We start from the raw sequence: 57671 nt of genomic DNA on the forward strand, positions 1-57671 counted from the left end.
AATCGCACCGCTGACAACCAGATACGGGTGATTGGCACACGGAGATGGGTCTGCGGCGCCGGCTGCCAGCTCACCTCCGGCCGTAGTGGCTTTCGGGGCCGTAGGGGCTCCAATTGCCAAGGAACGGTTTGAGGTCTTCGAGCTTGAAGTCGGGTGCGGACGGCATCGCCGGCAACACCTGGAGCGGATCGATCGAGGCGGTGTAGGCGCGCGCCCACCGCAGCCACTGCTTGGACGACTCGAGTCCGGTGGTATCGGGGGCCGCGGACCGGATCTTCGCTTCTAGCTGATCGCAGAAGACCGAGAGGACGCGGAACCGCTCGAGCGCTTGAGCCTGCTGGTCGAGCACTGTTCCATAGTGGTGCTCCAGTGCCTCTTCCTTGGCACGGGCCATCGCGCTCTCCCAGCGTCGCTGCCGCTCGACTTTAGCCTTCTCTGCGGCAATAGCGCTCTTGCGATCGTCGACCGCGCGCTTCGCCAAGCCCGCGACGACCTCGGGAAGCCGCTCCTCCAAGGTCATCGTCTTCCGGTCGGCCCATTTCGACTGCCCGCTCGATCCGGAGTGCGGCAGTTCCAGTTTGAGGCTCTGGGACTTGACCGGATGCACGGACTGCGGGAATTCCTGGTCGACGGTGACCGCGTAGGTGAAGCCATCGATCCTGATTTCGATTGCACCATCACGGCGACGGTACTTGCGGCTGCCGTAAGACCCATACTGGTGGCGATCGGTCACCGGTCGATCGCTGACCTTCCAACCGCGTTCGAGGGCGGCTCCAGCGAGGGCTTGGAAGATCAGCAAGCTCCGACGACGCAGCTCCTTGGGCATCATGAGCCGGTCGCTGTCGTCTCGCAATCGGGCCACCACCGGATGAGGACGGCGCAACCGGTCAGGTACCGGTACGGGTTCGAGTCCCTGGGCGTGCTTTCGAGCGGCATTGGGATGGACGCCTGCGACCAGCCTGATCGTCGTGCTCGTCTCTGCGCTGCCGATGGATTCGATGAAGTGCCCTTCGGGGACGAGTCCGTTGCGTTTGGCGTAGTCGATGGTCTTGCGCCACCGGCCGTACTCGGACTCGCTCATCGAAGGCAGGCGGACGGTGTGCTCGGCGACCAGGCGCTCGACCAACGCAGCCGCGTCGGCATGCCGGTCCCGCGAAATCCCAGCGGGCGTGTGGCGCGGCGTCGGAGTCTTCGCCGAAACCCCATCGGCCGAGGTGGCACGAGGCCGCTGGACCTTCCGGCGTGAACCTGCTGCAGGAGTGCTGCGGGCGTCCGGGTGACGGCCGTGTTCAAGATAGTGTCGTCCGGCGTCGGTGATGGCGGCCCGCCACTGCCCGGTGCGCTTGCTGATGGTCACCAGGCCGCGCGAGGCCAACGCCCGCGCGGTAATCCTCAGTCCCGTATGCTCGTCACTGCTCAGATCGTCACCAGAACCTATGAGCTGCAGCGTCTCGAGCTGGCGATCGTTCAAAGGACCAGTGCGTTCCATTCACGGCTCCTTCCAGCAGACCCGGCGGGGAACCCCCAAGGCTAACTTGATCTGCCGCTCCGCACGGACGCGCCGTGTCTCGCCCGCGGGAGCATAGCGACCAGGTGCACGGAAGGACTCACTGTTCCGACCCCTCCCAGTACTGGGCAGTTTGGTTCCAGCGTCCGTCGACTGTTCCGGTGATCACCGGGTCGAGGAACGCATGCATGAGTTCCATCGCTTGCGGTAGGTCTTTTTGCGCTGCGCAGTGAGGGATGCCTTTTGCGAGCTTTGCGTAGACCGGCCCCCAGTTTTCAGGGACGCCGAACCGGTCGAATGGATCAAGTCTGCGCCGTCGCCGCTCAAGTTCGATCGCGTCGCGAAGCTCTACGGCGTCCGGGGCCTGAGTCTTGGCAATCACCACAAGATCGATCAGGTCTTTCTCTCGGCTCGAGGGATCGCCTCGGTAGGTTGCCATCGTGGCGCAGACCTTGTCAGCGATCTGATCGGCTATCGGATAGAGTCGGTAATCGTGCTCTATCAGATCCCGGACCATCACTCGGTTGGAGGGCGGAGCGATCGTCACGGCTCCCGTAAGACGCACTCCAGTCACCAGATCAACTCTGATAGGCGTCGACTTCTTGACACCGATGTAGGTCTCGAAGATTACTCGATATCCGTCGGTGTACGGCTGTGATTCTCCGGCGGCTATCGGATTGTGATCGCGGTACACGAATCGAAAGTGATCCCCGAGATCGATGGCGGCCAGACGCTTTAGATCCTCGAGCGCCTGATCAAGACTGAACCCGGACCTGCAGAGATCGATATCCAGTGTGACGCGGGCGTTGGGTATCCGAGCCAGCATCCCAGTACCACCCTTCAGCACCCACTCCGATCTATCCCCTTCCGAGAATACTCGACATAGAAATCTGTCGAAATACGCCTGGCGTATACGGGCATCGACGGAAACGGACTTATCGTCGCGGTTCGCCCGCTTCGCAGCGTCTTTGATGGCCATTAGCACGGCCGCCGCCGTCGTGTATCCAGACTTTCCGCTCATTCTTCATCTCGCATCTCATTACTCGCCCGATGTGCGCTGGATTCCATCGAGCCAATCCGGGCTAGGCGACCGAGAACCTCCTTGCTCCACACCTGTTCGGGTAGGCTTGTGCTTACTGCGTGGGAGAATTCCTCGGTCATCCCCTCTCGGAGGATCTGCGAGACTCCTATTGCCAGGATCATATCTTCGGTGTTGAGGACCTCATTTTCCGCTATCGATGCCGATATCGACCGTATGCTCTCATCCAGATCCGGAATGGTCAGCATTCCCTGGATCTGCTCCGAGAACTTGGCAAGATAGTCTGCGGCCACCAGCCGGCCTAGAGAGCTCGACGCGAGATGTTCGGCGAGTGAATCTTTGTCGATACCGGCCGTTCTCATCAGATGTTCGAGTAGTGCCTCGCCACTACCGTAAGTGATGCCGTTTCGCGCGGCTAGTGGATCGAGGAGATCGGAAAGCAGCTCAAGGTCAAGCGAGGTTTTCGCTGCCGAGTCTGCGACGACCTTGGCGACGAGGCTGAGATCAGTACGTGCTGCAACGAGATCGCTGATCGTCTGCTCAAGGATGGTTACAGGAAGTCCGCTCTCGACGGTGATCTTCGAATCGTCGAGGTCCCGGACCTTGAATCGAATTTCCGAGCGTTGCGTCTGCCGTCGCCGCGGAGTGCTGAATTCGTACGGCTCGGGAAGCAGATCCCCTACCCCATGGAGCCACGCAGCCGTTGCACCGGAAATGACGGCGGTCCCGCCTAGCCCGAGTCGCTCCTCAGCGAGATGCGCCGGGTCGAGGCTCAGCCATGCGGCCCGAAGTCCTTCGAACTCGTCTCCTGGAGCCCCGGCATCCCTATACACGCCGTGGGTGAGCCTCTCGAGCTGCCCAGACTCGGCCAGGCGAGTCAGGGTGAGTCTGGAGACGCCTCTCGCTGCGGCCTGGGCGGTCGTGAACAGCCCCCACTGCGACACCGACAGTTCGGCAAGGATGCGCAGCGCTTCGATCGATTTCATGCTTGGATTGTATCACCAAGTAGTTACTTTTCAAGCTTCAGTGTTAGATCTGCTAGCGCACTTGCTGACTGCCAGTCCTGGGCACTCTTGACAGGCCTAAATTATCAAGAAATGTCATAATACATCCATCAATCAGTCAGTTCATCCTGATTATTAGATTGAATCGACTTGGCTGGCACAACGCAGCAGCTGCCCCCGTTTTCTCGTGGCGTGCGGTGGTCCCGGGCTGGGGTGTCGCGCCGGTGATGCCGGGCGGTGTCGCCGGCCTGATAGCGAGTGCGGTTCTTTCTCTCTGTGGCGAGCTTGCGGGGCAGGGCAAGATAAGACAGCGAGCGGGGCGATAGCGCCGATCCGCGTCCAGCATAGGGCGATTACTTCGGCCTCCAGGGTCAGTCTCGGCCGCGAGGTGGAGGGTGCATCTGCAGGCGTGGTGGCTGAGCAGTGTGGAGACCGCGTAGCGACAGTGGCGCATCGCGGTGACCTCGGTGTCGGCGAGGTGATCCTGGGGCGCAGGTTCAAGAGCCGCAGCCAGGTGTCGAGGTCGGCGGTGAAGTTCACCGCCAGCTCGCAATTGGCAATCGACCGGCGATACCCGCCCCACAGGGGCGTCTGTACTGATTGTGATAATTCAATATAACTGATCTGATTCCGACCGTTTATCGGATTCAGAGCCTCCTCCGCTGTCGGTGGTTCTAGGTAACATCAGGATGGTTGGCGGTCCGATCTGGCGGTCGCGTGTGATTCATCCCCGTGCGAGGTGGACTGAGCAGGCTGACTCCTGAGATTGGGAGTTGATTGCTGCGAGGACCAGGGGTAATTCGGCGCGTTCGTTGAGGAGTGTGTATGAGTCTTCGAGCTACCCACCGGGGGTATGCATACCAGGACCTTGTAACCGGTATCGCGCTCGTCGACCTCATGCTCGGTACGGCGTCCACCGTTACCGTCGACACAAAGGGCTTCGATGATGACCGCTTCGACGACCTCACGATCCTCTCCCGCACTGGTAGGCGCACACGGCTGCAGGTAAAACACACCGCCGATGACCGCGAACTGACGAAGGCCACGTTCTCAGGAGACCGTCGCAGCCTGCGGCTCGATCGAGTCTTCACCTCAGCGCTCAAGGACCTCGCTGACCATCCCCAAACTACTTACAGAATCGTCGTTCGAGACGGGCGCCCAGACGGCGACCTTGCGAAGGTGCTCCGCCCTATCACAGACGCAAAGGATCCGGGCGACCCCTTCCCTGGCTTTACTACGACCAGATACAGGTTCGACCCGCAACACCTTCGCGAGAGCACCCCATGGTGCAGGCTCGTCGCCGACCTGTCAAACGCTGAGCTTCGTACCGTATGCTCGCATCTCACCGTCGACACTGCAGCTCCCGACTCCAGTCAGGAGCTCTATGCTGCAGGGCCAGCAGAACTAGTGCTGCTGCGCCGAGCTACAGAGGAACTTGGTGCGGGCCGACCGCCGAATACCCACAGATCGCCCGAAGACGTTGCTCAGGCTCTCATCATCGCCGCGACCGCCTCACGCTCACGCGACGGCAACGTTACAAAAGAAGTCCTGGCGCCTCGACTTGGACTTGATACGGACTTCGGAGCAGTTCGAGAAGGGCACCCCGTAGAACCAGCCGTCGCCATCGAACGACCAGACGCCATCATGGCCATCGGAGAGGCTATAAGCCAGGCCGCCACCACAGGAGGACGCGTCGTCATCGCAGGTGGGCCCGGAGTCGGCAAGTCCTGGCTCTGCGAACAGTTGGCCGATGCCTACCGCTCCCGCGACTGGATCGTCGCTCGTCACCACTGCTGGCTCGGTGCGTCCGACACTGACCGCGACGCACGGGTCCTATCCGAGGTCGTTCTCGGCAGCCTTCTCCATCAGCTCGAAGAAACGGTCCCCCAAGCGACCATAGACCTCAGGCCAAGGTATGCGGCAACCATCCAGTCGCTGGCCACAGCGTTGAAAGTCTGCCGCAACGAACAACCGGACCGCAACGTGCTCTTGATCGTCGATGGCCTCGACCACGTTGACCGAGTCAAGGGCCGGCAAATGTCGGGAATTATCCCCCGACATGACCCATCACGCCTACTTATTGATCAACTTGCAGCCATCGCCCTGCCGGCAGGTGTCTGCATGCTGATCGCGAGCCAGCCTGGGGAGCACCTGGATCACGCCCACCCAGTAACCGGGCAACCCCTGCCCGTCTCACCCATGTCCTGGGAAGAGATCCACGCGCTCGCCGGAAAGCACCGGCTGTTCGACGGCTTCGAAACTGAAGGGCGACCCGCTGACTCCGACATCCGAGACGACATCGTCAAGCTGTTGTTCGACCGCTCAGCGGGTAACCCGCTCTACGCCACCTATCTCTGCCGCGACGCGACCCGCATCTCATCGCTCGACGACACGTCAGGGCAACCTTGGACGAGTGTCGAGATCATCGACCGCCTCCGACAGATACCGGATACCGCCACCGACCTCGACGCCTACTACGCGCACCTCGTCGCCGGGATGACCGAGACACAGCAGCTCGCAGTTGGCGTCCTGGCAGTCTGCGACTTCGCCCTGACTATAGAAGAGCTTGGCCAAGTCGTACCCCCAGTGCAGCCCTTCCTTGCCAAAGCGCTCGCAACGCTTGGGCCAGTCCTGCACTCACAACCCGGACTCGGTGGTCTGAAGGTCCACCATGAAAGCTTCAGCCGCTACGTGCTCCGCGATCACACCAAAGAGTGGATCACATCAATCCGCAGCAGCGCCACAGAGTGGCTCTCCGCACGCGGCTTCTTCACCGACTCGCGGGCCTTCCGTCACCTACCGGGACTGCTCGTCAGTCTCGGACGATTCGACGAACTCAAGAACCTCTTCTCCTCAAAGTTCGTAACCGCGGCAATTCAAGCTCTCCAACCACCGGGAGCCCTCTTGAGCGCGCTGGAAGTATTCGCCCATGAGAGCGCACGGCGGCGTGACTGGCCTTCGCTGATCGCCTGCGTGGAACTGCGCAGGGCCGTCGACAAATACGAGACTGAATCGCTCCCGGACACCCTCATCAGGTACGCAGATGTTGTCGTTTCAATCCTGGGTGCCGAGGTAGTCACCGAGCGCCTGCTCTATGAAGGAAGGACGACCTTCCCGACCAGATGGGGACTTCAGCTCTGCGCAGCAGTCGATCGTGCAGGCGAATCAGCCCCGTGGCATGCCTACCTCGCCGAATGGAAACGCCAGGGCGACCGCGAACGAGTTCAGTACGGAGCCGACCAAGACGCAGCCCTACACCTCGCCATCCAGCTCGGCCACCTACGCCTGCGAAGCCAGCGCGGAACCGTAGCTCCGGATGTCGCGCAACGAGTTGCTGAGAACCTTGAGCAAGATCACACAGCAGACTTGGCGAGCCTGGTCGAAGTCTTCGTCATGGGGCTTGAGCCCGGGGATGTACTAGATGCGGCCAACGCCATGAGCGACACCAGCAAGGCAGCAAGGGTGCTGGTCGCCTTGGCCGATCTAGTGTCAAGAGGCGTAGCCGGATTGCCACCGGCCGGCGCGCTCGTCGGGATGGCGCAGGAGTGGGCGCCAGCTGCGGATCCAAGCGCTTATCTCAAGTACGGGATCGCGCCTGAGGAGGTGCTCCGCGGACTCGCGATCGGTGACCTCATGACCGAACTTGACGGAGTGACTCGGAGCCTGCTTGAGGGAAACTCCGCGGACGCGAAGCTCGTCGACCACTGGCTGCACCTGCTCCGCCTCACACACGCACTCGATCCGTCAATGCTCATGACCCTTCAGGGCACGCTCGCTGGAGCAGGGTTTTACCGCGCATGGCTTCGATTCGCGGTAGCGACAGTAGGACTCGCTGACGATGTGGCACGGGGTGTCTCCACGAAACCGGAAGCATCCACCGCAGCTCGAGCAGCCCTGGAGGCGCTGGCTGGCGAAGCGACACCGTTCACCGGCACACCTCGCGCCTGTGACCTCTGGTCAATTCACGCTCTCATCCACGATGTGATCGAGCGAGCGCTGGTGGTCGTGGAGCATGTCGATCTTGATGCGATCCTCGATTCCCTCATCGCCATCGGTGACGGCACAACAACCTCGCTGATGGGCATGGCCGGAACTGGGCCGCTCGTACTCAACGACATGCTTGCAATCCTGATCCGAGTTTCCCCCCACGTTGGCCAGGTAGCCATCCACTCGCTAGCGGAAACAATCCGAGAACGCCGTACGGATGCGTCCGCCATGTACTCGGAGACTGCAGACTTCGAGCTCAGCATCGCGCGAATATGCGTCGCCGCCGGCGACATCGAACAAGCCGAGGACTGCTGGGCCACCGCATCGCTGTACCTCGGAGCTTACGGAGGACACAAGGATCCAACCATCGGCGAACTGATTGACAGCATTGACGATCTGGCATCAGCCGATATCGATGCCGCACTCAGCTCGCTTGTAAAGGTGCGTGACTTGGCCTATCTGGTTCGACAACACACCGACGGTCGAGACACATCGCACTTCCCTCAATCCTGGTGGAACGCCGTCGCACGAGTCGATCCAGCTGCCGCTGCGCGTGATGCGGCAAACCTTCTGCTGACCGAACCAGGATTCGAGGACGCCAGAGCCCACGCAGCACACGAAACGCTCCTGACGACGCAGGTCCACGCCGCTGACCCAATCGTCCTCGCCGCATTGCGACTGACGGTTTCGCAATCGTGGCGGAGACCCGATACTGACCTGGCGATCCTCAATCGGCTCGCGGAAGAGACGGACCCTAGCCCGGCGACCAAAGCGGCCGTCGCCGCGGTCGCCAACAATGTTGCCGCCTCATATGATGATCAACCACTCATGCACACAAGTGACATGAGCAAAGCTGCCGCTACCCGCGACTTGATAGGTGCCGTTCAGCGCCTCGGCGGCGGCACCTTTGACGTACGGACAGTTCGACCAAGAGAATCGAGGAAATCATCGTTCGATGGCCCTCACGTTCGGACCGATGCGGCACTGAAGCGAATCGAGGCGAGGATTCGGCCCGAACTCCCGAGCGGCGCGAATGGAGCCGTCGTTGCGGCTCGCGAATACGCCCGCAAGGACTACAGCGACGACTCCACTGCTCCGAGGTGGAACCTCGAGGCATTGACCAACGCAATCGGGTGGAGGCTCATGGAAGTCACTCTAGACGAGGGTGAACAGGCCGGGAGGCAGCTGCTGGCGGACGTGGCCAGGGAACTGCCGCTCTACTCCGACGCCGAAGTGCTGGCTATGGTGGCTGACGGCGTTGTTGCGCGGTGCGTAGCTGCATCCGAACCGCTTGCAACCGTCGCCAGTTATGCTTCTGCACTCGCCTTCACTCGGATCCGCGGTAGCGGAGGTTGGCGCACGTTTGCTGGACGCGAGCACAACAGACTATGGCAGACGGCGATGGCCCTGAATCCGTCGGTTGCCGAAGAAGTCCTGGCCAGCGCCATAGCAGATATTGCCGCCGGTCCGGCCTACCGCACCTACGGAGTCACCGAGTCCGTGATAGCCGCCTTCGCTACGCAACCAACATCCGGGCCTGGCGGAACCGCGATCGAATGCTGGAACGCCGCGTTCGCCATCCTCGATTACCGACTCCCTGGAGAAGTACAGCAGGACAACCACCGATACACGCCCACGACCAGCCCGGATCATCAGGATCTGATCAATGGCGCACTAGCGACGCTCGCAGTATCAACCATCGCTCAGCCGGACCGCTCTGGTATCAGGCGAGCACTCCTGGCAACGTCCTTGCTGATCATCAGTCGGCCGAAACTAGCGGAATCGGCACTGCTGGCGGCTTTGAACGGGCAACTGGATCCCGGCCGGCTCATCTGGCTGCTCGAAACCGCACGGGGCTTCATGCCGGACTCCGCGCTAACTCCACCGATGGGGCACGCGTTGACCGAATTGGCCCGATGCGACTTGCTCGCAGTCCGTGTACTCGCAGCCGATATCCTCGAGGCCCACGGGCTAGAGGCACCGAATCCACCTGCAACGGCACCCGATATCGAACTTCGTCTCGCTGTAAGTACTTTCCTTGGAGGGCCAGAATGACCAGCGAGGAGAACGAACACGCCGACGAACTGGTCGGCATTTTCCTCGAAGATCGCCTGGAGAGAGCAGGCAATCCACCCGGTCTCCGGGACACCGTAGTCAAACGTGTCGCCGCCCAGACCGAAGCGATCGCGCAGAGGTGGCGAGCCCAAGTCGACCACCTCTCAACACCAAGCAGCCGCACTCTTCCCGATGCCTACCTCGCTGATGAAGAAGCAACCGAAGGCGCGCTTCAAGAAGCCGCCGCTGGTATCCGATCGGCGATGGCCATCGGGGGAGTGATTGTAGAACCACGGCACTTCGAACGACGCCTCGCAAGATCGTTGTCTCCCACCTCGACCTGGGGACTACGAACCGAAGCATCCCGCTACCCGCGTCCGAACACGAGACCGAGGGTCCTGAAGTGGTCACTGGCCCCCGCACCATGGGCAGACGACAAGGACGCCGCCTGGCCACCAACATGTGTGTTGGAGGCCAGCACTATCAGGCAGCTCGAAGGAGCAGAGGCCCGGCCGGTACGGGTATTGGAATCTCCCTACAAGGACTGGATTCAGATTGCCCTTGTCGAGCGCCAAGCCTCGCTGCCATCCGAACATCCGAAACGGCCGAGCAGGCAAATCTTCATCGCTACGGGCCTTGAAGCCTGCGAAGACCCACCGCCCGCTAACTCACTCCCGCTCTCACAATCGCCCCCAAGTCTTTGGGCCCATCCCTACGATGAGCTGTTCCCGCAGCTCGACAGGACTCGCGCGACCACAAGCTTGAGGCAAGGGCAGCTACCACTCGCCGCGATTGCAAGGTTCGACAATGAACCCGGAAGCCCAGACACTGATCGGGGCCCCGGCCTCCACGACTTCGTCCTGACTCCTCGCATTGAAGTGGCCGTATTGCTCGACCTGCGTCCGGTACCTGGTTCTCTCAGCCTCCAAATGGCCGATGCGGAAGGCCAAGGAATGGTGTGTCGAAACTGGCGAAGCTTCCCTATCCATGATGGAGGATATGGAGTACTTCGGCCTGCTGTTACAGGCTCGGATCTGCTCTTGAGGCCTGATCTATTCGCGAAACTCGAAACTGTCATCGGAATGGGCCGTATCGCCATCGGGCTGGCAGTTAGCTGTGCCCCGCGACCAGGACCATCGTCCCTGCCGCGGTCGGACGATCAGGACTTGCCACAATGAGTAACCGGTTCTTGTTGTGATGCGTCGCTTTTCTAGAGACTGCGGACGAGCGTCAAGGGGGTACCATCTGGTATGGCGTTGAGATCCATTTAGTCGCAGCTGAAGTAGATTGGAACTGGTTTGAGCAGGGCTGGGCAAGCAAACGAGGTCGGCAGTGTCTTCCGCTGTGCCGTCGCCACCCATTTGGCAGTGCATGGACTCCGAGGTCGACCCGTTTCCGGCCTCGATCTTCCGGAGAACATCCACCCTGTCCGGCTCGACTTCGAGACGTCCGACCCAACCGACGATATCCGAGTTACGTTCTCAGACGGGCGCCGCGCCTTCATCTCAGCCAAACGTAGAATCAGTATTGGAAGGCCACTTGTCGAGACGGTCGCAGGGTGGGTCGCCCAGACTGCGACACTGAGGACCGACGACCTCCTGGTTCTTGCAGGAGAGGACCTCACCGGCCGCGCCAAGAACTTGGACCGCGTATTGCGACGCCATACAGCAGCGCTAGCGATGGAGACGCGGGCTGAACAGGACGCCTTCAAACTACTCGAAGCGCAGATCCCTGAAGCGGCCCGTAAGTGTGTGCTGAAGCGAGCGCGAGTGCTGCATCTGCCGCACACATCCGGGAGGGGAATCGCGAGTGACCTCCTGGCAGCGCTCATGGACCACGTCGTAGCCAACGATCAGGGCCTGCAGGCAGTACGTGTGCTCGCCGACTTCTTTCACCGCCAGGCCGGAGAGGCCTTGGGCAGCAGTATCGATGATTGGATAGACGAGTTGCACCGGACCGGTCTTTCCGTGATCGCGAAGCACGGCGGCCCAGCTGGGATGCACGCTGCAGCGAGAGCGAACGCCGTCGGTGCCTATCGCGACCATCTGCGAGCCGACGCCGGTCGAATCGACCTGTCCTTGCTCGCAGAAGACTTGCCGCCGATCGTCGACGACAACCTCGTTGACGGCTTGCGGATCAGCGGTGAGTACGAACGACTACCTGATCACCTCCTACCATGCCTGCGGCGTTGGCGACGGATGCTTCTCGTCGGCCAACCAGGTTCCGGCAAATCGGTGGCTCTGCGAGAAATCGCAGCACACTGCGTGGACCATCCCCATGCGCCCATCCCGATCCGGGTTTCACTGCCACGCCTGATGGAACAGGTGCCCGAGATTTGGTCCATTGCCAAGATCATCGACACTGTCGCCGCCAATGCTGTCACCGCCGACCAGCGCACTGCACTCGCTGCATTTCTGTTGAACGAGGTAGGTCACGGCCGAGCCCTGTTGCTCTGCGACGGACTCGATGAATGCGGTGCACGGGCCTCATGGGCTGCCCAGCAACTGAGCGATGTCCTCAACGAGATACACCCAAAAACCGGATTCGTGCTCGCGACGCGGGCAAGTGCTCAAACCGCCGCCGCGCGACTGGGTCTGCCTACAGTCGAACTGGAACCGCCCGAATTCCTCTACGCAACGGTGTGCCGCGTCCTGGGCGCCTGCGCCGAGACACGCATCCCCGAATCCGAACGGAAGCAATGGCTCCAGACCCGCCGCTCCTGGATCAGAGACGCCAGAGTCGAACACAGTGAGCTGCTCAAGGTGCCCCTCCTTGCCATCCTGCTGGCGCTGGTTTGCGCCAGCGCCGCAGACGATGACCTGCCCAAGGGACGTGCCGCGCTGCTTCACCGTGCCGTCAGGGAATCCGTCAACCGATGGGAGCTGGATCTGCGGAAGCTAGCCCCGCCGCGTCAGTGGTCGGCGGAGCTCAGCGCCGACATGCTATTGGACGGCTATATTGTCCTCGGACGGATTCTCGACAGGGGAGTGAATGCTTCTCAAAGGGACGTTCTTGACGCCCTGATCACGATGCTGCGCGATCCCGGTCAGTGGGCGATGCCGCCAGCAAGAGCTCGCGAGGCCGCGAGTGGGGTGCTTCGCTTCTGGGACGAACACGTCGCCGTGTTCGTGGCGAACGGTGCTGGAGTCCTCACCGCTCGAAGCAAAGTGTTCGCCGAAATCGCTACTGCAATGTGGACGACCACGTGCTCATGGGAGGAGCTGACCGCATGGCTGATTGAGGCCCTTGCTTACACCGATTCTGATGGTGCCATCGCGTTGGCCAGCGGCCTCAATCCCAGAATCATGGACGCCCTGCTTGATGCCGGCGCGCGAGGGAACCGAGACGCCACGCTCATGGTTGCAGAACTCGCCACCCGAGATCTAGGCACGCTCAGCCCGACCGCCGTGGCGCGAATCCTCGAGCAACTCGCCGACGGTGTGCACGCCTCGCTGCAAGGAGAACTGCCCCGTGAACGATGGCCGCGAGAGCCCTCGGATGATTTCCCGATGTTCGAGGACCGCACACGTGGCCCTGGACCGTGGCCGTTCGTCCAAGCCGCCTGCATGCTGCCGGTGTGCATCGACCACCGCGGCAGACGTAACGAAGCGCTGGCAGCCGCCCGGCTTGGCCGTGAGGAGAGTCAGATCGCAGCAGCACTCTGCGAACTCACCGACGCCAGCGCTGACGCACGCCTCCTGACCGAGCAAGGCACAGCCCTTGTCAGCTCGGTGCTGGAGCAGCCGGTTCCAGCGGACGTCCCCCACCTATCTGAAGAAGGCCAAATACGAATCCCATTGGCGAACGCGCCGATTCCCGACGGGCTCGCGGAAGTCGCACTGGCGGCCGCAGCACGCCTCGGCGAACTCGCCGACGGCGTAGGAGAACGAGTGAAGCAGATCGCCGTCGACGCCCCAAGGCATATCGCCAACCGTCTCAACATCACCCTTGCCCGTGCTGGCATCGAGATCCTCCCGTGGTACGCGAAGCTGGCCTCCATGGAGGGGGAAACGACCACCATCAGACGCGCTGAAGAGATGCTCCTGGCCGACCTCGCCTCCCTGGCCGAACCTGACACGAACCAAGATGCCGGGGACCTGTGGTCACTTTCCGAGGTATGCGATCTTGCCCAGGCCACCGAACTCGCCGCCACCGGCATTCATGCCGTCGATCGAGCATTCGTCCACGACTCCGCACAGCTCCGTCACGCCTGGCTTGCTGCCATAGCCGACGCCTACGGGATTGACAAGGCAACCGTCGCAGCACAAGCACGGCACCTGCAACGCACGGACTTGGCAGCTGATCAGCAGTGTAGCTCGAGCGACGATTGGTATGTCGTGTTCGTGGAATCCCAAGAGCCGCCCTCACCGCAGGCCAACATGGACGATGCACTTTCTGCCAGGCAGAAGCAACTACTCCTGGCCTGTCTTGAAGCCGACTCCTCGTGGATGGCTTGGGCAGCAGCCAACGTGCTCAGCGACCTTCGGAACGCACCGTGGAATCCGCAACAATTCATGGCCAAGGACATGTCGGACTGGTCACGGGCACGAGCGGGACTGCTGTATGCCGTCGCGATCCTCTCAGCTGGAGCCGATGCCGAATCAGTACTCAGGCAAGCGGTCGCCTCCGAGATCGCAGATCACCGCTACGCGGCATGGATCGCGGTTGCCTCGGCGCCGCAACTCGACCCCAGCAGCGAGGTGGCCAATGCCGTACGCCGCGATCCTGATCTTTCGGCCCGACCGGGAGATGCTTGGGCCGAAGATCCGCAGCCAGCGTATTGGTCGTGCAGGAAATGCAGGTTCCACAACGAAATTCGCGATTTTCGTTGCCGGGCTTGCGATCACGCCACGCGACAGGGCGAACGGGCGCATGCCAGCAGACGGCGAAGACACCGGGACCGCACCAAAGAATGAGCGCGCGACAGGCTGAGGAGCTCTCCGCAGCGCGATCCTGAATGGCTCGGACCTGTTGACCGGATCGACGGGGTTTGGCATCGAGCGTCACTTCAGACTCTCGGGTGTTGCTGGAGCTTACCGTCTCTCGGACTCCCAGTTGCGCTCTGGAGTTGACGTGGAACTGAGTTGGCGTGCGGCCGTAGCAGCGTCGTTGCCCAGTTCAGGATCGTGCGCCATCGAAGCGAGGAGCCGCATGGTGGCTTGATTGCCAACCTTGGAGAGCAGTTGGATGTACCTGCGGAGGTGGTCGAGTTGTTCCGGCCATCGTGTCAGGTGGAGATGCCGGTCTGATTGGGTGATGCCGTGTTCAAGGACGGTGCGGACCTGTTCGGGGAAGTGCATCAGCAGTTTGCGGAGTACGCCTTTAACCGGAGATCGGAACGTATGGCTGATCCAGAAGAGGGGTTCGGCTGCAACCTCGTGCAGTTCGTGTATCAGTCGCTGCCACAGTGGTCGGCATTGCTCGGTGACTTCTCTATTGGTAAGGCTGGGATGGTGGAGATACCAGAGGACCTGGCCATAACAGCTCCATGCTTCGGCCAGCGAACCGCTGAGATGGGTGAGTGGGGGCAGTGGGCTCATGTGGCTGGCGAGTCCGAGCACGCTGATGACGTACGCTGCGACATCATCCTGGGGCTGCATTGTATCTTTTGCGAGGGATGCCGCCCACAATCTGAACGCTGGGATTGCGATGGGGTCGTTGGCGTCAAGGAGCACCTCAAGGATCACGTCCTTCCAGACCAGTGCCTCGGTGCATCGTCCTGCGAGGGCTGCCAGCCGGTTGATCTGGTCAGGTTCGAGTGCGTCTATAGCCTCGACAAACGGAGGACCGATGACGGGTTCGAACTGAGAGACGAAGATGTGATATGCCTGCGCGAAGGTGTCGTTGCTGTCGGGTGATGAGAGTAGTTGCCTGATGTCATCGGCAATGTCTTGCGGGCTGTGCGGTGAATCGACGAGGCCATAGGCATGCAAGCACTCGATGAGTGCGTCATTCAGGAACAGATGGCCAGGTTGAAGGCATTCAAGGAACTCCTCCAACGCACGCCGTTCGTCCGCCTGGGCAGTGAGTCGTACGAACATCAACATGTCGAATATCGCGAGTTGGAGATGGTAGGCGCCACTGTCCCACGCGCAGCGGGCGACGGTGAGCGCTAGCTCGGCGGCTTCGGGAAGGCTGGTGCGGCTCACGAGCAAGCACGCCAAGGCTATACGGCTGTACCGGTTCGGCTCGAGTCCATGGGTCAGCTGCTCGAATTGCTGTAGTGTCACGGCCGAGTGAAACCGATTGAATGTGAGGCGGCAGGCCTCCAGGATCAGGCCGGTCGGCAGTCGTTCCGATCCTGAGCGGCTAAGTCCTGCCAGGGCATAGCCGATATGGTTCGCCAGGGTGACCCTGGCAGGCGCCGAGTTGGCGACGGTCGCCGAAGCGAACGCGGTGTCGGTTGCGTCAAGAAGCTGAAGACACTCCCTGAACAGGATGCCGTCGTGCAACCCTTCGCCGATCGCGGCGAAGATTGCATGGTCGTAAGCGCTCCAAGCGAAGCTTGGGCTGATTTCGACTTGATATTCCTGCTGGAAGTGAAGTGACGCTGCCTCGAAGATGCTGGCCGTTCTTTGGAGCAAGCGTCGAGCTTCTCGGTCCATGACCTGCTCGGCCGGCGTCCCCAGCCTGCCTCGCAGCGCATCGGAGAACGCGCTCGATTGTGGGATCGCCGTCATGATCGCCTGTATGGTCTTGAAGTCGGAGGCCAATGCAAGTGCGAACTTGACGAGGTCTGCATGATCGGGAGAGCTCAGGTCACTGACCATTGCGGTGGTATCGGTGCCGTGGTCAAGGAGAAGCGCCTCAGCTGCGAGCAGCCGCTGATACTGCTCGTGGGTAAAGGCAACATGCTGGCCTTGGACCTGGATGAGCCCAGATGCCAAAACGTCATCGAAGCTGTCGGCTCCTGCGCTTGCGGCGCAGCGTTCGGCCTCGCCGAGTGTGATCGCGCCGCGCAGTTGCTGGTCCATGGTACGAGCCCAGCTTCGAAGGACGGCTCGAACCGTAGTTGGCCGGTTCGTACCTGACGCCCGCTCCCGGATGTAGGCATCCAGCAGAGTACCGGTGCCGGCTCGAGGTGGGAGATCGCCAAGGAGCTTGGCGGCGAGGGCGAGCTCGAGCGGCTGTTCGAACGGTGCAAATGCAGGATCGGAGGGATCCGCTCCGTTGGCTTCGATGATGCGGTTACGTTGTTCCGGGGAGGGTGACTTCATCAACCAGGTGGTTCCGCCCAGGGGTTCGGGCGCGTCGGGTTGTGCCTGGCCTGTGGTGATCACGGTGATGGGTTCACGGAGACACATGGCGTTGAGTTCGTGGAGCAGGCGCGTCTGCAGATCTGCAGGGCACTCGTTGATGCCGTCGACGAGCAGCGCCACAGATCGCTGCCAGGCCTTTGCCCCCTGAATGAGGGCTTGCGCATCACGTGCGGAATAGGTGGCGACGGCCTCGTCGAGGAGGGCCCGGAGGCCGCCAGGTCCGTACAGGCGGGCCGAGATCCAGACGGGGAGCCAACCGGTCTGCGCCAGCTGTGAAGCAATTTGTACCAATGCGATGGTCTTTCCTGACCCAGACGGTCCAACAATATGAATGTGGTGCTGGGCTTTCAGGTGCACGGTGAGAGCATCCGTAGCGAGCTCCGCACCGGAAGAAGCTTTGATACTCACGGGCACTGCCGCAGACAGGTCCGGGGAGCGGTGGGAGAGGAATCGCTGCACGAACTCGTCCAGACCCGTGTCGGCAAGGGAGCGGGGGGTCAGCCCGAGACGAGCGGCGAGCGTCGACCGGTCCACTTGGGCTCCGACCGGAGCGTAGCTGCTTGCCAGGTCGAGCATGCGGTCGAAGTATCGACTTGCTGCGTCCAGGTTGCCGTCGGTGATCTGATTGCTCAGCCACGTGACGGCACCAGCGCGGTCGGCGTCTCGCCCGTCATCGAGTCGCAGTTCGACTATGTAGAGGGCTGAGAGCAGACGCCATGTCAGGTCGTCGATCGCACCCTCTTGCTGCGAGGCGGTTGCGACCATTTTGTCGAGCTGCTGCAGGCGCCTTTGCAGCGACTTAGAGCGTCTGCTGGCGACGTGGTCTCGGAACTCCTGAGCGTTGGGCTGACTTCGCGCACAACCGGTGAGTTCAGCGAGATCATGTGCAAGCCCGGCGGGCCCCTCCATCGCGAGTGCCAGGCGCCAATGGCCTGTACCCAGGTCCTCACGATGCCGTTCGATCTCGGCAAGGAAGGATCGGAAGAGCCTAACCGAGTCCTCGTCGCCCAGCTTGAGCGTTGGCCGTCGCCGCATCGCAATATTGAGTTCCCGTTCGAAGCCGGTCGTGTTTGAACCGCGAATACGGAAGTCATCGACGTGAGTCGCCGGCGCCTGGAAGGTCACCTCGACCGACGCCACGTCAGCGCCGAGAGCGGGCAAGGGGACACCCGTCAGCAAGTGGGTGAGCAGGACAGCACCATATCGATGCTCGAGCACGGTGCCTCCACCGCCGGAAGCATAGGGGTGTCCTGGGGTGGGCTGTTCCTCCACAGAGACAGTCTCGCATCTGGCCTCTGTCGGGCACAGGTGGAGGAGCCTTCCAGATGTTCTGGAGGCGGAGCATTCGCCGTGTCCAGGCACAGGCTCACTTGGACTGAGGCAGGGCTCCTCGTCGCGGCCGTGATGCCCACGGCCAACTTTGTTCCAAACCGTCTCGGCGGGAAGGAAGTTGAGAAGGTGCGCCCGGTGAGATTCAGCTTGACTCTCACTCTTCAGTGATGGCATCGTTCAGCGCCATCTCAGTTTCAAATATATATTGACAACAAGGCATTCTAAAGAACCTCGAGCCGCGGATCGTATCGGCATAGCGTCGAGCCCGGTGCCGATCGCGACGAAGTCCCGAGTTCCTACCTGAACGGTTGGGCGCTCGAAACCTTCGAGCTGACGGAGACCCAGTGGCCGGAGCTTGCGGGTGCCAACCTTGCCCGGCGCGCTGGCATGCGAACTGCGGTGCTTGTGAATTGTGAATACACTGTCGACTGCGGCCGTTTTGCTGGACGGAGAAGACGAGGTGCGCCGACGTGGCCACGCGAGGGAAATGGAATGGTGGGGCGGAGTCTGGTATGAGGGTTGGGAGGCCGGGTGTTCCTGCAACGAGCAGTGATTCGGGGGTTTCGTGCGTCTTCGACGGAGGATCTTGAATGCGAGTTTCCGGGCCGCTTTTCGGTTCTGGTAGGAGCGAATAACGCCGGTAAGAGCACTGTCACCGATGCCCTGTATCTGGCGCATCGGGACCGGTTCCCGAGGCTTGGGGCGCCCTCGGTGGCGACGTTGGGACCGCACCGGCCGCGCGAGATCGCTGTGTCGTTCGCATTCACCGCTGAGCTGAGTGGCGAGGGACCTATTGGAGCCATGCTGCGGGCACAGGCGATGCCTGCGCCAAGCTGGTCTCGCGGACTCGAGCGCAACCTCGGTAGCGTACGCGCCGCTGCGCCCGAGATGGTGCCGGATGCCTACGATAAGCTGCGGCTGATCTACCTTCCGGCGTATCGCAATCCGCTCGATGAGCTTGCGCGTCGAGAGGCGCAGGTGCTCATCGAGATGCTGCGGGCCGAACAGCAGCGGCAACACGGTCATCGCAACCTATCCGATGTGCGTGCGAGAGCCCAGCGACTCCTTGAGGATCTGACGCGCACCGGGCTGATCGAAGCGGTCGAGCATCGCATCCGCGAGCATTTGACCGCGCTGTCGTCCGGCGTCAGCGGACATTATGCGTTCGTTGGCGGCCAAGCCGTTGACGACGCTTATCTGGCGCGAGTGCTGGAGCTGCTTTTGGGAGCCGTTGACGAGCGGGCCTCCGCGCAGCGGCTCGAGGTCTCCGGGTTGGGCTATGTCAACCTGCTGCATATCGCTGTAACGCTTGCCGGGATACCGAACTTGCGGGCTTCGGCAGCCGACACAGGCGAGAACGCGCACGCTCGGGAGGGGCGAAGCGACGATGCGAGCAGTACGGCAGAGGAGTCGGCTTCGCAGTCGGACCGTGAACCGACTGAGGAAGAACTCGACGCGCAGCGCGAGGTTGAAGCCGAATCGAACGAGGATGCGTTCTTTCCCGACCAGTTCCATGTCACCTTGGTCATCGAGGAACCCGAAGCGCACCTGCACCCCCAGCTGCAACACGGTCTGACGCGTTACCTGCGCAAGCTGACTGCAGACCGGCCGGAGCTGCAGACGATCATCAGTACCCACTCCGGAGACGTCATCGCCGCATGCAGACCGGAGGAGCTTGTAGTGCTCCGGCGGCTCGGCGGCGGTCGGCGGACCTCACGCGTGCTGGCCAATATCCCGATGCATGACCGGGATCGGACCCTCCACATGGCTCGCATGCACCTCGACGTGACCAGGTCGGCCGCCCTCTTTGCTGAGCGCATGGTCATCACCGAAGGCGTCACGGACGCGTTGCTGCTGCGCCAATTCGGGCGTGCTTGGGCGGGCGCCGAATCGCGTCGTCGTCAGTTCATCGAAGCGCTGACTATCGTGGTGATGGGGTGGAAGGTCGGCCGCTGGCCAGTCGACCTGCTGGCGACCCGCGGGCATGAGATCGCTACCCGAATCGCAGTCTTCAGAGATACCGACAACCGGACGGGAGCGCCGGCTGCGCCTCCTTCGTGGCTCGCCGACTTCGATGATGCCGTCGTCAGGGGCTTCTACAATGACCCGACACTGGAGCCGGCGATCACGCAAGGCAACGAGGAAGCCGTCACCATCGCGCTCGAAGAGACCGGGATCGGGCGTCCTGCCCAGTGCACGGCGAAGGCCGTCGACGGCCTCTTTACTGGAGCCTCCAACAGCAAGAAGGCCATGTTCGCCCACGCCCTGGCCGCTGAATTGGAGCAGCGAATGGCGAACGACAGTCCGGTGATGGTGCCAAATCATATGAGCCAAATGTTCGAATTCCTATATGCGGGCCACGACGACGATGACCTCGACACGCTCACGCCTGACATGTGAACAGCGGGCAGCGGCGACGAGCGCCGAAAGGCGTATTTACATCAACGCTGCACCAGGCTCAGGTAAAACGACCGTGGCTGCCGAGCGCTTCGGCGTGCTGCGATGGGAACCAGACGATGATCTGCGCCGGATCCTTGCGCTCAGTTTCACCCGATCTGCCTGCGCAGAGCTGTGCACAAGAATCCGGCAGCGATGGGGCCGGACGGCCCTATCCTGGCCTCATGTGGGGATGACGATCGACGCTCTCCACTGCGAAATACTGACCTACCTGCTGCGAACCGAGGCGGTCTCCTGGCCGGGCGGCCTGACTGAACTGACGGTGCTGGACAACTGGCGCGGCCAGAAGGCCGCGCGGTGGATGGCGGAGAGCATGGGCTACCGCAGGGCCATCACCCTCGATGGAACCGCAGTCGGCACCCGTGGGATTCCGGTCAACCGTGCCGGACACTACGTCGGCAAGAAGGAGGACTTCGAATCGCACCTGCGAGCCGGCCGGTGCGCGCACGAGGACGTCCGCCACCTGGTCCTCGCTTCGCTGAAGAACGCTGAATTGAAGGCGATTATCGCTGAATTCCTCCGTGCAACCACGAAAGCCGTGATTGTCGACGAGGTCTTCGACGCCAACGAGCTCGATCTCGCTCTGGTTTGGCTGGCGGCCGAGGAGGGACTATCGGTCACCGTGATCGGTGATCCCTGGCAGGCACTCTACGACTTCCGCGGCGCCCGACCAGACTTGGTGCCCGGGATGGTCGAGGCCGGAGCCTTCACAACCTACCCGGTCAGCCGCTCATTTCGATTCACGACCGACACGATGCGCACCGTCGCGGAAAAGGCCAGGTCCGGCGCCCCAGTGTCGTTGGCGACGTCGGCCGACATCGCCGAGTGCGACGTCGTCCTCGCGCGCAAATGGAAAGACCTCTGGGACGTCGCCGACTGTGTGCTGCCGCTGTCTTTCGGCCGACTGGCCAACCAAACTGATTATTACGGGTTGCGGTGGCCCCGGGTTCTGGTGAGTTTGGGCCCCAGTTCGGGGGTTGGAACTGGGGCCGTTTCCAGGTTGATTTGGCCCCGCCTGGTGGGCTAGTTGGTGGCGGTTTTCTGGGTCTGGGCGAGTCGGTAGGAGTCGGTGCCGGTCTCGATGATGGTGCCGTTGAAGGTCAGGCGATCGACGATCGCGGCGCAGAGCCTGGGGTCGGTGAACGTTTTCGTCCAGCCGGAGAACGACTCGTTGGAGGCGATGGCGACGCTGTTCTTCTCCTCGCGTTCGGTCAAGACCTGGAAGAGCAGTTCGGCGCCGTACCGGTCGAGTTCCATGTAGCCCAGCTCGTCGATGCAGAGCAGGTCGACCCTGCCGTAGCGGGCGATGGTGCGTCCCAGCTGTTTGTCGTTGGCGGCTTCGGTGAGTTCGTTGACCAGTTTCGCGGCCAGGACGTACTTGACCTTGTATCCGGCCATGACCGCCTCGTGCCCCAGGGAGATCAGCAGGTGCGATTTCCCGGTGCCGGAGTCGCCGATGAGGCAGAGCGGGCTGCCGGTTCGGATCCAGTCGCATTTGGCGAGGGTGGCGACGGTCGCGGCTTCGATGTTCGGATTGGCTTCGTAGTCGAAGTCCTTCACGCCCAAGAACTTCTGGCGGGGGAAGTCCGCGGCCCGCAGGCGGCGTTGGCAGCGGCGACGGTCGCGGTCCTCGCACTCGGCCATCATCAGCTCGGCCAGGTAGCCGCGGTAGGTGAGCTGTTCGCGTTTGGCCGCGTCGGCGGCCGGGGCGAACTGGCTGCGGACGGTCGGCAGTCGCAGCATCTTGGTCGCGACGTCGACCGCGGTCTCGGCGGCGGCTTCAGTCATCCCTCGCGTCGTGGGTTTGTTGGTCATGGTCGCTCTCTCCCTCGTGGTGCGGTGACGGTGGTGTCGGCAGGCGTTTCAGCAGCCAGTCGTAGGCAGCGACCGAGGGTGGGGGCCTGGTGTCGATCGGGAGGCAGGGCCGCTCGCCCCAGGCGGGGCTCGCAGTGTCGGTCTCGCCTGGGCTGTCGTTGTCGGACAGGCCTTGCGCGGCGCGTCGGGCCAGGACCGCGACCGCATCGGAGGTGAGGGCGCCCGATCCGATCGCAGCGGCCAGACCGGCGACGACGTGTTCGTGGGCGAGACTGCGGTGGAGCAGCAGGATGCGGATCAGCTCCCGGGTGCCCGCAGCCTGGCCGTGGGCGCGGCCGGCGAGCTGCCACCATCGGTCGTGGACCGGGGTGAACTTCCCGGCCGCGCGGGCCTGGTCCAGTGCGGTCGCGCCGGGCAGGGCGCCGGGTTTGATCAGCAGCGCCTCAAGGTAGTGGTCGAGCTTGAGTTGCTCCTCGCCGCGCCGCAGCAGCCGCCGGTGCCGGGCGATCTCGGTCCGGCCCTCGAAGACCACCAGGTGCGAGGCATACAGCAGCACGCGGACCTTCCTGCCGATATAGCGGACCGGGACGGAGTACTTGACCTGCCGGACCGTGACCTGGCTGAACCGGTCGACCCGAGGGCAGAACAGGCGCCCGACCTCGAAATCCTCTTCCGGCAGCGGGGCCAGGTGCATCTTCTCGACCTCGAAGTACTGGCCGACCGTCTGCGCTCTGGCACCGATCCGGCGGGTCTCGTCCTCAGCGTCCCACCGCTCGACGGCCGCGTTGAGCTCGTCGAGGTCGGCGACGACCGGGACGGGAACGAAGTGGTTGCGGCGGAACCAGCCGATATCGCCCTCGACACCGCCTTTCTCATGCGCGCCTTCCAAACCGGGACGGCAGTAGAACGCATCGATGCCATAGTGGACGCGAAAGGCCGTCCAGCGGTCGTTCTCGATCCGGGACCGGGACAGGCCCACGACCTGATGAACTGCGGCCCGCAGATTGTCGTAGCGGACCTGACCGGTCGGGACACCGCCGATGGTCTTCAGCGCGTGGACATGGCCCTCGAAGAACGCCTCCTGCCCGCACGAGAGTGAAATCCGGTGGACCGCCTTCCCCGAGAACGACAGCCGGAAGCTGAACAGGAAACACTTCGTGCGCACCCCCGCCAGATCCACCCAGATCTCTCCGAAATCGACCTCCGCGCCGACACCGGGCCGATGGGACTGGCGAATGAACGCCTCCGGCGCACGCGCCCGGGCCTCCTGCTCGAGTTCCTTGCGCCGCTCGGAGACGTACTCGGCCAGCGTCGTATAGGCGACATCCGACATGCCCCACTCGTCCATCAGCCGCTCATGTAGCCGCCGGACCGTATGCCGCTGCTTGGCCGGGGCTTCCAGGTCGGCTTTCAAGATCTCGTCGATCGCACCGGTGAACGGCTCGAGTTTCCGCTTCCGTTTGGGCGGCTTCTTGCGCTCCGGAGGCTCTATGGACTCAAGTGCGTCCCGGATCGTTCGACGATGCACGCCGTATTTCTCAGCGAGCGCCCGGATCGACAGGTCCTGGCTGCGGGCATCACGCCGGATCGCAGCGAACAGTTCCGCCCTCTTCCGCACAGACCGATCGACCACCGACGCCCCCACCCGCCTCGGATACTCAGTCACCGCATGGTCACACGACCACCAGGGTGGGGCCACCCCAATCTGGAACTAGTTTTCAGCCCCGTCCAGTGGGGCCACACGAACCCGGAAGACGGGGCCAACTCAACCCGTAATAACCAACCAAACCGACGCGGCTGTAGCGCTGCTGCTCGATCGCTTCGTACGGGGCAGGTTCGGGCATGGGACGGTGCATGGCGTCGAGGCCGGAGCGGTCCTGGGCCTCGACTTCGAGCGCGTGCAACTCGAAAGCGACCGGTTCGCGGCGATTCTCGAGGTGCTGCACGCCGGGTCTGCTGCGGCAGCCACTGTGGCACTTGAACAGCTCCGCGACACGATCAAGACGCTCCGGACCGATGGTCGCAGGCCAAGAAGCCTCAAGGCCGAATCAGAAGCCGAGCAAATCGGCCGCCTCCAGGCGCTGGCGCGTCGCATGCGCCGTGACGACCTGATCCCGGGCCTAACTGTCCATCAGGCCAAGGGCCGGGAATGGCCTGCAGTCGGCCTCAGCCTCTCCTCGGGCGAAATGGCGCGACTTCGGGAAGGTCTGCACGAAAACAAACCTGACGACCGCGTGCTCTACGTAGCGCTGACGCGGGCGATGAAGACGGTTCGGCGGTGTTGAGAGCGCCAGGCAGTGGACAGATGGAAACACTGCAATTGAGCGGGTTCCGCCTCCTGCCTGGTCTGCTGGGACGTCTTGCGTGACGATACAGGTGCGTTCGTGAGTTGGGACATCAGCTTATTCTTGTCGGTCTAGGGCATTCCAATCATCACGAAAATCGCCTCGGCAGCGCTGGCTTTCGCCCGCTGCTGCCGCGACCTCGGTCCGAGTGCGGCTGCGGGAGCTGAGGCGAGACATCCCGGCTGTTCGATCCCCACCCGAGCGGCCTGCGGGTCGTGCCCAGCTCGGTTTCCTCCGTGACAACGATGCCTGCTCGCCCCGACGCGGACCTGCTCCGGAGCGTCTACGTGAGCGTTCTGCGCCGCCGGGGCTGCGGTTCGTTGTTCAGGGATGCAGGGCATGGAGGTCCGGTGCCGAGACCAGGTGCCGAAGCTCCGGTGCGGTGGCTCAACCTTGACTGCAGAGGAGCTTGGCTATGCCCCGACCGAGAGGTTCCGCAGGATTGTCTAGAGGTGGACCGTCGCCGCTCCATTGCCCGCACCGTGCCACATGCAGCGATGCCCAAGCGGGACGGGAAAGCGAAGCTACTGTGGACGCATTGCGTCCGTAACCCATGGGACGCAGAAGGCAGGGCTGAGGGCCAGTGAGCGTCGATCCATTTTAGGGGATGACTCTCCAGGAGTTGGTTGCGTACGATCGACTCATGGCAGGGACGCTTGGTTTCAAACTGGCAGTTCGGCATACGTATCAGCGGCGGTTCACCCGACAGGACCTGGACACGGCCCTGGCAGGGTGCCATTGGTACCTCATCTCCGCCCGACCGGCCGTTCGCATCATTCCCGACTCTGAGCGACTCGATGATGGCATCCTGACCGTCGGGTTCCAAGAGGCGGGAGCGGGCGACAGTTCAGGCACGGCCGCGCTGTACGGCGCTGAGTACGCCGACACCGATCATGATGCGACTTTCCATGTCCACGAGGGCGGCTCCTACTTCTCGCTCCGGTTCCCGGGTGTCCATCTCCATGGCGATTCGTGGTCGCTGGCCGCATTCCTTTCTGGGGGCGGTCCGGACCTGGCACGGCACGAGATCCTCTACATCGGCAAGGCCTACGGTGACGGCCGGCGTACCGCCGCTACTCGCACGGCCCAGCATGAAACACTCCAGACCATCTATGAGGACTATCTCGACCAGAGGATGGACATCTTCGTCACCCCATTGATGCTCGCGAAATCCACATGGTCCAGCGACGACCACATCGACGACACCGAACCCGGCCCGGACATCGATGCGTACGAACGCGTCTTCGCTACCCGGGACGGAGTCGTATCCGGATCTACGGTCGACCTGATCGAGCACAGTCTCATCGCCCATTTCAGCCCGGCTTACAACGTGAACCTGAGCAAGTGGCAGGCGCCCCGGCAGACCGAGCCGATGCGGCAGATGCGCTCGGCAGGGTTCCGGCTGCTCAACGTACACCTTGACACAAGTGACGGGCTCGCCCGATTCTGTTCCGCGACCCAGCCCGAGGCCCGTCGGAGCCACTTCATTTACCACGACGTCCCGCCTGCCCCTCGCAAGGCCGTGCCGCGTGGCATCAGCGCCATGGAGATCAGCCAGTGGCGCCCGGAGGCCCGTCTCGTTCGCGAAGGCCCCGATATGTTCAGCGATCTCGCCGAACAACGAGACCTGATGTTCCGAACCTTCGGCGACGAGGCCCCCGCCGAGCGGAAACCGAGCTCCATCTTCCTCGACCATTCGAGCGACACAACGGTCCAGACCACGCCCCTGGCGCCGGACCTTCTCGAGGCCGAACAGCAGGTTCGCGAATCCATCCTGCAGCGGCGACAGCAAGAGGCCGACGAGGAGGCGGCACTGCAGTACCGGGGCGTGCCCACCTACGACCCCGAGACCGGCAGTATCGAGTTCGGACGGCTGGACTCCGGAGAACCGGTCCCCTGGATCCTGCACGACCGTGAGGGAAACGCCCAGAGCGGCTACCTCATCAACGACGACCACCGATCGAACACTTCGACTCTCGTGATCCTCAAGCACCAAGCGGAGCTGTCCGGGCGATTCGTGACCTACCTCTGCGACCCGAAAGACCGGTTGCGCCTGTCGGCGGGCACGGATGCATCGTCGCCGCAGGCCTGGATTGCCACGAGTCCCGATGCGACCGCTGAGGCGATCCTCAAAGTCGCCGACGTGGTCGACCTGCGCGCTGGCGATCCGGGTGACTTCAAGATCGGGTCCGGGACCGCTGGTCTCCTGCTCGTGATCAACGATGCGGATACGATTCTGGGGTCTCCGGCGATCGACCGCGCCGCATCCAACATCCTCACCAACGGTCCTGTCGTGGGCGTCGGCCTGCTCACGGCGTTCGGTACGGTCACTGGTTTCACCTACGCTGCCGAGCACTGGCAGGGGCTCGGCGGGGTCCATAACAAGCTGGCTGGGATTGAAGTGCCGCCCTCGCTGCCCGCGTGGGCGGCGATGCTCCACCGCGCTCCGCTGCAGGAGGTACCGGTGACTGACGGCGAGCTTGCTTTCGCCGTCTTCCATGACGACCGGAACCTGTACTTCGGCATCGTCGCGGGCGTCTTGGACGGCTCGCACGATGGTGAAGCCGTCAAGCGCGAGGGCAGAGCGATCATCGTGGATCTCGTCGGCGGGGACCTGCTCTGGATTGAAGAGGATCACGACTGCGGGTGTTATGAGGGGCTGAATCTCTTGAATGCCACGCGATGGATCGTCAGGCGCTTCCCCGAGCAATGGGTGCTGTTCCATGTCATGACGAATTACTTCTTCGACGTCGACGCGCCGCAGCATGAGGCCCTGGGTTGGGCGGACGAAGTGATGCGGTCCCGATTCCGCACCCCCGCCTACACCTGGCGCTCGGGTCCGACCCCCGACGGCACCGATTTCGCCCTCTACACGACCATCCCTGAACCCATCGAGGTCCTCGACCAGTCCAACAAGATCATGCAGCTGTACCGACACCTCTACGGATAATCTCAGGCGCGATCCCCATGCTGGGGGTGTCGTGCGGCAGCGGTGTCGAATTGACAGAGCGGCAGGCGTGCCGTCGACGGTCCTGCTGTCAACTACCCGACGACTTGTGTTCCATGGGGTCCCAACGGAATACGTTGAGGATCGAGGAGTGTTCTGGCAGGCGTTGTTCGCACGCTCGAGAAAGGGCCCGCGCTTGTTCCGACGCCGCAACACCTCGACCCGGACCGCAGTCGATCCCCATACCTGGCCTGCCTTGACCAAACTCGCCGACTACGACGGCGCCGTCGATCTCGGCGGCGCGACCGCCCAGATCTGGGCCCGCGCAGAAGGACGGATCGCGCTCGTCCAGCACGAAGCGACCACCGCCAGCACGTGGACGTGGCGTGAGGACCTCGCCGGCATCGAGGCCGTCGTCTATTGCACCGGCCGGCTCTGGACGGCCGAACCCGAGATGCGCTTGTGGGAGCCGGGCGTGTTCCCCGACCACAACGCGCCACTGGTGTCCTGGACACAGATGAGCGGCTGGATCGGGACCGCCCCTCCCTTGTTCCCACAGAACCTTCGCACATTCGCGATCATCGACCGGTGGGAGCCCGGCGAGCCCCCGGTGACCGCGCTTGCCCGCGACGTCGACATCGCCTCGATCCTGGTCGCCGCCGCCACGTGCGAGCCCGGTACGGCGGCGCACCGCGCGCTCACCAACTTCGCCGCTGAAGCCCTTTGGGACGACTACCGGATCACAAAGAACGACATTGCCACGTTCACCGACGCATGCGAACAACTCACGCTGCCGTGGGGTGCGAGACCCTTGCCAGTACCCGAGCCCGGCGACCTCGATGAGACGACAATCCGTGCCGGGTGGCTCGACATACTTGACCGCAGGGACGACGCTGCTGGCGCCGCACTACGGACGATGCGCTCCTGGACCAGCGGCGACCGGACACTGCCGTTCGCCGCATTCACGCAAATCGACCCCAGCGCGGACCAGTGGGCGGCCGAGTGGACCTCGCGGCTGGAGCCGAGCCCGTGGAGGGCCGCGCATGTCCTCTTCGAAGAGCGCAGACCTGTCCGGTACCTGACCGACCCGGCAACGGGAGCGGCATGCGCCGAGGACCCCGACGGCATCATTCACACGCTCGTCCCGGCCGCGATCCCCACCGCAGCCGCGCTCCACTCAGTGATCCTCTCCGGTGGGCACACGACCGTGTGGATCCGCGACACCGACGGCCGCCTATGGCTCGCACCCCAGCTCGCCGCCGACGGCATCGCCTGGGGTTACAGCGGCGGCGGCCCGTGGACGCTTGCCGGCCTCCTGGGTCGACTCCTCGACGACCTCGCCGCCCGAGCCACTGTCGGCGGCAAACCCCGGCCCGGCCTGCTTGCCTTGTGCCAGCACCCATGGCCAGACGGTACGGTGCTGACACGGGCGGACCTCGAAGCAGCACGTGACGGCCGGTTCACGCTGCCAGTAGTCGACACCGATAAATGACGCTCGTGTGGGCCAGCGCCACCGGCGCTGGCCCACACACGGACGACATGATTGCAGACACCCTGATCGAATCCAGGGGTTGGTCTGGGGACGCGAAGATCCGCCATGGTCAAACCCATCCAGTCCATCGCACGGCTCCGGAACACATGAAGCGCCGCAGGTTGCTGACGAGGAAGATTTCCAGATGGACAGAGGCGAGCTTCAAATCTCCATCTTGGTAAATTCGTTACGTGTCACGAGACGGTCTCCCTACTGGCGCAGGGCGTCGGCCTGCTGAAATCACCGCCCCCGCCCGTTGCTCAAATCTACGCATCGATCCGCGCGGGTACCCGATTATCGGGGTCATCCCGCAGGCGCCAGGGAAGGAGGACTTCGGCGGCCTGTCAGAGAAGCGCAAACTCGTCCTCGCCACCTATGACCTGTGCGCTGTGTGCGCGATGCCGTTCCGTGACGAGCTGCGCTGGCAGGTGACGTTCAACGATCAGTTGCATCACATGGGCCCTGCGCCGACATTCAACGAGGCACCCGTCCACAAAATATGCGCGCTGTACGCGGCGCAGGTGTGTCCATTTGTGTCATCGCCCCACGCGCGTCTGGGCGATGCCCAGCGCAAGGGCCAGCGTCGACCCGAAACCCTCGTCCTCGCAGGCTTCACTGGCACAGCAGCAGTGTTCGGGCATGAGAGCGACCTGCAGGCCGGCGAGAACATCCTGATGTTCGAGATGGACGAGCTGCGCAGTACCCACCAGCTCACCAGCGCCAGCGATGCCCGTGACGCCTATGAAGCAGCGTTGGGCGATGAAGCCAGCATCGAACTCGACGATCAAGAGCGGCGCATCATCGAAATCCTGTGTGCACCGACTCTCGAGGAGAATGAGGACTCCGGTGGCGTCATGGCCGGAGCCGCATGGTTCATCGGTGCGGCGTTCTGCCCGCAGATCAAGCGAGTTCAGGCGATGAAGCAGTTCGCCGAGTCCCGCGACGACTTCTACTTCCAGATGGCGGCGAATTTTCTGTTCTATCCCAATCGCATGGCCGACTGGGAAGACGCTGAAGATGCCTCGACTGCCGCAGCTGTATCGTGGTTCAGGTCGCGGGATAGCCTGCCTGAGGTACTGAGACCGTGGCGATCCGATGCTGCGCGTCGGCTCAGGGATTCCAAGGGGCGGCGCCCTATCCCGACTACCAAGCGGGCACCAGTAGTCCGCGATGAAGACGCGCTGCGTCGACGCAGGGAAGCCGAGGCGCGCCTTCGCAGGCGGCGACGAAAGAAGTAGCGGTGGGGGGCTTCGATGAACTCTGTGAGGCGATCTCAATCTGCTTCGGTCGCATGTCGGCCGATTGTGCCGTGCAGAGTTGTCAGCCGAGGAGGCGTGGTCCTTCGGACCTAGGTCCATGAGATTCCTGCCAAGTGCTGGCCAGTGTTTCCTGATGTGCTGAGGAGACAGCGTTCGACCAGGCTAAGGGTCAATTCACGGAGTTGCCGACCGCCCGCTGAGCAGGTTTCAGGGGATGCATGATCACGAAGCCGGCCGGTTTCGGTGTCCAAGCCTGCGACGTGGCCGGTAGGGGATCATCTTGAAGTCGCTGCCGGACCGGTTGGCGGCATGGGTCCCCGACTTGGGCTAAGAGTTCTGACGTTTGAAGAGATCCTTGCCCACCGTCGGAGGGTAGGGAATCACGGCGGACATTGAGATGATGCATGGCGAGTTACCGGTCGGTAATCCGAGAATCCTTGAGTGGCGATACAAGTGCGCTTTCGGTGGTGTGCCTCTGCCTCGGCGGGTTCGAAGGTCGATGGTGGTTCGCGGTTGTGTGAGGTAGTGGGGGCCAAGGAGCGTCGACGCCACGACATCGCCGAGCAGACCGGAGATGCGGCGCAGCATTTGCCCGATAACGGGGGGTGCGTCGAGCCTGTGGCGGTCCTTGTGCGACACTGCGTCGGCTCCATCAAAAAGTAGGCAGTATCACATTCTTGCGATAGTCCTCCCAATCAGATCCATAATGGACTTGGCGGCCATACTCTTGGCCATGAACACGTTGGGAAAGGTTGGCAGATCGCCTGGTCAGTCAGGGTGGGTCTGGGCGTTCGATAGGCCCATTGCCGCTGGTAAGGAGTTTCGGATAGCGCTGGGGGTCAAGGGGTCGCAGGTTCAAATCCTGTCAGCCCGACCATAGAGCTCTTGTTTGAACATCGGGCACTTTCTGCGGGGCCGCGGCGTAAGCCGCGGCTCTTTCGCGTGCCAGCGCCTGGCTGGTGGCATGCTGTCCGAGATAGTGGCGGAGCGGTGCGTAGACGGCGGCGTGGTCTGCGCGGGCGGTCGCCGGGTGGTCGAGATCGTCGGCGTCGATGTAGAGCTTGTCGAAGCACAGGCCGTTGAAGGCGCGACGGTGGTCGTCCGGCAGGGACCGGTAGAGCGCCCAGGGCTTCAGATAAGCAGAGGGACTGTCCGGATCTGCTGCTGCGGGTGGCCGCGGGCGGTGTTGACTCTGGTCGACCGGTCGCTCACAATGGTTTTGATGACGATTTACCGAAAGGACGATGCCGCGTAGGTCTCCTGCGCAGGTCCGCGCAAGCCAGCGGCATCGATCGAGATCCCTGATTCAGCGACCGACTCCTCAGATTCGCGGTGCTTCAGGGTCGTTGAACGCCGCTCTTCGTAGGCTTGAGGTCCGTGACTCCCGGTCGTGGCCCGGCCGGTTCGGATCGGCGTTTCTCGTTTGGCGGCAGATCGCTTACAGGCGCAGTCGCGCCCGAGGAGATTCGATCTGTACCGAAGAGTGCTGTTGCCCGCGTCCGAGGGAGGCACTGGAGCAGGCTTTGCACGGGCTTCCTCGCCGGTTCGCGCGCGAGCTTCGACGACTGCTCGCGCCGCTTGACTCGGCGGTTGAGAGACGGACCGTTCCGGACCCGTTCGCGCCGGTCGGCCGGGAATGGAGTTTCCGGAGCTGACAAACCGGAACCGATGCAGGTTTCGCCGGTTCCGGGCGGTGTACGGGCTTGCCTGTATTGCACGGTCAGGTTCGGGAAGCCTCCCTTGTTTCGGGCGCTTCTGCTGTTCAATCCTTCTGAGCTCATGGAGTTTTCGATGAGGTCCAATGCGGTCGGTGGTATCGGGAGTTTCGAGGAGATGCTCGGAGCTTCCGACCGGCCGTGCTGGCTGCTTGATGTGGACGGGGTCCTCAATGCTGGACAGCCATGCTGGTCGAATGCGCAGCAGCGTCTCGTTTCCTCGAGAGCCGCGGGCGTATTGCGGTTGACCTGGTCGCCGCCCCTTCTCGACCGCATCCGCGCTGTGGCTGAATCAGGACTGGTCGATCTGGTCTGGGCTACGACGTGGTGCCCCGAAGGCGAGATCCTGGAGGACCTGTGGAACCTGCCGACGTTGACCCGGGCCTGGACTGCGGAACTGTATGGACCTGCGGCCGCCGAAGCGAAGGCGGCTGCCGCCACCGAAGTGACCTTGGCCGGCCGTCCATTGATCTGGACCGACGATGAACTCGCCGAGGACCTCGCCGAACCGGATCGTCTGGAGATCCGCCCTCGATCCCGGTGCGGTTTGGCTCCGGGCGATCTCGAGGCGATTGAACGGTTCGTCGCTCGCCACGCAAGGTCCGGCGGCGGAAGGGCAGGTTAGCCACGGGAGGGCGCAGGTCTTGCGATCGGTGCGAACCGGGCGCTTGACACCGCGGAAGCTGATGTCGCATTTGAGCGCGAGACTCGCGGGGATGCGATCAGGGCCACCTGGATCAAGAGTGGCGGCTCGGATCCTCCCCCGTGATGGGGACACCGCATTCTTCAACGCGACCTGGTCGCAGCACATCGGGCAGCACGTGCAGCGCCTCGCTGGCGGACGATCAGGAGCGTGGCGTTGAGTGCGGGCCAGGAGACCAGGAGCGCCGCGAGGACGCCCAGCAGCAGGTCCCACCAGAAGGAGTCGGCCATAGGTTCTCAAGCCCACCGGAAGCTGGGTGGAATGTGGTGGCGGGCTTCGGATTTCGGGTGTTCGGGTCGCGATTACCTGGACCGTGACATGGGGCTTCGGAGGGTGCGGGCCAGTGCCAGTCCGCCGAGGTTCATCCCGATCAGGGCGACTACGAGCGCGACGATCGCTCCGGCTCGGCCGTTTCCGGTGCCGAATCCACCGGTGGACTGGGCTTCGTGCAGGACGGCCAGGACGAATCCGGTGAGCCCCAGCGCCAGTGCCGCGATGGCTGCGGCCGGTGCGCTGCCGATGCGGATGCGACCGGCGGCGCGGAGGTACGCCAGGGCGCCGATGGCCACACTGGTCAGGCCCAGCGCGGCGGCCACGACGGCGCCGAACCGGTCCGAGTCGGGGCCGTAGCCGCCGACGGCGACTTGGTCGTGCGCGGCGGCCGGTGCGGCCAGCAGCAGCACGCCGGCGATGGCGGTCGTGGCGATCGTGGACAGATGGCGCGCTGTCATAGGGGCCCCCTTGAGCCGTACGACGGGTACAGAGGACAGTAGATTCGGGGCAGATGCCTCGTCGTCGTGCCGGGGGCGAAGATCCGGCCTACCGTGCGGGCAGTATGAGATCCGGGCAATACCGCCATGGTTGTCCCCGACGACTCTCGGCCGTCACCATTGCCGTTGCGCGGTCGCCTTCGAGCCGGTCCTCAGGGGCGCCGGCGGCACGTCTTCGGACACGACCGCTCCGGCGGTGATCACGGCGTCGCGGCCGATGGTGACTCCAGGGAGGATCGTGGCACCGGCGCCGATCCACACGTTCTCCGCGATGTCGACGGGCGCTAGCCGACGATGTTGTCGGCGGTCAGGGCGTAGATGGCCCAGATCGACAACAGGCTGATCAGTGCGATCTCGCGCCAGGCGAGCCAGGGGTTGGCCTGGATCGCATACGAGGTGTGTTGGTTGGGCCGGACCGGTTCGGGTGGCATCTGCTCGTCGGCCAGCGGCCGGTCGAACCGGTGTATGAATACCTGGATGAGGGTCATGCCGATGATCAGTCCGGCCGCGAAGCTCGTCACCTCCACGCCGGAGGCGAACGCCAGCACCGTCATGGCCACGACCAGCACCAGCGATACGGTGTCGTAGCCGCGTATGATGCGCTGGCCGCGTGCGTAGTACGAGCCGACCCGCTTGATACGGATGCGGTAGGGCAGGGCCAGCCACACGGCGAATTTGGCCAGGCTCTGGAGGAAGTACAGGATCAGCAGGACGGTGAGGGCGAGTGTCATCGGTGATCTCCATTTGATTCGGCGCGGTCGGGGAACCACGCGGCCAGCACGGTCGGGTCGATCAGGACGACTGAGCCGGACGGCACGCCCAGGACCCGTTCGAGGGCGTCGGTGTAAGCGGCCGTCGTGCGTGCGGCGTGGCCGGCCTCAGCGCCTGTCAGGAGTGCTTCGGCCAGTCGGTCGTTCAGGTCCAGGGCGAGGTCGAGGAGGACTACGGCGCTGGATTCGGGATCGGTCGCGGTGAAGACGCGCGCCTGGATGCCCTGGTCGATCAGCTCGGCCAGGAGCGGGGCGATCCGGCTGGTGATCGCGCGGCGCAGGCGCTGCCGGACTACGGCGTTGGCGTCTGAGTACCACACCCCGACAAGTTCGAGCAGGAGCTCGCGGCGGTGCGTCTTCCACTGCCCGGCGGCGGCGAGGAACTGTTGGAGCTTGTCCAGGGGAGCGAGTCCGGTCTGGTGGTCGACCACCGGGGCCAAAGCGGCCGCGAGTCGCTCGCTGGTGCGGTCCATGACTGCCGCGGCGAGGTCTTGTTTGGAGTCGAAGTAGTGGTAGAAGGCGCCCTTGGACGTGTCGAGTTCCTTGAGCACGTCGGCGACGCTCATGTCCTCGTACCCCTTGGACTGCAGCAGTCGCTCGGCCGCATCCAGGAAGGCGTCGCGCCGCCGGGCATGCGCCACCGGGTCCAGTGTCCGGGCCATCTCACTCCATCAATAGACCAACCGTCGGTCTAACAATAGTCGAAAGCATGGGGACCCATCAACCCCGCTAGCCGAACGGCATTGCGACTAGCGGGATCGGTAAGCCGTCGGGGTCATGCCGTGGACGCTGGTGAACTGCCGGGAGAAGTACATCGGGTCTTCGTATCCGGTCTCGCGGGCCACGACGGCGATGGGCAGGTCGGTGCCGTCGAGGAACTCGCGGGCGCGCGTCATGCGGAGCTGCACCTGGAACTGGAGCGGGGTGACGCCGAGACGCTCGCGGAACAGCGCGGTCAGTTGCGAAGTGCTCAGTCCGACCATCGAGGCGAGAGCGGTGACCGAGGTGCGGTGCGGGGCAGTGGCCCGAAGATGCTCGGCGGCACGCTCCAGCGGGCTCATACCGGCTCCGGGTCCGCGACGTCCGGTGGCGATCACCTGCGTCAGGGCGTGCCAGGCGGCACCCGCGGCTCGAATGAAGGCCGAGGTGGTGAGCCCGGAGTCGAGCGCGTCGATGACCTGAGAGACCAGGCTCGCTACCGGAGCGGGGTCCCGCAGGTGCGTGACCGGTCCGCCCGTCGTCGAATGCGCGGTGCGGACCAGGTCGGCTGCGTCGGATCCGGCGAAGTGGAACCACCACAGGGTCCACGGATCGTCCTGGGAGGCGCCGTAGGCGTGCGCGCGGTCGGAGGGGAGCAGGACGGTGCCGCCGCGGGAGACGCTGAACCGGAGGTCCTCGCTACGGCACCAGCCGGCGCCGTCGGTGCAGACCAGGAGGATGTGCTCGCCCGCGCCCCGACGGCGTACACGACCGTGCCGGGCGGCGTGCGGAAAGAACCCGGCATCGGTGACCAGCAGCTTCCCGGTCACCGGGTGGCGCAGCGCCTCGGCAACCGCGGTGCGCGGCACCACGAGCATTCGCTGCCCGGTGAAACCTTCACGAATCGTCCCCGGGCCTGCATCGGCAGTTGTTTCGTCCATGGACATCAGTGAAATGACCATCGACGGCCATGTCAAGAGCTCATAGGGTCAAGTAATGCCATCCGGACAGTCGAGGATCGTCCTACCCGACGTTCCCGCCGCGCTCGTTGACTCACCCGTGAGGGCCTGGCGTGAGCCGGTCGCGATCGACACCTACGCGCCCGCCGCACCCGACCGCTACCCCGCCTACCTGGACCAGCGCGTCTACCAGGGATCCTCGGGCGCGGTCTACCCGCTGCCGTTCATCGACGCGGTCGACCGCGAGAAGGCCCCGAGAAACTGGGACGCGATCCACCTCGAGAACGAGTACGTCCGGCTGATGATCCTCCCCGAGCTCGGCGGCAGGATTCACATCGGACTCGACAAGACTCGCGGCCGCGACTTCTTCTACCGCAACGACGTCATCAAGCCCGCCCTCGTGGGCCTTGCTGGCCCGTGGGTCTCAGGCGGGGTCGAATTCAACTGGCCCCAGCACCACCGTCCCGCCACCCACCTGCCGGTCGAGACCGAAATCGAGGCCGAAACGGACGGGTCGACCACCGTCTGGTGCTCCGACCACGACCCGTTCGCGCGCATGCAGGGCATGCACGGCATCCGCCTGCGCCCGGCGAGCGCGCTGGTGGAGCTGCGCGGTCACCTGGTGAACCGGACGGCGGAGGTGCAGACCTTCCTGTGGTGGGCGAACGCGGCGGCCGCGTCCCACGACGATTACCAATCGTTCTTCCCCACGGATGTGCGGGTGGTCGCCGACCACGCCAAGCGCGCGACCACGAGTTTCCCCGCGGCCGACGGCCCCTATTACGGCGTGGACTACCCGTCCCGCCGAACCCTCGAGCACCCGGACGGCGACCGTCTGGACTGGTACCGCAACATTCCGGTACCGACGTCGTACATGTGCCTGGGCACCGAAGACGACTTCTTCGGTGGCTACGACCACGCCGCGCGCGCCGGGTTCGTCCACTGGGCCGACCACCGGACCGCTCCCGGCAAGAAGCAGTGGACCTGGGGCAACGCCCCCTTCGGCTGGGCCTGGGACGCTCAACTCACCGACGACAACGGCCCCTATGTGGAGCTCATGGCCGGGGTCTTCACCGACAACCAGCCCGACTTCGCGTTCCTCGAACCCGGCGAGACCAAGACGTTCTCGCAGTACTGGTACCCGATCCAGGACACCGGCCCGGTTCACCAGGCCACCCGCGAGGCCGCCGTCCGCCTCGACCTCCACGTCGACGACGGTGAGACGCGCGCCCGGATCGCCGCGGCGGTCACCGAGCCGCGGCCCGGCGCCCGGGTGGTACTGCACGTCGGCGGCCGCACGGTCCACCGGGACGCCGTCGATCTCGCCCCCGGCTCCCCGTACCGGCGCGACATCCACTGGTCCGGAACCCCCGATCCGTCCGAGTGCGAACTCGTGATCGAGCACCGCGACGAGGCGCTGGTCCGATGGCGCCCCCGCCCCGAACGCGTGGAGCCGCCCGCCGCCGAGCCCGCGACCGAGCCGCCCGCACCGGCCGATATCGATTCGGTCGACGAGCTGTACCTCACCGGCCTGCACTTGGAGCAGTACCGGCACGCGACCCGCAGGCCGGAGCCGTACTGGCGGGAGGCCCTGCGCCGTGATCCGGGCGATGCCCGCTGCAACACAGCGCTGGCCGCACGGCTGGCGCATGCCGGCCGCCTCGAAGAGGCCGAGGAGCACCTGCGCACGGCCATCGGGCGGCTGACGCGCCGCAACCCCAACCCGCGCGACGGCGAGACCCACTACCGGCTCGGCCTCGTCCTCGCCCGCCGGGGCCGCGGCGCCGAGGCCAAGGAGGCGTTCGGCAAGGCCCTGTGGGACCGCGCCTGGGCCGACGCCGCCGCGGTCGCCACCGCCCGGATCGACCTCGCCGCGGGACGCGACGGGGACGCCCAGACCGAACTCGCCGTGCTGCTCGAGCGCAGCCCGGGCCACACGCAGGCCCGGAATCTCATGACGGTGGCGGTCCTGCGGCACGGTGATCGGGCGCGTGCGGCCGCGATCGTGCGGGAGACCCTGCGGGGCAACCCGCTCGATGCGTGGGCCCGCGATCTGGCCGACCGGCTCGGCCGCGACGCCGAGCCCACGACCGACCCGACGATCGCCATGGACGTCGCCCTCGAATACCGCTCGATCCGCGAGGACGAGAACGCGATCGAACTGTTCGACGACGCCGCGCGGCTCGTACCCGCTTCCGGCCAGGTCAACGTCGCCCCGCTCTCCTGGCTGCACCGCGCCGACCTCGAGTTCGAACGCGGCGACGAGCAAGCCGCCGACCTGGCGCTGGAGATGGTCCGCCAATCGGATCGGACGTGGTGCTTCCCCTCGGCCGCCGACAACGACGCGTTGGCGCGGCTGCGGGACCGACGCCCCGGCGACGCCGTGCTCTCCGCCCTCGCCGGGCACTGGCTCTACGCCGCGGGCCGCCGCGACGAAGCCGTCGCCGCATGGGAGGCCGCGGCCCCGACCGGCGACCCGGTCGTCCTGCGCAACCTCGGCGTGGCCGCGCACAACGTCCAAGGCGACCCCGAGCACGCCGCCGCCTGGTACGAGCGCGCCCGCACCGCCGCGCCCGACGACGCCCGCCTGCTCTACGAGGCCGACCGGCTCGACGCCCGTCGCGGCGTCGATCCCGAGCACCGTCTCTCGACTCTGGAGGGACGTCGCGACCTGGTCGAACTCCGCGACGACCTGTCCGTGCAGTTCGCCGCGCTGCTGACCGCCGCCGGCCGCGCGGACGAGGCCCTCGACGTGCTCGCCGGCCGCGCCTTCCAGCCCTGGGAAGGCGGCGAAGGACGCGTCCTGGCCGCCTGGGAGGAGGCCCACCTCGCCCTCGCCCGCGCCGCCGTGGCCGCGGACGATGCCCGCCGCGCCGCGGACCACGCCCGGGCCGCGCTCGACCCGGCCCCGAACCTCGGGGAGGCCCGCCACCTCCTGGCCAACACCGCCGACCTCCACCTGCTGCTCGGGGACGCCCTGGCCTCCGCCGGGGACCCGGCCGCCGCCCGGGGCGCGTGGGAGCGGGCCGCCGCCCAGCAGGGCGACTTCCAGACCATGCGGGTGCAGACCCACTCCGAGCACACCGCCGCCGCCGTCACCGCCCTGCGGCGCCTGGGCGAGACCGACGCCGCACAGGCCCTGCGCGACGACCTAGCCCGCTACATCGACGAACAGGACCGGACCGAGGCCCGGATCGACTACTTCGCGACCTCCCTGCCGGCCATGCTGCTGTTCACCGCCGACCTCCAGGCCGCCCACGACACGCGGGTCCTGGTGCTGCGAGCACAGCTTGCACTGCTGGACGGTGCGCCCGGCCGCGCCGCCGCCCTCGCCGCCGAAGCGCTCGAGCGCGACCCGCTCAACGGCGCCGCCCGCGCCGTAGCCGAATCGGCCCCCGCCCCTCGACCGCATCGCGTCCTCAAAGGTGAGACATGAAGCACCCGGCCCCCACCCGCGCATTGCGCGTCGGTGCATCCCCGCCGCCGCCCCGCGGCCACCTACCCCACGGCGAGCCCCCGGGAACACCCGACCGGATCGAGGTGACCGGCCGCTGGATCGAGCGCGCCGGTCGAGCCTGGATCCCGATCACCGGCGAGATCCACTACTCCCGGCTCCCGCGCGAACGCTGGGACGAGGTCCTCGGCCACGCACGCGCCGGAGGCCTCGACTCGGTCGCCACCTACGTGTTCTGGGCCGCCCACGAGCCCGAACCCGGCCGCTTCGACTGGACCGGGAACCTCGACCTGCGCGCATTCGTCGAACTCGCCGGCTGCCACGGTCTCGACGTCGTCGTGCGCCTGGGTCCCTGGGCCCACGGCGAGTACCGCAACGGCGGCTTCCCCGACTGGGTCGCCGAGCGCGACCTGAAGACCCGCACCGACGACCGGGAATACCTCGCGTTGGTGCGGCGACTGTACGCCCATACCATCGGCCGGCTCCGGGGCCTCGCCCACGCCGAAGGCGGCCCGATCATCGGCGCGCAGGTCGACAACGAGCTGTACGACCGGCCCGAGCACCTCGCCACGTTGCGGGACATCGCCGAGGAGTGCGGTCTGCGTGTTCCGATCTGGACCGCGACCGGCTGGGGCGGCGCTCAACTGCCCGAGACCCTCCTGCCGCTGTACAGCGCCTACTCCGAGGGGTTCTGGGAGGACGAGACCACCGAGTGGCCCGCGTTCGCCCCGTGCCACTTCCGCTACAGCGAAGTCCGCGACGACCTCAGCGTCGGCACCGACTTGAGGGAGGCCCTCGACGGCCTCGCCGCCGCCGACACCGCCGAGATCGACGACCGGCTGCCGTTCGCCACGTGCGAACTCGGCGGCGGCATGCACGTTGCCTACCATCGCCGGCCCCTGGTCTCGTCCGAAGACGTCGCCACACTCGCGCTCGCCAAGATCGGGTCCGGTTCGGTCTGGCAGGGCTACTACATGTATTCGGGCGGCACGCAGCACACCGGACCACATGGGACCGAGCAGGAGTCGCACGCCACCGGCTACCCCAACGACGTGCCGGGACTCAGCTACGACTTCCACGCGCCGATCGGCGAGCACGGCCAGATCCGCGCCCACCACCACTACCTGCGCCGCCAGCACCTGTGGCTACGTCAGGAAGGCCATCGCATCGCCGCCATGACCGCCGCCGTGGGCGGCGGCAGCGACGACCCCGACGAACTGCGTTGGGCCGTCCGCTCCGACGGGTCGAGCGGCTACCTGTTCCTGACCACCTACCAGCCGCCGAAGCGGCCCATCGCGGCACAGCCCGACGTCCAGGTCACCGTCGCGTTCGACGACGCCGAGGTCACCGTCCCGACTGATCCGGTGGACATCCCGGCGGGCCGCTCGCTGGTGTGGCCGCTGCGCTACGCGCTCGCCCCGGACCTGGAGCTGCGAAGCGCCACTGCGCAACTGCTCACCAGGCTCAGTGACGACGAAGGCGAGATCGTGGTTCTCGCCGCCACCGAGGGGATTCCGGTCGAGATCATCCTGGGCGACGGCACTGTGGTCGACCTGCCCGCCGCTCCGGGCCCGGACTGCGTCGTGCGACTGCCCGGCGTGCGGCTGCTGATCCTCGACGAGGCGAGCGCGAACCGGCTCTACCGGCTCGACCTCGCCGGCCGCGACCGTCTCGTCCTCGCCGACGCACCCGTCCGGGCCGACGGCGGCGACCTCATCGTCCAGTCCGAGTCCGAGCACGTGACCGTCGCGGTCCTGCCCGCACCCGACGGGTTCGACTCCGACGGCGCCGAGCTGTCGGGGCCCCGCGCCCAGGGGCCGTGGCGGTCCTGGGCCGTCACCGCCCGCGGCGCGGGACCGATCCCGCTGGCCGTCCGACGCCGGCCCGAGCACGGACCCGCGCCCGAACCCAGACGCGGCGGCCCTCTGGGACGCCTCAGCGCCCCCGACGACTACACGAACGCGGCGGCCGTCCACATCGACGTCCCTGCCGAGGCGTTCGCGGCCGACCGGACGCTGCTGCGCGTCGAGTGGACCGGCGACACCGGTCGTGCCTATGTCGGCGAGCGACTGGTCTCCGACCACTTCTGGCACGGCCGCGCCTGGGACATCGACCTCACACCGCACCGCCAGCCGGTCTCCGAACACGGCCTCCGGCTCGAACTGCTGCCCTGGCGGCGCGAGACGGGCGTATGGGTCGACCCGTCCGTACGCGGGGTCGACGACGGCATCGCCATCGCCGCCGCCACCGCCGTCCGGGTGGCCAATACCCGGCTCAGCGCCAGGAAGGAGCCGTCCTGACCGTCAACCGCAGACGGCTGCTGCGCCTGGCCGGAGCCGCGGGCCGACGGCCGTTCCGGATCGGGCCCCGAGGAGGGGGCGTGGCACATATTGACAATATATGCATATATACCTATATTTAACATGACTGGGATCGTTCACAGTCGTCATTGAAAGACCGTCGACGAGAAGGTGGCGTCCGCGCCGTGGTTCGGCGCGCGAGCATGTCCCGATCGGTCGGAACGCACCCGGCACGCGGCCGACCGGCGCGCGGCTCGGTTCGCCTCGCTTCCGCGCGACACCGAGAGAGAGGAAGACCATGACACGTACAACACGTACGAAACCGAGACGACGGCGGCCGCTGGTCGCCGTGGCGCTGTTCGCACTGGTGGCGGCACCGCTGGCGGCGACCGGTCCCCTCGCGGAGGCGCAGGACACGGACGAAGGGGCGGCCCCGGCCGATTCTCTGGTCTCGTTGTCCGAGGAGGTGGCGCCCTACTCCGCCGCGGACTACACGCCCGGCTCCTGGGAATCCTTCGCCATGGCGAGGGAGGAGGCCACGGAGGTGATCGAGCAGGCGGACGCCACCGGTGCCGAGCGGGCCGAGGCACGCGAGGAACTCCAGGAGGCGATCGACGACCTGGTGATGGTTCGCGGCCTCGAGACGCTGATCGCCGACTATGAGACGCGGGCTCCGGGCGAGCACACCGCCGACTCCTGGGCCCCGTTCGCCGAGGCGTTGACCACCGCCTCCGATGTCGCCGACGACACGTCGGCGACATCGGAGGCGGTCGCGGACGCCAAGACAGACCTGCAGACCGCCGCTGCCGAACTGGAGCCGCTCCAGGGATCGTTCGAGACGATCACCAACGACACCTTCTGGAACGACACCGACGGCAACCCGATCTACTCCCAGGGCGGCGGGGTGTTCAAATTCGGCGACACCTACTACTGGTACGGCGTGCACTACCAAGGCGCCGAGTCCTACCGGGCGGACCCGTCACGGAAGTACAACGACCAGGTCCGATTCGTATCGATCCCCGTGTACTCCTCGCAGGACCTGGTGAACTGGACGTTCGAGAACGAGATCGCCACGACCTCCACGGGACTGGGCGAACTTGGCGGCAACATGGGCGATGCCGGGTGGATCGGACGCCTGGGGGTCTCGTACAACGAGAACACCGGCAAGTACGTGCTGCTGGTGCAGATGTGGCACCCGTCGCACGACCACGGGGTGCTGTTCCTGCAGGGCGACTCGCCGACCGACGACTTCGCCTACGGGAACTTCCAGACCCGGATCCAGAACTCCCCGACCACGGGCACCGGCGACCAGACCGTGTTCACCGATGAGGACGGGCGGGACTACCTGATCATGTCCAACCGCGAGGGACGCGCTCACGCCTACGTCGCCGAGATCAGCGAGTCCGACTCGCTGAGCGTGGAACCGGCCGTGGAGGTCGGCTACAGCTCCGAAGGCCGCGAGGGCAACGCCATGTTCAAGCTCGACGGCACCTATTACATGGCCGCCTCGGACCTGCACGGGTGGAACACCTCGGTCAACTACGTCCTCGAATCCACCGGCGGCGGCATCCAGGGTGATTACACGGACTGGTACACCATGGACGGCACCGGGATGGACTACAGTCACGTGACTCAGACCGGGTTCTTCGTGACCGTCGAGGGCACCGAGCAGGACACAGTGCTCTACGCCGGCGACCGCTGGGCCGACTTCGCCTGGAACGGCATCGGATACAACCAGTGGGTGCCGATCACCGAAGAAGGCGATGAGCTCCGGTTCCACTCGGTGAGCCAGTGGGAGTTCAACGCGGTCACCGGAGAATGGAGGGTCGGGTCGGACAACAACTACATTCTCAACCCCGACTTCCAAGCCGACCGGATCATCGTCTCCAGCGTACGGGGATGGAGGAACATCGGCGGTTGGGTCACCAATGTCGAGGGCGGCGCGAACTCCAGCCGCTTCGCCCTCCAGGTGGGCGACGGCGGCGGTGTCGAGCAGCGGATCGAGACGCTGCCCGAAGGCGTCTACACCCTGTCCTTGGAAGCTCGGGGCGATGCCGGAGAGGTCGTGGTCACCGACGCCGACGGCGTCGAAAGCACCCTCGGCGTCCCGTCGTCGGGCGGCTGGACCGAGCGCGAGCTCACCGGCATCGAGCTGCCCGGCGGGGCTGCAACCGTGACCGTGCGGGCCTCGGATTCGGGCGGCTTCACCGTCGACGACTTCTCGCTCGTCCGGCAGGGCGGCGGCAACGGCGGTGCCACCGTCCGGTACGAGGCCGAGAATCCGCCCGCGACCTGCGAGGGCACGATCGACGCCAACCACTCCGGATACTCGGGTACCGGATTCTGCAACACCCTGAACAGCACCGGCACGGCGGCGCAGTTCACCGTGAACGCCGACGGCGCGGAAGAGACGACGTTGGAGATCCGCTTCGCCAACGGCTCCTCCAGCGCCAGAGGGGCCGATGTGGTGGTCAACGGCACCGCCGTCGCGTCCACCTCGTTCCAGAACACCGGTTCATGGGCCACCTGGAGCACCGAGACCGTGACCGTGCCGCTCGACGAGGGGGACAACACCGTCCGCCTGGCCGCGACCGGTTCGGGAGGACTCCCCAATATCGACTACCTCGACGCGTAGCCATACGCCACCGGGACGCGGATCCCCAGACGAGGGGTCCGCGTCCTTTGCCGTCGCCGAATCCGGTTGCGGGACGCCCGACCACGACGGCGCCGACACTGGATGCCGGGGCCGTGCGGCGCCGTCGTGGTCGGGCCGGATCTTGATCCGGCCGCTCCGGGTCAGACTGCTTGGCGGGCGAAGCGCTGGTTGGCATCGCCGGTGTAGGTGTACTGGGAGATGCGGGCGCCGTCGGCGGTCGAGTACTCCCAGACGTCCATGGCCAGGCCGGAGGCCCGATTGATGAGGCTGACGGCGCCGCCGTGTTCGACGATGCGCCACTGCTGGCTCGCCGCGTCCGATTCCGGTTGCTGAGAGATGTCGGCGCCGTTGTCGTTGCTCGCCGCTTGCAGGACCAAGCCGGAGTGCACGGCCCTGATCCGGTAGTGGCCGGCGCCGGCGTCGACGAACTCGAACCGCTGGTTGGCCCGGCCGGTCGCCGGCCACTGGATCAGCGTGGCCCCGGCGCTGGTGGAGACGGCGTCGATGTCGGCGTACTTGCCGCTGTGCTGCGCGGCCAGGCGGTAGACGCCGGTGGGGTCGGACGGTTCTTCGCCCAGTTCGGCCTCCCACCTGGTGTCCGAGCCCGCGGCGTCCTGCGGCAGGCGGTCGCGGGCGGCGGTGTCGCCGTACATGCTCCAGCGGGCCCAGTCCACGACCGTGTCGGGGAACCGGTCGTCGCCCCAGAAGCTGGTGTGGCTGCCGCCCACGAAGGTCAGGAACGCCTTGGGCCAGGTCAGCTCGTCGTAGGCCTGGCGGGCCGAGTCGTACCGGGTGAGGTCGTCGTTGTCGCCGTGGACGAACAGGACCTTGGCCGTGATCGAGGCGGCGGGGGCGCCCATGTCCTCGCACGATTGCGGGTTGGCCGACACGATGCGGCTGTCGGGCCAGGCCGTGAGCAGGCCGTGGGTGGTCATGCCGCCCAAGGAGTGGCCCGAGACGCCCACGCCGGCGTCGGTGTCGATGTGCCCGGCGAGCGGACCGCTCGAATCGAGGTTGAGGGTCCGCGTGATGATCTCGGAGACGTCCTGCGACGGCTCGCCGCTCCAGACCTCGCCGGCGCCGTCGTAGTCGAAGTGCGGGGCGGGGACGATGAATCCCGCCGCGGCCAGCGGCCGGATGAGGAACTCCGAGCCCTGGGGGCTGGACCCGAATCCGTGGGTGTAGTTGTAGACGGGAAAGACCCCGTCGGCGACCGGCGCGTTCGTGACAGGATCCCCGCCGGGGGATCCGGTGGCCGGGTAGTAGACGTAGGTGGTGCACGGACGTGAGCCGCGGTACCAGTCGTACCGGCGTACGCCCACGGCGAACGGATCGGCCGGAGCGGGATCGGCGGCCGCCTGGCGGGCGCCGAGCAGGGATGCGCCCGCTCCCAGGAGGCCTGCGGCACCGAGGCCGAGGAAGGCCCGTCGTTGCATTGACATGATGACTCCTTGTGCAAGAGATGTAAGAGATTCGACCGGTTGGTTCGGCAGCTGGCCCACGGTGGTGAACTCGCCGAATGTGTCCGCCGGGTTGAGCGGCAGGCCGGTCCAGCACTGAAATCGTTCCCAGATTGAACGCGCACGCGTGCGCCCCGAAGCCGCACCGGATCGGTGCGGCACCCGAGCTCGTAGGAATGGGGCGACGACGTCGCCACCGTCCCTCCCTATCGGAGACTGCCGAATCCTACTGTGAACGATCCCAATAGAAGTAAGTATAGACATAGATGAATATTCGGTCAAGGCGTTCCACCTCGGCTTGCCGCGAGGCTGTGAACGATTGCCTTCGGAGAGGCCCGCGCCCGTTCAGGCCGAGTCGCGAATGATCAATTCGGTCGGGAGCACCACGGATTCGAGCTCTCGCCCGTCGAGGCGCGCGATGAGAATTCGGACCGTTTCCTCGGCGACCTTGGCGAGGGGCTGGCGGACGGTGGTGAGCATCGGGCGGGTCGCGGTCGCGATGGCCGAGTCGTCGAACCCGGCCACGGCCACGTCGTCGGGCACGCGGCGGCCCGCCGCGTGCAGGGCCTGGAGCGCCCCGGCGGCCATGAGGTCGGAGGCGACGAACACCGCATCCAGGTCGGGGACGGCCTCCAGGAGCTTGCGCATCGCCGCCTCGCCCCCGGCCTGCGTGTAGTCACCGTGAACGACCGTCCTCTTGGTCGCCTTGCGGCCGAGGACGCCCGTGAAGCCCTCCAGCCGCAAGGAGCCGCCCGGCGTATCGAGCGGTCCGGTGATCATGCCGATCTTGCTGCGGCCCTGGGATACCAGGTACTCGGTGATCTGTCGGGCGCCACCGCGGTCGTCCGCCGAGGCGTACGGGATGACCGACTCGCGGCCCAACACTGCGCCGCAGGCGACCGCGGGCACGTCGCTGCGCTCGATGGCCTCCAGCAGCGGGTCGCCGGCGTGGGTCGAGATCAGCAGCGCCCCGTCGGCGTGGCCGCCGCGCAGATAGCGCGCGACGCGGTTGCGGCCGCCGTCGTCGCCGGCGATCATGAGCACCAGTGACATGTCGCGGTCGGCGAGCTGGTTGGTGGCAACGCGCATGAGGACCGAGAAGTTCGGGTCCTCGAACAGGCGCTCCTGGGGCTCGGACAGCACCATGACGATCGAGCCGGTGCGGCTGGTCTTGAGGCTCCGAGCGGCCCGGTTGACGACGTAGCCGGTCTCGGTCACCGCCCGGCGCACCGCCATCTCGGCGGCCAGGGAGACGTTGCCCTTCCCGTTGAGGACGCGCGACACCGTGCCGCGCGAGACTCCGGAGGCCGCCGCGACGTCGTTGATAGTCGGTCGTTTCCGTGTCAAGTCCCTCGACTCTCCCATGCTCTCCACGTTTCATTCTCCCCCGAGCCGCCGGGACCGGGGAGGCCGCCCAGGGGACGGCGGCCTCCCCGGTCCCGCTCACCGAGCGCGGCGCGTTGGCCGCGCCGTCGGTCGTGCCTCTACCCGAAGGTCCATTGCTGGTTGGATCCGCCGTGGCACGACCAGAGCACGACCTCCGCGCCGTTGGCGGTCGAAGCCTGGTAGACGTCCAGGCACAGCCCCGAGTCGACGCCGGTGACCGTACCGTCGCCGTTGAGGCGCCACTGCTGGTTGGCCTGGCCGTTGCAGTTCCAGATGATTACCGCGGTGCCGTCGCTCGTCCCTCCGCCTTCGGCGTCCAGGCACAACTGCGAGCCACCGGAGTAGACGGTCAGTTCGCCGGCGGAGGTGTAGGTCCACTGCTGGCCGGCACCGCCCCAGCAGTCGTAGATCTGCACCCGGGTCCCCGGCTCGGTGCTCTGGTCCGGCACGTCGAGGCACTTGTCGGCGGATGCCGATCGCAGTTCCCCGGTGTCGCCGCCGGGTTCGCCGGGGCCGTCGCCGGCGAACTCGCCGAAGACGTCGAGCGACGGCAGCTTGTTCCCGTCGCAGTCGAACAGGGCCTGGTTGTCCCACGAGTTGCTCTCGCCGGCCTGATCGTCGATGTAATCCATGCCGGCCTGGGTGGCCCAGGTGGTGTCGCCGATCCAGGCGGGCTCCCACCAGACGATGCCTCGGCCCCGGTCGTTCGGGACGTCGGCGACTGCCCGGCTCACGTCGCGCAGGAAGTCGGTCTGGCCCTGCACGGTCGCGGGGTATCCGCTCTCCTGGGCGTGGGAATCGCTGAAGATGTTGCCGCGTCCGTCGCAGTCGTTCAAGGTGTACCCGTAGGCGGTCTCGACGACGAGCACGTCCTTGCCGTAGCGGGAGGCGACATCGTTCAGGTTGTTCCGCAGGTCGTTCAGCGTACCGTGCCAGTACGGGTAATAGGACAGGGCGATGATGTCGTACTGGAGTCCCTGGTCGCGGGCGTTGTCGAACCAGTTGCGGTACGCGCCGTTGTCGCCGCCGCGGTCGAGGTGCAGTGCGATCTCGATGCCGCTGCCGCCCTGGTGGACGCCCTCGATGCCGGCCTCGAGCAGCCCGGCCAGTTGCGACCAGTCGTCGGTGCTGCCCTCGGGCCAGAGCATGCCGTTGACGGTCTCGTTGCCGATCTGGACGATGTCGGGCCCCGCGCCCGCAGCGTCCATCTGGGTGACGACGTCGCTGGTGTAGTCCCTCACCGAGTCGACCAGTCGGCCGTAGGAATGGTTCTCCCACGCCTTGGGTTTGTTCTGCTTGCCCGGGTCGACCCAGAAGTCCGAGTAGTGGAAGTCGAGCAGGACGTCCATGCCGAGTGCCTTGGCCCGCTGCGCCAGCTCGATGGTCTTGGCCAGGTCGTTCGTGCCGCCGCCGTAGGGCTCTCCCGAGGAACTGTACGGGTCGTTCCACAGCCGCAGCCGCACCAGGTTGGCGCCGCTGTCGGCCATGATCTGCAGTGCGTCGCCCTGCGCGCCGTCGTCGTAGAATCGCTCGCCGGAGGCTTCGACCTCGACGAGGGTGCCGACGTCGACGCCCATGTAGAAGTCGTCCTGCTGGGCCTGCGCCGGGGAGGCCGTGGCGAACGCGACGAAGCACAGAGTTGCCGTGAGGATCACCGCCATTGCTCGTCTCATGTGTCGCTCCTTTGTGATCGTAGGGGCGGGCGCCGCTGAGCGCCCGCGGCGACGGCGAGGCATCGCCGTCGGAGTCGGAGAGGGCCCGATCGGCCCCGGTGCGCCGCCGACGAGGATCCGACCTCGACGACCTGTGCCTCTGACCCATGCGGCTCATCCCTTCTCCGCGCCGGCCATGGCACCGGCGACCAGGTAGCGCTGCATGACGACGAAGAGGACCGTGATCGGCACCGCCAGAAAGACCGCCCCGGCGGCGAAGGTGGTGAAGTCGTTGGCGTACTGGTCCGTGATCATCTCGAACAGTCCCAGCGCCACGGTCTGCTTGCTGGGGCTCTGGAGCAGCAGCCGGGGCAGGATGAAGTCCATCCACGGGATCGTGAACTGGGTGATCGCCACGAACGCCAGCATCGGCCGCATCAGCGGCAGGATGATCTTGCGGAAGATCGTGATCCTGCCGGCGCCGTCGAGGGCGGCGGCCTCGTCGAGACTGGCGGGCAGGTTGTCGGCGTAGCCCTTCATGAGCCAGGTGTTGTACGGCAGGGCGGCGGCGATGCTCACCAGCGCCAGCCCGGTCAGCGAGTCGAGCAGTCCGAAGTTCAGGAACAGCATGTAGACGGCGATGGCGGTCAGGAAGGACGGGAACATCTGGAGGACGAGGATCGCCAGCATCCCGAACTTGCGGCCGCGGAATCGGATGCGGGCGAACACGTACCCGCAGAGCGCCGACAGCACGACGCTGCCGACCATGTTGAGCGTGGCGACATAGAGCGAGTTGAGGTACCAGCGCCCGTAGCCGGTCTGCGTGAACAGGTGGACGTAGTTGTCGAGTGACGCGTCCTCGGGGATGGGGGAGGTGTTCGCCAGGCCGCCGCCGGGACCGAAGGAGGCGCCCACGACCCACATCAGCGGGAAGATCACGATCACGGCGACGACCAGGAGCTCCAGGTGGATGAGCACGCTGGAGAGCCGCCCCTTGCGGCGTTCGCGCTCGGCGATGGCGGCCGGCGGTTCCCGCCGGAGCATGTCGACCATGGCTACAACTCCCGAATCGCCTTGGAACGCTTGAGGTTCCAAACCGAGATAGTGCCGACGATGAAGAAGACGATGATGCTCATGACCGCGCCGATGTTGTAGAGGCGATTGTCCAGGGTGAGCTTGAACAGCCAGGTGACGAGCAGGTCGGTGCTTCCGGCGAAGCGGTAATCGACGTTGTCCGGCCCGCCTTCGGTGAGGAAGTAGACCAGCCCGAAATTGTTGAAGTTGGTGACGAACGCCAGGACCAGCAGGGGCGTGCAGGTCCGCTGCACGATCGGGATGGTGACGTACCGAAGCTGCTGGAGCGGGCCGGCGCCGTCGATGCGGGCGGCTTCGTAGTAGCTGTCGGGGATGTTGGTGAGCACGCCCCCGATGAGCGCCATGAAGAACGGGAAGCCGAGCCAGAGGTTGACCAGGAGCGCGACGGCGCGGGCGAGATTGGGGTTGCTCGGGTCGGTGAACCAGTAGACGCGCTCGTCGGTCAGTCCGATGTCGATCAGGAACTGGCTGATGGGGCCGAACTGGCCGTTGAACATCGCGCGGAACACCAGGGCCGAGACGATTCCCGGCACCGCCCAGGGGAGCAGGAAGATCGTGCGCCACACGCGCGGGAACCGGACGCGTTTGTTCGCGAGCAGCACGGCCTGGAGGAAACCGGCGGCGTAGGTGGTGGCGGTCGCGAGGATCGCCCACGCGAACGTCCAGGCGAGCACTCCGAGGAACGTCCCCGCCCAAGACGGCACCGAGAAGATCTGGGCGAAGTTCTCGAAACCGACCCAGTCGACGAGGTTCATCGGCGGCAGGTTGTCGCGGTTGTAGTCGGTGAACGCGACCATGACGCCGAAGGTGATCGGCAGCACCGACATGAAGACGACGAGCACCAGAGCCGGGGACAGGGCGATATAGGCGAAGGCGCCTTCCCAGGTCTTGCGGAAGTAGTCGGCGGAGCGCTCGGCGGCTTCGCCGGCGCCCAGGCGGATGCGGTAGCGGGTGGCGTCGCGAACACTCCAGATCGCGACGACCGCGAGCAGGCAGAGGGTCAGCAGCGCAATGATCCCGTTGGCGAGCAGGACGATCGAATTGTCGCCGTCGACGAGGCCGGCGAGTGTCATCTCGCGGGGCGTATCGCCCAGGGTGACCAGTCCCCACAGGCCTTTGACGAAGAAGCCGCCGTTGGCGCGGGGGCTGAAGTCCATGCCGGCGTAGTAGTTGCCGGTGGTCATCTCCCAGGTGACGGCCGCCGCGTAGAACGCGAAGAAGAACGCGGCCTTGCCCGGCTGTCGGTTGATGAGCTGACCGGATCCCCACACCAGTGCCGAGGCGATGCCCGGCACGGGTGCGGGGATCCCGGAGCTCCCCGTGTCCCGGGGCGCCCGGGCGGGCGTCGGGACGCGAGGGGAGGGGGTCTTGGTGGTGGTCACGAGCGATCGGTCCTAGAGTCCGTGGAGTTCTTCGTAGGTCTCGACCGCCTTGTCCTGGGCGGCGCCCGGGTCGGACAGGTCGTCCCATACATCGATGACCAGGGTGTCGCCGACCTCCCAGAAGTACTCGGGCACCTGCGGGACGAGGTCGGCCTGAGCGGACTGGGCGACGATGCCGTCGACGTGCGGGTCGTCCGCGATGCCCTCGATGCCGGAGAGCAGGTCCTCGTTGAGCGCGGGGATCTGCCCGCTCGAGGCGTAGACGGCGGCGGCGCCCTCGTCGGAGGCCATGAAGTTGGCGAAGACGCGAGCGGCGGCCGGGTACTCCGAGTAGCCCGAGACGGCGGCGACGTGCATGCCCGCGAAGGTCGCGGCCGGATCGCCGCCTTCCCTGGTCGGCATCGTGGTGACCCCGTATTCGAAGCCGTTCTGCTCGGCCCCTTCGTCGAAGGTCGCGAAGCTCCAGGGCCCGGTGGTGACGTACGGGGTCTCGCCCTCGGCGAACGCCTCCTCGATGGTCTCCCAGGTGGAGTCGGCGCTGGGGACGTCGAAGATCTCGCGCAGCTCCGCGTAGTACTCCAGCGCCTCGGCGAGGCTCGGGTCGCCGAAGCCGGGGTCGTCGACGTCGTGGTCGGGGAAGACCTTCCAGCCGGCGGTGGAGAGGATCGGGTAGGCGCGGTAGATCTCGGCGGTGGACATGCGGATCGTCCAGCGGTTGGTGGAGGGGTCGTTGTAGTCTTCGGCGAGTTCGGCGATCTCCTCCCAGGTGTCGGCGGGCTCGGGCGAGCCGGTGAGCTCTTCGAGGAGCGTCCTGTTGTACATCAGGGCCATCGACTCGGTCGTGACCGGGACGGCGTGCATGTCGCCGTCGTCGCTGACCACGCCGGTATAGGTCGGGTTCATGCGCGATTCGTGGATCTCCTGGTACCGGCCGAGGGGCGCGGCGGTACCGTCGTCGATCGCGTTGGGGACCTCGTTGTAGAAGGTCATGAAGACGTCGGCGCCGGTCCCGGCTTCTCCGGCCAGGGCCATCTTGCCGACCGCGTCGTGCTTGGCGACCAGCTCGTATTCGACCTTGACGTCGGGGTACCGCTCGTTGAAGGCGGCGATGACGGCCTCGGCGAGGTAGTCCTCCTCGAACCAGACCTTGAGGGCGGCCTCGCCGTCGGCGATCTCCTCCTCCATCACGTACTGCTGGGACTGTTCGTCCCATTCGAGGTCGCCGTCGGTCTCCTCGTTCTGGGTGGGCCCGCCGCAGGCGGCCAGGCCGACTGCGGCCGCTGCGGCGACCGCGACAACTGCTCTGCCTCGCATGGTCACGTCCTTGTCTCGGTTGAGGGAATCTGGCCATCCGGCGCAGACCGTGAACGATTACATCAACATAGCGACATGCGTCACTGAAATCAAGAGCCTTATGCAGTGCTTCAGTCGATATGCTGGCAATACAGTCTCATAGAACGATCACAGTTCCGAACTACGTCCTCGAGGCGGTAGGTTGCCAAGCTGCTGCGGCCCGGGTAGCGTGCACGTTCACAAGAGTTGGTGCTAGGAACCCCACAGGAGAACACGTTGAGGACGATCCGCTACGGAGGCGATTACAACCCCGAGCAGTGGCCCGAGGAGGTCTGGCACGAGGACGTCCGCCTCATGCGGGAGGCCGGGGTCGATCTCGTCAGCCTCGGCGTGTTCAACTGGGGCATCGTCGAACCCGCCCCGGGCGAGTACGACTTCGGCGGCCTCGACCGGATCATCGACCTCCTGCACGCCAACGGCGTCGGCGTCGACCTCGGCACCCCGACCGCCTCGCCGCCGGCTTGGCTGCGGCGCGCCCATCCCGAGATCCGCCTGGTCGACTCCGACGGCCGCACCATGTCCGGCGGCACCCGCCACGGGGTCTGCCCCTCGGCCCCCGCCTTCCGCGAAGCCTGCGCGAGCATCGTGGAGCGGTTGGCCGCCCGCTACGGCGCCCACCCCGCCGTGGAGCTGTGGCATATCCACAACGAGTTCGGATGGGGCGGCGCGGAATGCTACTGCCCGGTCTCCGAACGCGCCTTCCACCGCTGGCTCGAAAGCGAGTACGGGGACATCGACCGGCTCAACGAGGCGTGGGGCACCGCCTTCTGGGGCCTCGTCTACCGCTCCTTCGACCAGATCGAGGCGCCCGGCGCCGCCCCGCCCGGCGTCAACCCGGCGCTCCAGCTCGACTGGAGGCGGTTCTCGAACGACGAGCACATCGCGGGCTACCGCATCCAGCGCGAGATCATCGCCCGCTACTCGGAGGTCCCGGCCACCACGAACTTCATGGTCCCCAACTGCAAGGAGATGGATTACTTCCGCTGGGCCCGAGAGGTCGACGTGGTCTCCAACAACCACTACCTCGTCGCCGAGCGGCCCGAGAACCACATCGAACTGTCCATGAGCGCCGATTTGACCCGCGGCGTCGCGGGCGGGCCGTGGATGCTGATGGAGCATTCGACCTCGGCGGTCAACTGGCAGCCCCGCAACCTCGCCAAGCGCCCCGGGGAGATGCGCCGCAACTCCCTGGCGCACCTGGCCCGCGGCGCGGACGGCCTCCTGTTCTTCCAGTGGCGCGCCTCCCGGACCGGGGCCGAGAAGTTCCATTCGGCGATGGTCCCGCACGGCGGCACCGACACCCGCGTATGGCGCGAGGTCGCCTCCCTCGGCAGGGATCTCAAGCAACTGTCCGAGGCGGTCGACTCCGAGGTGGCCGCCGAGGTCGCGATCCTGTGGGACTGGGAGTCGTGGTGGGCCCTCGAACTCGAGTGGCGGCCCTCGGTCGACCTGCGCTTCCGCGAGCGCGTCGAGGCGTACTACGTTTCGCTGTGGAAGCAGCACGTCACCGTCGACTTCGTCCACCCCGAGGCCGATCTGCGCGGCTACAAGCTGGTCGTCGCCCCCTCCTCGTACCTGCTGACCGACGCCGGGGCGAAGAATCTCCGCGGCTACGTCGAGGATGGCGGCCGCCTGGTCGTCTCCTACTTCTCGGGGATCGTCGACGAGTACGACGTCGTCCACCCCGGAGCCCACCCCGGGGCGCTGCGGGAGACCCTCGGCCTCTGGATCGAGGAGTTCCACCCGGTGGCCGAGGGCGCCTCGCTCGCCCTGGACTCCGGTGCGGTCGGCCGGATCTGGTCCGAGCACGTGCGCCTCGAAGGGGCCGAGGTCCTGGCGGCCTTCGCCGACGGTCCCGACGCCGGGCGCCCGGCCCTGACCCGCAACCGGCTCGGGCGCGGCGACGCCTGGTACGTCGCGACGGCTCTCGACGACGCCACCGGACTGCGCAACCTGCTCGCCGACGTCCTGGACTCCTCTGGAGTGCACCGGCCGACGGGTGCGCCCGAACAGGTGGAGATCGTGGACCGGGGCGGTCTCCGCTTCTTGATCAACCACACGGGCGAGTACGTCGCCGTCCCGGGCCTTTGGGGCATCGACGCCTTGGACGGCACCCCGTACGACGGAGAGGTCCCCATCGCCGCCGGAGGAGTCGCCGTCGTCCGCATCACCGAGGAAGCGCCGCCGCAGGGGACCTGAGCCGGGGGAGCGCCGGGGCGTTCGTGGGATGGCCGGTCGCGCCTCGGTCGCGAGTGGAGCGGACCGGGAGCTTGGCTCTGCGGACGCCTACTCCGTACTCCAGGGCGGGCTCGCCTCGTCCGGCCCCGGCCTCAGAAGCAGTGGCGGCATTCGGATCCGGGCATGAGCCGCCCGCATTCCGGGCAGGTCCGCCTCCCGGTCTCGGCCGCTTCCTCTTCCTGGGTCTCCGACTCGGGTTCGAGCTCGGCGGCGAGGACGTCCGGGTCGCCGCCGGACCGCTCGACCGCCTCGTACAGTTCCGTCTGGCGTTCCTTCGCGAGTTCGAGCGATTCGGTGAGGTGGTCGCGGTAGGCCGGCGTCGCGAGGGCGTCGGACAGCGTCATCGCGCCGCTCTTGAGCTGCTCGCCCATCTCCCGCCACAGGGGGTCCTCATGGGCGGCCATGAGGTCGTACAGCTCTTCCTGCCGCTGTCGGGGGGTGGAGAGTCGTTCGCCGAGCGGGGTGCCCTCCAGGCCCCGGAGAACCCGCTCGGGGTCATGGGAATCGTCGGTCATCGCGCCCTCAATCGGGGAGTTGCAGTATCGGGGAGCCGGGCGCACCGGCCTCGGGCAGTTGCGGCATGAGGTTGCCGGCGGCGTCGACCCGCCCGAAGTCCTCGAGGCCGGAACGGACGGTGCTCATCACCGCATTGGTGGTGTTCCAGACGTCCACGGCGGCCTGGATGCATTTGACGAGCTGGCGGCCTTCGATGACGGCGATGCCGCCCCCGACGAGCCAGCCGACGGGCCCGGTCGAGGCTCCCGCACCCGCCGCGAGCAGGCACTTGGCCGCGCTGTCGACCATTTCGTTCAGGATGCTGCCGACCGCCGAGGCGAACTCGAACGCACCTTCGGCGGCGTTCACGTACTCGTCGGCGATCGCTTCGAGCGTCTCGGCGGCCGGTGCGAGGGCGGCGCAGACCTCGGCGATGAAGGAATCGCAGGAGTCGGCGGCGTTGCCCGACCAGACCGTCGGGATCCCCAGCCTGCCGTGGGAGAGGTTGCCCGAGATGTTCCGGCACGCCTGGGCGGTGTTGCGGTAGACGTCGGCGCAGCCGCGGAATCCCGCCCAATCACCGGTCACGGGTTTGAGGAAGAACTCGTACGGGTCGTAGGCCCGATCGAGCAGGCCGATCATCGAGAGGAAGTCGGTGGCCCTCATGATCGTCCCGCGGGCGACCGATCCGGCCGAGAAGGCGTCCAGCAGGCTCGGTTCCCACCGCCATGCGCCCTGCGCGGCGTAGTCGTCGGGCTCGGTCAGGTGACCCGTCGGATCGGCGGTCTCGCCGAAGGCCCCGACGCGGGCGCGGTCGTCGAAGAGGTAACCGGGGGTGGAGGGGAGCCGGTCGGCCGGCGGGCGCCCCTCGAGTTGGACGTCGAACTCCTCGGCGGCCGCCTCGTCGGTCCTCGCGTAGTAGTCGGCGGAGTCGGTGACCGCGGACTCCGCCGCGTCGAGCGTGTAGTGGCCGAACTCATGGAACCAGGTCTGCGTCCGGTCGACCAGGACGTCGTGCGCGCCGCTGAGCTGGTTGAGCCAGCCTTCGCCGCCTTGGAGACCGGTGTTGGCGATGATGTAGCGCCTGCAGGCGTCGGCGTGCTCGGACTGCAGTCCGAGGAGTTTTCCGAGATCCCGGATGGAGCCGGGTTCGGCTTGGAAATCGCTCATGCCTCCGCAGCGTACGATATGCCGTCCACTGTGCGTGTTCGCCGGCATTCGGGCCCGACCCGGTGGAGACCGAAGAACTCGTACTCCGCTGCCGTCCCGGCCCCGCTCGGCGGCGCGACCGAACGCCTCGCGTTCGCGATCGGATTCTCTGCGGCCCGCCTCTGCCCAGAACCCGAGTGTATCGACTAGCATCGATGTGAAGGAGCTTGTCTGCCACTGGGCCGGGACCGCGTTCCGGCCAGAGGAGGATCGTCACATGGACGCCACACGAGGTCGACCAGGACGGCTCACGGCCGTCGCCGCCGTATCCGGGGCGCTCGTCGCCGGTGCGGTCGCGGTGGTCGCGGCGAACCCGGCACACGCCGCCGCTTGCGAGTCGGTCGAATACAACGTCGTCAACGACTGGGGCGGCGCGCACCACGCCGTAGTCTCGCTCACCGCCGGAACCGAGGGGGTGGACGGTTGGAACCTCTCGTTCGACCTGCCTGACGGTGCTCAGGTGCAGTCCGCCTGGAACGTCGACTGGAGCCAGAGCGGCTCGTCGTTCACGGGGTCCGATGTCGGATGGAACGCCACCGTCGCGGCCGGACAGAGCCGGGAACTGTTCGGCATGATCGTATCCGGCGGTGCAGTGCAGCCCGAGCCGTTCACGCTGAACGGCGTCGAATGCGGCGAGGACGGCGACGACCCGAGTGAGAGCCCGACGGAGGATCCGGGCCCGACCCAGGTCGACGCGGGCCTGACGCAGGTGGCGAGCGGATCGTCTCCCACGGCCGGGGCGGTCGGACCGGACGGGGCGATCTGGATCGCCAACCGCGAGGGCACGGTCCAAGTTCTGGACGACGGGGAATTGAGCGACCCGGTCCTCGATATCAGC

General features: G+C 65.7%; 34 protein-coding genes and 2 pseudogenes (1 of these 36 only partly in view). 16 read left to right on the forward strand and 20 right to left on the reverse strand.

Translation table 11 applies throughout. The features are described 5' to 3' along the window. Positions 1 to 70: 70 nt before the first annotated feature. The 3 genes from CUT39_RS00270 to CUT39_RS00280 all read right to left on the reverse strand — a co-directional run bounded on the left by CUT39_RS00270 (position 71) and on the right by CUT39_RS00280 (position 3532). Positions 71 to 1489: a hypothetical protein gene (locus CUT39_RS00270; RefSeq protein ID WP_157930398.1), complete on the reverse strand. Its 1419-nt coding sequence runs from the start codon at positions 1487 to 1489 to the stop codon at positions 71 to 73. Between the two features lie 118 nt (positions 1490 to 1607). Next, positions 1608 to 2486 carry a nucleotidyl transferase AbiEii/AbiGii toxin family protein gene (locus CUT39_RS00275; protein ID WP_157930399.1) on the reverse strand — a complete coding sequence of 293 codons (879 nt, stop codon included), beginning with the start codon at positions 2484 to 2486 and terminating at the stop codon, positions 1608 to 1610. Positions 2487 to 2524: 38 nt separating this feature from the next. Then, positions 2525 to 3532, reverse strand: coding sequence for a type IV toxin-antitoxin system AbiEi family antitoxin domain-containing protein (locus CUT39_RS00280; protein ID WP_100443949.1), 1008 nt, complete (start codon positions 3530 to 3532; stop codon positions 2525 to 2527). An 843-nt stretch (positions 3533 to 4375) separates the two neighbouring features. Between CUT39_RS00280 and CUT39_RS00285 the strand changes: the two genes are divergently transcribed. Together CUT39_RS00285 and CUT39_RS19935 are read left to right on the forward strand one after the other, a co-directional pair. Beyond that, positions 4376 to 9592, forward strand: coding sequence for an NACHT domain-containing protein (locus CUT39_RS00285; RefSeq protein WP_100443950.1), 5217 nt, complete (start codon positions 4376 to 4378; stop codon positions 9590 to 9592). Between the two features lie 1679 nt (positions 9593 to 11271). Beyond that, positions 11272 to 14508: an NACHT domain-containing protein gene (locus tag CUT39_RS19935; protein ID WP_114149472.1), complete on the forward strand. Its 3237-nt coding sequence runs from the start codon at positions 11272 to 11274 to the stop codon at positions 14506 to 14508. Positions 14509 to 14625: 117 nt separating this feature from the next. Here CUT39_RS19935 and CUT39_RS00310 read toward each other — a convergent pair whose 3' ends face one another. After that, on the reverse strand, positions 14626 to 18069 hold the full coding sequence (locus CUT39_RS00310; RefSeq protein ID WP_100443955.1) for an NACHT domain-containing protein: 3444 nt from the start codon (positions 18067 to 18069) through the stop codon (positions 14626 to 14628). Between the two features lie 645 nt (positions 18070 to 18714). Between CUT39_RS00310 and CUT39_RS00315 the strand changes: the two genes are divergently transcribed. After that, positions 18715 to 20583: an ATP-dependent nuclease gene (locus CUT39_RS00315; protein WP_157930400.1), complete on the forward strand. Its 1869-nt coding sequence runs from the start codon at positions 18715 to 18717 to the stop codon at positions 20581 to 20583. Then, entirely contained in the window at positions 20552 to 21667 is a 1116-nt protein-coding gene (locus CUT39_RS00320) for a UvrD-helicase domain-containing protein (RefSeq protein ID WP_232805507.1), read from the forward strand. The genes CUT39_RS00315 and CUT39_RS00320 overlap by 32 nt, the downstream gene beginning before the upstream one ends. Here the strand turns inward: CUT39_RS00320 and istB are convergent. Both istB and istA read right to left on the reverse strand, forming a co-directional pair. Beyond that, entirely contained in the window at positions 21664 to 22455 is a 792-nt protein-coding gene (gene istB, locus CUT39_RS00325) for an IS21-like element helper ATPase IstB (RefSeq protein WP_100443958.1), read from the reverse strand. The two genes, CUT39_RS00320 and istB, sit on opposite strands and share 4 nt — an antisense overlap. Further along, on the reverse strand, positions 22421 to 24073 hold the full coding sequence (istA, locus tag CUT39_RS00330; RefSeq protein WP_100443959.1) for an IS21 family transposase: 1653 nt from the start codon (positions 24071 to 24073) through the stop codon (positions 22421 to 22423). Before istA ends, istB begins: the two co-directional genes overlap by 35 nt. Before the next feature lie 232 nt (positions 24074 to 24305). On the opposite strand from istA, the gene CUT39_RS00335 reads away from it, so the two are divergent. From CUT39_RS00335 to CUT39_RS20070, 6 genes are all read left to right on the forward strand, one after another. Beyond that, on the forward strand, positions 24306 to 24740 hold the full coding sequence (locus CUT39_RS00335) for a 3'-5' exonuclease (protein ID WP_157930401.1): 435 nt from the start codon (positions 24306 to 24308) through the stop codon (positions 24738 to 24740). Positions 24741 to 25443: 703 nt separating this feature from the next. Further along, positions 25444 to 27750 carry a hypothetical protein gene (locus CUT39_RS00340; protein ID WP_157930402.1) on the forward strand — a complete coding sequence of 769 codons (2307 nt, stop codon included), beginning with the start codon at positions 25444 to 25446 and terminating at the stop codon, positions 27748 to 27750. Between the two features lie 253 nt (positions 27751 to 28003). Continuing rightward, entirely contained in the window at positions 28004 to 29239 is a 1236-nt protein-coding gene (locus CUT39_RS00345) for a hypothetical protein (RefSeq protein ID WP_100443962.1), read from the forward strand. A gap of 230 nt (positions 29240 to 29469) precedes the next feature. After that, a complete protein-coding gene (locus CUT39_RS00350; protein WP_157930403.1) occupies positions 29470 to 30516 on the forward strand; it encodes a hypothetical protein in 1047 nt (348 codons plus the stop codon). A 985-nt stretch (positions 30517 to 31501) separates the two neighbouring features. After that, the gene (locus tag CUT39_RS00355) at positions 31502 to 31792 is read left to right on the forward strand and encodes a hypothetical protein (protein ID WP_100443964.1); all 291 of its coding nucleotides are present in this window, start codon (positions 31502 to 31504) and stop codon (positions 31790 to 31792) included. 536 nt (positions 31793 to 32328) lie between these two features. Continuing rightward, positions 32329 to 32877, forward strand: coding sequence for an HAD domain-containing protein (locus tag CUT39_RS20070; protein WP_157930404.1), 549 nt, complete (start codon positions 32329 to 32331; stop codon positions 32875 to 32877). Between the two features lie 161 nt (positions 32878 to 33038). On the opposite strand, the gene CUT39_RS20075 is transcribed toward CUT39_RS20070, so the two are convergent. From CUT39_RS20075 to CUT39_RS00380, 6 genes and pseudogenes are all read right to left on the reverse strand, one after another. Next, positions 33039 to 33185, reverse strand: a complete 147-nt coding sequence (locus CUT39_RS20075) for a hypothetical protein (protein WP_157930405.1) — start codon at positions 33183 to 33185, stop codon at positions 33039 to 33041. A gap of 72 nt (positions 33186 to 33257) precedes the next feature. After that, a complete protein-coding gene (locus CUT39_RS00360; protein ID WP_100443965.1) occupies positions 33258 to 33686 on the reverse strand; it encodes a DUF6223 family protein in 429 nt (142 codons plus the stop codon). Positions 33687 to 33839: 153 nt separating this feature from the next. Beyond that, a pseudogene (locus CUT39_RS20935) lies at positions 33840 to 34010 on the reverse strand (DapH/DapD/GlmU-related protein); the annotation flags it as partial. Beyond that, positions 34010 to 34456: a hypothetical protein gene (locus tag CUT39_RS20610; RefSeq protein ID WP_100443966.1), complete on the reverse strand. Its 447-nt coding sequence runs from the start codon at positions 34454 to 34456 to the stop codon at positions 34010 to 34012. The gene CUT39_RS20610 and the pseudogene CUT39_RS20935, both read right to left, overlap by 1 nt. Next, positions 34453 to 35157, reverse strand: coding sequence for a TetR/AcrR family transcriptional regulator (locus CUT39_RS00375; protein ID WP_100443967.1), 705 nt, complete (start codon positions 35155 to 35157; stop codon positions 34453 to 34455). Before CUT39_RS00375 ends, CUT39_RS20610 begins: the two co-directional genes overlap by 4 nt. Positions 35158 to 35244: 87 nt before the next feature. Further along, positions 35245 to 36135 (reverse strand): AraC family transcriptional regulator, encoded by an 891-nt coding sequence (locus CUT39_RS00380; RefSeq protein WP_100444056.1) that lies wholly within the window; start codon positions 36133 to 36135, stop codon positions 35245 to 35247. Positions 36136 to 36253: 118 nt separating this feature from the next. Between CUT39_RS00380 and CUT39_RS00385 the strand changes: the two genes are divergently transcribed. From CUT39_RS00385 to CUT39_RS00395, 3 genes are all read left to right on the forward strand, one after another. Beyond that, positions 36254 to 39589: a DUF5107 domain-containing protein gene (locus tag CUT39_RS00385; protein WP_198586753.1), complete on the forward strand. Its 3336-nt coding sequence runs from the start codon at positions 36254 to 36256 to the stop codon at positions 39587 to 39589. After that, entirely contained in the window at positions 39586 to 41907 is a 2322-nt protein-coding gene (locus tag CUT39_RS00390) for a beta-galactosidase (protein WP_100443969.1), read from the forward strand. The genes CUT39_RS00385 and CUT39_RS00390 overlap by 4 nt, the downstream gene beginning before the upstream one ends. A gap of 298 nt (positions 41908 to 42205) precedes the next feature. Continuing rightward, positions 42206 to 44542, forward strand: a complete 2337-nt coding sequence (locus tag CUT39_RS00395) for a family 43 glycosylhydrolase (protein ID WP_198586754.1) — start codon at positions 42206 to 42208, stop codon at positions 44540 to 44542. 161 nt (positions 44543 to 44703) lie between these two features. On the opposite strand, the gene CUT39_RS21385 is transcribed toward CUT39_RS00395, so the two are convergent. From CUT39_RS21385 to CUT39_RS00425, 6 genes are all read right to left on the reverse strand, one after another. Beyond that, positions 44704 to 46005 carry an RICIN domain-containing protein gene (locus tag CUT39_RS21385; RefSeq protein ID WP_100443970.1) on the reverse strand — a complete coding sequence of 434 codons (1302 nt, stop codon included), beginning with the start codon at positions 46003 to 46005 and terminating at the stop codon, positions 44704 to 44706. Between the two features lie 363 nt (positions 46006 to 46368). After that, a complete protein-coding gene (locus CUT39_RS00405; RefSeq protein ID WP_100443971.1) occupies positions 46369 to 47388 on the reverse strand; it encodes a LacI family DNA-binding transcriptional regulator in 1020 nt (339 codons plus the stop codon). Positions 47389 to 47507: 119 nt separating this feature from the next. Further along, positions 47508 to 49082 carry a lectin gene (locus CUT39_RS00410; RefSeq protein ID WP_100443972.1) on the reverse strand — a complete coding sequence of 525 codons (1575 nt, stop codon included), beginning with the start codon at positions 49080 to 49082 and terminating at the stop codon, positions 47508 to 47510. A 153-nt stretch (positions 49083 to 49235) separates the two neighbouring features. Continuing rightward, entirely contained in the window at positions 49236 to 50114 is an 879-nt protein-coding gene (locus CUT39_RS00415; RefSeq protein WP_100443973.1) for a sugar ABC transporter permease, read from the reverse strand. 2 nt (positions 50115 to 50116) lie between these two features. Next, positions 50117 to 51538 (reverse strand): carbohydrate ABC transporter permease, encoded by a 1422-nt coding sequence (locus CUT39_RS00420; protein ID WP_198586755.1) that lies wholly within the window; start codon positions 51536 to 51538, stop codon positions 50117 to 50119. Positions 51539 to 51550: 12 nt separating this feature from the next. After that, positions 51551 to 52852, reverse strand: a complete 1302-nt coding sequence (locus tag CUT39_RS00425; RefSeq protein WP_100443974.1) for an extracellular solute-binding protein — start codon at positions 52850 to 52852, stop codon at positions 51551 to 51553. A gap of 255 nt (positions 52853 to 53107) precedes the next feature. Here CUT39_RS00425 and CUT39_RS00430 point away from each other — a divergent pair, with 255 nt between their 5' ends. Beyond that, positions 53108 to 55090 (forward strand): beta-galactosidase, encoded by a 1983-nt coding sequence (locus CUT39_RS00430; RefSeq protein WP_198586756.1) that lies wholly within the window; start codon positions 53108 to 53110, stop codon positions 55088 to 55090. 131 nt (positions 55091 to 55221) lie between these two features. On the opposite strand, the gene CUT39_RS00435 is transcribed toward CUT39_RS00430, so the two are convergent. Further along, the gene (locus tag CUT39_RS00435) at positions 55222 to 55644 is read right to left on the reverse strand and encodes a hypothetical protein (RefSeq protein WP_100443975.1); all 423 of its coding nucleotides are present in this window, start codon (positions 55642 to 55644) and stop codon (positions 55222 to 55224) included. Between the two features lie 7 nt (positions 55645 to 55651). After that, on the reverse strand, positions 55652 to 56794 hold the full coding sequence (locus CUT39_RS00440) for a hypothetical protein (protein WP_100443976.1): 1143 nt from the start codon (positions 56792 to 56794) through the stop codon (positions 55652 to 55654). Positions 56795 to 57050: 256 nt separating this feature from the next. Between CUT39_RS00440 and CUT39_RS21590 the strand changes: the two are divergent. Together CUT39_RS21590 and CUT39_RS00445 are read left to right on the forward strand one after the other, a co-directional pair. Further along, positions 57051 to 57452: pseudogene (locus CUT39_RS21590) on the forward strand (cellulose binding domain-containing protein); the annotation flags it as partial. Continuing rightward, positions 57447 to 57671 carry the start of a PQQ-dependent sugar dehydrogenase gene (locus CUT39_RS00445; RefSeq protein ID WP_408611075.1) on the forward strand. Its footprint extends 882 nt past the window's final position, so only the first 225 of its 1107 coding nucleotides appear in the window; its start codon is at positions 57447 to 57449; the stop codon falls past the right edge of the window. The pseudogene CUT39_RS21590 and the gene CUT39_RS00445, both read left to right, overlap by 6 nt.

The organism is Glycomyces xiaoerkulensis, assembly GCF_002798405.1.
GTDB classification, from domain to species: domain Bacteria; phylum Actinomycetota; class Actinomycetes; order Mycobacteriales; family Micromonosporaceae; genus Glycomyces; species Glycomyces xiaoerkulensis.

Excerpts from the sequence above, each read along its gene's own strand:
- CUT39_RS00390 (WP_100443969.1), top strand. The coding sequence starts at position 39,586 with ATGAAGCACCCGGCCCCCACCCGCGCATTGCGCGTCGGTGCATCCCCG.
- CUT39_RS00380 (WP_100444056.1), bottom strand. The coding sequence starts at position 36,135 with ATGGACGAAACAACTGCCGATGCAGGCCCGGGGACGATTCGTGAAGGT.
- CUT39_RS00395 (WP_198586754.1), top strand. The coding sequence starts at position 42,206 with ATGACACGTACAACACGTACGAAACCGAGACGACGGCGGCCGCTGGTC.
- CUT39_RS19935 (WP_114149472.1), top strand. The coding sequence starts at position 11,272 with ATGGAGACGCGGGCTGAACAGGACGCCTTCAAACTACTCGAAGCGCAG.
- CUT39_RS00285 (WP_100443950.1), top strand. The coding sequence starts at position 4,376 with ATGAGTCTTCGAGCTACCCACCGGGGGTATGCATACCAGGACCTTGTA.
- CUT39_RS00320 (WP_232805507.1), top strand. The coding sequence starts at position 20,552 with ATGACCTCGACACGCTCACGCCTGACATGTGAACAGCGGGCAGCGGCG.
- CUT39_RS00275 (WP_157930399.1), bottom strand. The coding sequence starts at position 2,486 with ATGGCCATCAAAGACGCTGCGAAGCGGGCGAACCGCGACGATAAGTCC.
- CUT39_RS00435 (WP_100443975.1), bottom strand. The coding sequence starts at position 55,644 with ATGACCGACGATTCCCATGACCCCGAGCGGGTTCTCCGGGGCCTGGAG.
- CUT39_RS00280 (WP_100443949.1), bottom strand. The coding sequence starts at position 3,532 with ATGAAATCGATCGAAGCGCTGCGCATCCTTGCCGAACTGTCGGTGTCG.
- CUT39_RS20070 (WP_157930404.1), top strand. The coding sequence starts at position 32,329 with ATGAGGTCCAATGCGGTCGGTGGTATCGGGAGTTTCGAGGAGATGCTC.
- CUT39_RS00425 (WP_100443974.1), bottom strand. The coding sequence starts at position 52,852 with ATGCGAGGCAGAGCAGTTGTCGCGGTCGCCGCAGCGGCCGCAGTCGGC.
- CUT39_RS00270 (WP_157930398.1), bottom strand. The coding sequence starts at position 1,489 with ATGGAACGCACTGGTCCTTTGAACGATCGCCAGCTCGAGACGCTGCAG.
- CUT39_RS00375 (WP_100443967.1), bottom strand. The coding sequence starts at position 35,157 with ATGGCCCGGACACTGGACCCGGTGGCGCATGCCCGGCGGCGCGACGCC.
- CUT39_RS20075 (WP_157930405.1), bottom strand. The coding sequence starts at position 33,185 with ATGGCCGACTCCTTCTGGTGGGACCTGCTGCTGGGCGTCCTCGCGGCG.
- CUT39_RS00440 (WP_100443976.1), bottom strand. The coding sequence starts at position 56,794 with ATGAGCGATTTCCAAGCCGAACCCGGCTCCATCCGGGATCTCGGAAAA.
- CUT39_RS00415 (WP_100443973.1), bottom strand. The coding sequence starts at position 50,114 with ATGGTCGACATGCTCCGGCGGGAACCGCCGGCCGCCATCGCCGAGCGC.
- CUT39_RS20610 (WP_100443966.1), bottom strand. The coding sequence starts at position 34,456 with ATGACACTCGCCCTCACCGTCCTGCTGATCCTGTACTTCCTCCAGAGC.
- CUT39_RS00340 (WP_157930402.1), top strand. The coding sequence starts at position 25,444 with ATGGCAGGGACGCTTGGTTTCAAACTGGCAGTTCGGCATACGTATCAG.
- CUT39_RS00405 (WP_100443971.1), bottom strand. The coding sequence starts at position 47,388 with ATGGGAGAGTCGAGGGACTTGACACGGAAACGACCGACTATCAACGAC.
- CUT39_RS00360 (WP_100443965.1), bottom strand. The coding sequence starts at position 33,686 with ATGACAGCGCGCCATCTGTCCACGATCGCCACGACCGCCATCGCCGGC.
- CUT39_RS00410 (WP_100443972.1), bottom strand. The coding sequence starts at position 49,082 with ATGAGACGAGCAATGGCGGTGATCCTCACGGCAACTCTGTGCTTCGTC.
- istB (WP_100443958.1), bottom strand. The coding sequence starts at position 22,455 with ATGACCAACAAACCCACGACGCGAGGGATGACTGAAGCCGCCGCCGAG.
- CUT39_RS00355 (WP_100443964.1), top strand. The coding sequence starts at position 31,502 with ATGCTGTCCGAGATAGTGGCGGAGCGGTGCGTAGACGGCGGCGTGGTC.
- CUT39_RS21385 (WP_100443970.1), bottom strand. The coding sequence starts at position 46,005 with ATGTCAATGCAACGACGGGCCTTCCTCGGCCTCGGTGCCGCAGGCCTC.